At 60.2% G+C, this 57,671-nt stretch carries 50 protein-coding genes and 2 tRNA genes (1 of these 52 cut by a window edge); 26 read left to right on the top strand and 26 right to left on the bottom strand.

The features are described 5' to 3' along the window. On the bottom strand, window positions 1-1,584 hold the 5' portion of the coding sequence (locus ACLB1Z_RS03780; protein ID WP_409562104.1) for an ArnT family glycosyltransferase. It extends 189 nt beyond the left edge of the window; 1,584 of the gene's 1,773 nt are visible here — the first part of the coding sequence; it begins with the start codon at window positions 1,582-1,584; its stop codon lies beyond the left edge, outside the window. A 59-nt stretch (window positions 1,585-1,643) separates the two neighbouring features. On the opposite strand from ACLB1Z_RS03780, the gene pyrE reads away from it, so the two are divergent. After that, window positions 1,644-2,222, top strand: coding sequence for an orotate phosphoribosyltransferase (pyrE, locus tag ACLB1Z_RS03775; protein ID WP_409562103.1), 579 nt, complete (start codon window positions 1,644-1,646; stop codon window positions 2,220-2,222). A 66-nt stretch (window positions 2,223-2,288) separates the two neighbouring features. On the opposite strand, the gene ACLB1Z_RS03770 is transcribed toward pyrE, so the two are convergent. Together ACLB1Z_RS03770 and ACLB1Z_RS03765 are read right to left on the bottom strand one after the other, a co-directional pair. Further along, a complete protein-coding gene (locus tag ACLB1Z_RS03770) occupies window positions 2,289-2,960 on the bottom strand; it encodes a dienelactone hydrolase family protein (RefSeq protein ID WP_013946213.1) in 672 nt (223 codons plus the stop codon). A 104-nt stretch (window positions 2,961-3,064) separates the two neighbouring features. After that, on the bottom strand, window positions 3,065-4,654 hold the full coding sequence (locus tag ACLB1Z_RS03765; RefSeq protein ID WP_409562102.1) for a phosphoenolpyruvate carboxykinase: 1,590 nt from the start codon (window positions 4,652-4,654) through the stop codon (window positions 3,065-3,067). Window positions 4,655-5,152: 498 nt separating this feature from the next. Here ACLB1Z_RS03765 and ACLB1Z_RS03760 point away from each other — a divergent pair, with 498 nt between their 5' ends. The 5 genes from ACLB1Z_RS03760 to ACLB1Z_RS03740 all read left to right on the top strand — a co-directional run bounded on the left by ACLB1Z_RS03760 (window position 5,153) and on the right by ACLB1Z_RS03740 (window position 9,022). Then, on the top strand, window positions 5,153-5,857 hold the full coding sequence (locus tag ACLB1Z_RS03760) for a response regulator transcription factor (RefSeq protein ID WP_024275335.1): 705 nt from the start codon (window positions 5,153-5,155) through the stop codon (window positions 5,855-5,857). A gap of 27 nt (window positions 5,858-5,884) precedes the next feature. Beyond that, entirely contained in the window at window positions 5,885-7,735 is a 1,851-nt protein-coding gene (locus tag ACLB1Z_RS03755) for a stimulus-sensing domain-containing protein (RefSeq protein WP_409562101.1), read from the top strand. Next, window positions 7,719-8,189, top strand: coding sequence for an HPr kinase/phosphorylase (locus ACLB1Z_RS03750; protein ID WP_409562100.1), 471 nt, complete (start codon window positions 7,719-7,721; stop codon window positions 8,187-8,189). The genes ACLB1Z_RS03755 and ACLB1Z_RS03750 overlap by 17 nt, the downstream gene beginning before the upstream one ends. A 116-nt stretch (window positions 8,190-8,305) precedes the next feature. Further along, entirely contained in the window at window positions 8,306-8,707 is a 402-nt protein-coding gene (locus ACLB1Z_RS03745; protein WP_013946207.1) for a PTS sugar transporter subunit IIA, read from the top strand. A 9-nt stretch (window positions 8,708-8,716) separates the two neighbouring features. Further along, entirely contained in the window at window positions 8,717-9,022 is a 306-nt protein-coding gene (locus ACLB1Z_RS03740; protein WP_409562099.1) for an HPr family phosphocarrier protein, read from the top strand. A gap of 105 nt (window positions 9,023-9,127) precedes the next feature. Here ACLB1Z_RS03740 and ACLB1Z_RS03735 read toward each other — a convergent pair whose 3' ends face one another. Further along, on the bottom strand, window positions 9,128-10,408 hold the full coding sequence (locus ACLB1Z_RS03735; RefSeq protein ID WP_409563223.1) for a VWA domain-containing protein: 1,281 nt from the start codon (window positions 10,406-10,408) through the stop codon (window positions 9,128-9,130). A gap of 525 nt (window positions 10,409-10,933) precedes the next feature. Between ACLB1Z_RS03735 and ahcY the strand changes: the two genes are divergently transcribed. From ahcY to trxA, 7 genes are all read left to right on the top strand, one after another. Further along, window positions 10,934-12,343 carry an adenosylhomocysteinase gene (ahcY, locus tag ACLB1Z_RS03730; RefSeq protein ID WP_409562098.1) on the top strand — a complete coding sequence of 470 codons (1,410 nt, stop codon included), beginning with the start codon at window positions 10,934-10,936 and terminating at the stop codon, window positions 12,341-12,343. A gap of 229 nt (window positions 12,344-12,572) precedes the next feature. Then, window positions 12,573-15,077 (top strand): ATP-binding protein, encoded by a 2,505-nt coding sequence (locus ACLB1Z_RS03725; protein WP_409562097.1) that lies wholly within the window; start codon window positions 12,573-12,575, stop codon window positions 15,075-15,077. A 12-nt stretch (window positions 15,078-15,089) separates the two neighbouring features. Further along, a complete protein-coding gene (gene tsaE / locus ACLB1Z_RS03720; protein ID WP_409562096.1) occupies window positions 15,090-16,637 on the top strand; it encodes a tRNA (adenosine(37)-N6)-threonylcarbamoyltransferase complex ATPase subunit type 1 TsaE in 1,548 nt (515 codons plus the stop codon). Window positions 16,638-16,662: 25 nt separating this feature from the next. Beyond that, a complete protein-coding gene (locus tag ACLB1Z_RS03715; RefSeq protein ID WP_409562095.1) occupies window positions 16,663-17,403 on the top strand; it encodes a nucleotidyltransferase family protein in 741 nt (246 codons plus the stop codon). Further along, on the top strand, window positions 17,403-20,519 hold the full coding sequence (gene addB, locus ACLB1Z_RS03710; protein ID WP_409562094.1) for a double-strand break repair protein AddB: 3,117 nt from the start codon (window positions 17,403-17,405) through the stop codon (window positions 20,517-20,519). Before ACLB1Z_RS03715 ends, addB begins: the two co-directional genes overlap by 1 nt. Beyond that, window positions 20,516-24,103: a double-strand break repair helicase AddA gene (gene addA, locus ACLB1Z_RS03705; RefSeq protein WP_409562093.1), complete on the top strand. Its 3,588-nt coding sequence runs from the start codon at window positions 20,516-20,518 to the stop codon at window positions 24,101-24,103. Before addB ends, addA begins: the two co-directional genes overlap by 4 nt. Before the next feature lie 97 nt (window positions 24,104-24,200). After that, window positions 24,201-24,533 carry a thioredoxin gene (trxA, locus tag ACLB1Z_RS03700; RefSeq protein ID WP_013946197.1) on the top strand — a complete coding sequence of 111 codons (333 nt, stop codon included), beginning with the start codon at window positions 24,201-24,203 and terminating at the stop codon, window positions 24,531-24,533. A gap of 69 nt (window positions 24,534-24,602) precedes the next feature. Here trxA and ACLB1Z_RS03695 read toward each other — a convergent pair whose 3' ends face one another. The 16 genes from ACLB1Z_RS03695 to aceE form a co-directional block, all read right to left on the bottom strand. After that, window positions 24,603-25,202, bottom strand: coding sequence for a cysteine hydrolase family protein (locus ACLB1Z_RS03695; RefSeq protein WP_409562092.1), 600 nt, complete (start codon window positions 25,200-25,202; stop codon window positions 24,603-24,605). A 52-nt stretch (window positions 25,203-25,254) separates the two neighbouring features. Continuing rightward, window positions 25,255-25,683 (bottom strand): DUF779 domain-containing protein, encoded by a 429-nt coding sequence (locus ACLB1Z_RS03690; RefSeq protein WP_409562091.1) that lies wholly within the window; start codon window positions 25,681-25,683, stop codon window positions 25,255-25,257. 26 nt (window positions 25,684-25,709) lie between these two features. Then, the gene (locus ACLB1Z_RS03685) at window positions 25,710-26,084 is read right to left on the bottom strand and encodes a DUF779 domain-containing protein (protein ID WP_013946194.1); all 375 of its coding nucleotides are present in this window, start codon (window positions 26,082-26,084) and stop codon (window positions 25,710-25,712) included. A 111-nt stretch (window positions 26,085-26,195) separates the two neighbouring features. Then, on the bottom strand, window positions 26,196-27,716 hold the full coding sequence (gene adh, locus ACLB1Z_RS03680; protein ID WP_013946193.1) for an aldehyde dehydrogenase: 1,521 nt from the start codon (window positions 27,714-27,716) through the stop codon (window positions 26,196-26,198). A 242-nt stretch (window positions 27,717-27,958) separates the two neighbouring features. Beyond that, entirely contained in the window at window positions 27,959-29,308 is a 1,350-nt protein-coding gene (locus tag ACLB1Z_RS03675; RefSeq protein ID WP_409562090.1) for a bifunctional folylpolyglutamate synthase/dihydrofolate synthase, read from the bottom strand. Between the two features lie 33 nt (window positions 29,309-29,341). Next, entirely contained in the window at window positions 29,342-30,421 is a 1,080-nt protein-coding gene (gene accD, locus ACLB1Z_RS03670) for an acetyl-CoA carboxylase, carboxyltransferase subunit beta (protein WP_409562089.1), read from the bottom strand. 178 nt (window positions 30,422-30,599) lie between these two features. Beyond that, window positions 30,600-31,430 (bottom strand): tryptophan synthase subunit alpha, encoded by an 831-nt coding sequence (gene trpA, locus ACLB1Z_RS03665; RefSeq protein WP_409562088.1) that lies wholly within the window; start codon window positions 31,428-31,430, stop codon window positions 30,600-30,602. A gap of 2 nt (window positions 31,431-31,432) precedes the next feature. Next, the gene (gene trpB / locus ACLB1Z_RS03660; protein WP_409562087.1) at window positions 31,433-32,674 is read right to left on the bottom strand and encodes a tryptophan synthase subunit beta; all 1,242 of its coding nucleotides are present in this window, start codon (window positions 32,672-32,674) and stop codon (window positions 31,433-31,435) included. Between the two features lie 61 nt (window positions 32,675-32,735). Next, on the bottom strand, window positions 32,736-33,386 hold the full coding sequence (locus ACLB1Z_RS03655; protein ID WP_409562086.1) for a phosphoribosylanthranilate isomerase: 651 nt from the start codon (window positions 33,384-33,386) through the stop codon (window positions 32,736-32,738). A gap of 177 nt (window positions 33,387-33,563) precedes the next feature. After that, window positions 33,564-33,914, bottom strand: a complete 351-nt coding sequence (locus ACLB1Z_RS03650) for a lipopolysaccharide assembly protein LapA domain-containing protein (RefSeq protein WP_013946187.1) — start codon at window positions 33,912-33,914, stop codon at window positions 33,564-33,566. A 44-nt stretch (window positions 33,915-33,958) separates the two neighbouring features. Then, on the bottom strand, window positions 33,959-34,249 hold the full coding sequence (gene ihfB / locus ACLB1Z_RS03645) for an integration host factor subunit beta (RefSeq protein ID WP_013946186.1): 291 nt from the start codon (window positions 34,247-34,249) through the stop codon (window positions 33,959-33,961). Window positions 34,250-34,281: 32 nt separating this feature from the next. Then, window positions 34,282-35,115: a signal peptide peptidase SppA gene (gene sppA, locus ACLB1Z_RS03640; protein WP_409562085.1), complete on the bottom strand. Its 834-nt coding sequence runs from the start codon at window positions 35,113-35,115 to the stop codon at window positions 34,282-34,284. Window positions 35,116-35,446: 331 nt separating this feature from the next. Then, complete coding sequence (gene rpsA, locus ACLB1Z_RS03635) at window positions 35,447-37,168, bottom strand: 30S ribosomal protein S1 (RefSeq protein WP_409562084.1); 1,722 nt, start codon at window positions 37,166-37,168, stop codon at window positions 35,447-35,449. 284 nt (window positions 37,169-37,452) lie between these two features. Next, window positions 37,453-39,204 carry a dihydrolipoyl dehydrogenase gene (gene lpdA / locus ACLB1Z_RS03630; protein WP_409562083.1) on the bottom strand — a complete coding sequence of 584 codons (1,752 nt, stop codon included), beginning with the start codon at window positions 39,202-39,204 and terminating at the stop codon, window positions 37,453-37,455. Window positions 39,205-39,213: 9 nt separating this feature from the next. Continuing rightward, window positions 39,214-40,485, bottom strand: coding sequence for a 2-oxo acid dehydrogenase subunit E2 (locus ACLB1Z_RS03625; protein WP_409562082.1), 1,272 nt, complete (start codon window positions 40,483-40,485; stop codon window positions 39,214-39,216). A 20-nt stretch (window positions 40,486-40,505) separates the two neighbouring features. Then, a complete protein-coding gene (gene aceE, locus ACLB1Z_RS03620) occupies window positions 40,506-43,181 on the bottom strand; it encodes a pyruvate dehydrogenase (acetyl-transferring), homodimeric type (RefSeq protein ID WP_409562081.1) in 2,676 nt (891 codons plus the stop codon). 221 nt (window positions 43,182-43,402) lie between these two features. On the opposite strand from aceE, the gene ACLB1Z_RS03615 reads away from it, so the two are divergent. Next, complete coding sequence (locus ACLB1Z_RS03615) at window positions 43,403-43,675, top strand: PepSY domain-containing protein (RefSeq protein WP_409562080.1); 273 nt, start codon at window positions 43,403-43,405, stop codon at window positions 43,673-43,675. Window positions 43,676-43,710: 35 nt separating this feature from the next. Here the strand turns inward: ACLB1Z_RS03615 and cmk are convergent, their stop codons facing one another. Beyond that, on the bottom strand, window positions 43,711-44,346 hold the full coding sequence (gene cmk / locus ACLB1Z_RS03610; protein WP_409562079.1) for a (d)CMP kinase: 636 nt from the start codon (window positions 44,344-44,346) through the stop codon (window positions 43,711-43,713). Beyond that, window positions 44,343-45,683, bottom strand: coding sequence for a 3-phosphoshikimate 1-carboxyvinyltransferase (aroA, locus tag ACLB1Z_RS03605; RefSeq protein ID WP_409562078.1), 1,341 nt, complete (start codon window positions 45,681-45,683; stop codon window positions 44,343-44,345). Before aroA ends, cmk begins: the two co-directional genes overlap by 4 nt. A gap of 236 nt (window positions 45,684-45,919) precedes the next feature. Between aroA and ACLB1Z_RS03600 the strand changes: the two genes are divergently transcribed. The 5 genes from ACLB1Z_RS03600 (at window position 45,920) to ACLB1Z_RS03580 (ending at window position 50,926) form a co-directional block, all read left to right on the top strand. Then, complete coding sequence (locus tag ACLB1Z_RS03600; RefSeq protein ID WP_013946176.1) at window positions 45,920-46,294, top strand: TIGR02300 family protein; 375 nt, start codon at window positions 45,920-45,922, stop codon at window positions 46,292-46,294. A 90-nt stretch (window positions 46,295-46,384) separates the two neighbouring features. Beyond that, window positions 46,385-46,460, top strand: a tRNA-Ala gene (locus tag ACLB1Z_RS03595). Between the two features lie 311 nt (window positions 46,461-46,771). Further along, on the top strand, window positions 46,772-48,823 hold the full coding sequence (locus ACLB1Z_RS03590; RefSeq protein ID WP_409562077.1) for a carbon starvation CstA family protein: 2,052 nt from the start codon (window positions 46,772-46,774) through the stop codon (window positions 48,821-48,823). A 5-nt stretch (window positions 48,824-48,828) separates the two neighbouring features. Beyond that, window positions 48,829-49,044, top strand: a complete 216-nt coding sequence (locus tag ACLB1Z_RS03585; RefSeq protein ID WP_409562076.1) for a YbdD/YjiX family protein — start codon at window positions 48,829-48,831, stop codon at window positions 49,042-49,044. A 61-nt stretch (window positions 49,045-49,105) separates the two neighbouring features. After that, on the top strand, window positions 49,106-50,926 hold the full coding sequence (locus ACLB1Z_RS03580) for an ABC-F family ATP-binding cassette domain-containing protein (protein WP_409562075.1): 1,821 nt from the start codon (window positions 49,106-49,108) through the stop codon (window positions 50,924-50,926). Window positions 50,927-51,004: 78 nt separating this feature from the next. Here the strand turns inward: ACLB1Z_RS03580 and pqqA are convergent, their stop codons facing one another. Both pqqA and ACLB1Z_RS03570 read right to left on the bottom strand, forming a co-directional pair. Further along, complete coding sequence (pqqA, locus tag ACLB1Z_RS03575; RefSeq protein ID WP_015598624.1) at window positions 51,005-51,094, bottom strand: pyrroloquinoline quinone precursor peptide PqqA; 90 nt, start codon at window positions 51,092-51,094, stop codon at window positions 51,005-51,007. Between the two features lie 152 nt (window positions 51,095-51,246). Beyond that, window positions 51,247-51,936: a hypothetical protein gene (locus ACLB1Z_RS03570; RefSeq protein ID WP_409562074.1), complete on the bottom strand. Its 690-nt coding sequence runs from the start codon at window positions 51,934-51,936 to the stop codon at window positions 51,247-51,249. Window positions 51,937-52,202: 266 nt separating this feature from the next. Here ACLB1Z_RS03570 and ACLB1Z_RS03565 point away from each other — a divergent pair, with 266 nt between their 5' ends. After that, window positions 52,203-52,646 (top strand): Hsp20 family protein, encoded by a 444-nt coding sequence (locus ACLB1Z_RS03565; RefSeq protein WP_409562073.1) that lies wholly within the window; start codon window positions 52,203-52,205, stop codon window positions 52,644-52,646. 140 nt (window positions 52,647-52,786) lie between these two features. Next, window positions 52,787-53,074, top strand: coding sequence for a DUF1150 domain-containing protein (locus tag ACLB1Z_RS03560; RefSeq protein ID WP_013946167.1), 288 nt, complete (start codon window positions 52,787-52,789; stop codon window positions 53,072-53,074). A gap of 141 nt (window positions 53,075-53,215) precedes the next feature. On the opposite strand, the gene ACLB1Z_RS03555 is transcribed toward ACLB1Z_RS03560, so the two are convergent. After that, window positions 53,216-54,190, bottom strand: coding sequence for a complex I NDUFA9 subunit family protein (locus ACLB1Z_RS03555; protein ID WP_409562072.1), 975 nt, complete (start codon window positions 54,188-54,190; stop codon window positions 53,216-53,218). A gap of 198 nt (window positions 54,191-54,388) precedes the next feature. Here ACLB1Z_RS03555 and ACLB1Z_RS03550 point away from each other — a divergent pair. The 5 genes from ACLB1Z_RS03550 (at window position 54,389) to ACLB1Z_RS03530 (ending at window position 57,342) form a co-directional block, all read left to right on the top strand. Continuing rightward, a tRNA-Leu gene (locus tag ACLB1Z_RS03550) sits at window positions 54,389-54,474 on the top strand. Window positions 54,475-54,902: 428 nt separating this feature from the next. Continuing rightward, window positions 54,903-55,211 (top strand): hypothetical protein, encoded by a 309-nt coding sequence (locus ACLB1Z_RS03545; protein WP_013946145.1) that lies wholly within the window; start codon window positions 54,903-54,905, stop codon window positions 55,209-55,211. A 294-nt stretch (window positions 55,212-55,505) separates the two neighbouring features. After that, a complete protein-coding gene (locus ACLB1Z_RS03540) occupies window positions 55,506-56,123 on the top strand; it encodes a response regulator (RefSeq protein WP_409562071.1) in 618 nt (205 codons plus the stop codon). Window positions 56,124-56,334: 211 nt separating this feature from the next. Continuing rightward, entirely contained in the window at window positions 56,335-56,742 is a 408-nt protein-coding gene (locus ACLB1Z_RS03535) for an EF-hand domain-containing protein (protein WP_409562070.1), read from the top strand. Between the two features lie 216 nt (window positions 56,743-56,958). Next, a complete protein-coding gene (locus ACLB1Z_RS03530) occupies window positions 56,959-57,342 on the top strand; it encodes a hypothetical protein (RefSeq protein ID WP_409562069.1) in 384 nt (127 codons plus the stop codon). Between the two features lie 24 nt (window positions 57,343-57,366). Here the strand turns inward: ACLB1Z_RS03530 and ACLB1Z_RS03525 are convergent, their stop codons facing one another. After that, window positions 57,367-57,609, bottom strand: coding sequence for a hypothetical protein (locus ACLB1Z_RS03525; RefSeq protein ID WP_409562068.1), 243 nt, complete (start codon window positions 57,607-57,609; stop codon window positions 57,367-57,369). Window positions 57,610-57,671: the final 62 nt, after the last annotated feature.

Below are 57,671 nucleotides of genomic sequence, written 5' to 3'. Positions count from 1 at the left end.
CTGAAGCGCCCAATTCGTCCGTTTCGCCCACCGATCTTCGACAATTGACAACGTCGGCGTCTTGGCTGCGAAACGCTCAGCCAACGCATCCGGGGTCTGCCGCTCGGGCGGAATGTCGAGAAGAAACCGGCCCGACGGTTCGCGAAACCCGATCATGACCGCATCCTGCTTCGGACAGGCGGCAATGGCCGTCGCGATCATCTGCGCCGGCCAGATCCTGTCGATGCTGGGCAGCACGACGCCGAGCAGCGTCACTCCGAACAGTCCGAGCGCGGAAACGCCCACCGCCGCCCAGCGCCGCAAGTGCCCTTCGCGGCCAAGCTGGCCGGTCCAGATGAAGAGCGACGCGATGACGGCGATAAGGACCAGCGCGAGAAGACCCGGCAACTCGCCGACGAAGGCATAGATAGCTGCGAAAATCGCCAACGGCAGCGCCGCGAGCGCAGTCGGCCAGATCCAGAAGCCGCTCCATTCCGGCTGCTTGCCGTCGCCCCGCTCACTCGTCACGACCATCGCCACAGCGAGCGCCAGTGCCGGAAACATCGTCTGGACCATGTAGGTGCCGGGCTTCGACGACAGCCCTTCGAGATAAATCAGGTATCCGATAACCCAGGCGAGCAGGAAACGCGGCAATCGCTGTTGCTCGCGTTCGGCCCAGAACCGTTTGACGGCGGTGCCGAGCAGCATCGTTCCAGGGATGAAACCAAGCAACAGCGCCAGAACAAACGTGCCGGGAAAAGCGCGAAGCTTCATGTCCTGCGCACCGCCGAGCGCGGCAAGAAACTCCCTCCAGCTCAGACCCGAAAACGCCACGCCGTCCTGATGCGCACGCACCAACAGCCACGGAGCACCGAGCACCAGCGCTATCGGCACGCCAAGGACCGGGCGTAACCGCTTCAGCCACGATAGATCGCGATCAAAAACGTAAAGCGCGATCAGCGTCGCCAGAACAAGGATCGGAACCAGAAGCGCATTAATGAGAATGCCGATACCGACCGCGACCCAGAACAGCAGCGCCGTTCCGATCGGCCCTTCCTCATTGGTATAAATGCGCGCGAGCGCCAGCATCGCCACCGTCGCGGGTAACAGCGACAACCCCTCGGCAATGGCAAGTTGCGAGACGAGCACTGTCAACGGCGCGACCGCAAACAGCGCCGACGCAATCAGCGCGGTCTCCGCTCCGACCAATCCGCGCGCCAGCCAAAACAGCGCGAGGACTGCCAACGTCACCGCCAGAAACGACGGAATGCGATAGACGCTAATATCGCGATCATGCGCTGGTCCCGCCAGCCATCGCGCCGCACCTTGTGCCCAGAACGTGCCGATCGGGCGATATTGGTGCACGACGTCGCCAAACCGCGGGCTCGTCCAGTCGCCGCGGTCGACCATTGCCCGGGTCGTCTCCGACCAAATGATTTCCGTGCGATCGACGGGCGGCAGGCGCACGAGACCCGGCAAATAGACGACGGCACACAGCGCCAGAAGCGCCAGTGACGGCAACCACGGTCGCTCCGTCAAAGTCGCCCACCAGGTCCACATCGTGCGCTGGCGATCCACTGCCTCTGCCCCCTCGAAACTTGACATGCCTTCGGAACTCGGGTGTTTGCGCATCCGAACGACAAAACGCAAGGGCTTCTGTCCGAATGCCAGGAAAATCGGCCGACCGCGCCGCCCGCCGGGCGCGACTTATCGAGCTCATTAAGTCGCGGTCCTTCCAGGAGGGGCCGGAATTCAAGCTCGCGTCAGGTAAAACATCGACTTTTTACTTTAATATGAAACCGACGATGCTCGATAGCGAAGGGGCCTATCTCGTCGCATCGCTGATCCTCGATCAGCTTGAAGGTACCGACGTCGACCTCATTGGCGGCCTGGAAATGGGCGCCGTGCCGATTGCATCGAGCGTGGCGGCCGTTGCTTTTACCGAAGGGCGAAAGCTGCCCGCCTTCTTCGTGCGCAAGCAGGTCAAGGAACATGGCACGCAAGCGCTCGTCGAAGGACTGGCGAAGGGCGAAAGCATGGCCGGCAAGAAAATCGTCGTCGTCGAAGACGTGACCACGACCGGCGGCTCGGCCTTGAAAGCGGCTGACGCCTTGAAAGCGGCCGGCGCCGACATCGTGCGCGTCATCACCATCGTCGACCGCTTAGACGGCGCAGCCGAAACCTTCGCCTCCGCCGGCCTGAATTTCGAACCGCTGCTGACGCTGGCTGATTTCAAGAGGTAATCGTCATCCTCGGGGCCGACCCGAGGATGAGAGAACTTCAGCCAATAAAGTCACAGAAGCTGCAGCCTACCCGAGCTTCTGCTTCAGAAATGCGCTCGTGCGCTCCCACGCAAGCTCGGCACAGTGACGATCATGAACAGAGCGCTGCTCGTTCATGAACGCGTGGCTTGCATCATAGCGGTAGAACTCGAACGCCTTGCCAGCTGCCTTCAACCCCGCCTCGAACGCATTGACGTTCTCAGGCGTCACGAAATCATCGCTGTTTGCAAAATGCCCCTGCAGCGGAATTTTCACATCCGCCGGCTTCGCGACCGCATCCGGCGGCAGGCCATAGAACGAAACCGCCGCGGCAAACTCCGGAACGCGGCACGCCGCCAGCACCGTAACGGCACCGCCCATGCAGAACCCCGCCACCGCAACCTGTGGGCTCGACTTCAACAGAAACTGCGCTGCGCCGCGCACAACCTGATCGCATGCGTCGAGGAAGTTCAGCGACTGCATCTCGCGCAAAGCGCCTTCGCTATCGTGATAGGGAATAACGGTTCCGGCATAAAGGTCCGGCGCTAACGCATCGTAACCGAGAAGCGCAAAGCGATCGCACAGACCCTTGATCTGTTCCTGCAGTCCCCACCATTCCTGGATGACGACAACGCCCGGCGCATTCGCGGTGCCTGCGAGCGAAAGGTAACCCTCGGCCGTCTTGCCGTCGGGACGTGTGAAAGGAATACGGGTGCCCATGCTCTGACGCTCCAGTTTCTGCCGGCGCGCCTTTCTTAGGCATCGTAACGCGGATGATCAACGCCCGAGGCGACGCACGTGCCCCGCCTCGAGCGTAACGCGCGTTATTCCGCCGCGATACCCGGCTGCACGACGGGGCTTGCCTTCATGACCTCAGCGTCGACGTAAGCCGCAAACTTCGCGAAGTTATCGTGGAACATCTGTGCGAGCTTAGACGCCATGGCATCGTAGGCTTTCGCATCGGCCCACGTCTGGCGCGGATTGAGGAGCTTCTGATCGATCCCGTCCATCGCCACCGGAACAGCGAAACCGAACACCGGATCGACCCGCATCGGCTGTTCTTTCAACGTGCCGGAAAGCGCCGCATTGAGCAGGCCGCGCGTCACCTTGATCGGCATGCGCGAACCCTCGCCGTACTTGCCGCCGGTCCAGCCCGTGTTGACGAGCCAGCAATCGACGCCATGCTCAGCAATGAGCTGACGCAGGAGGTTGCCGTAGACGCTCGGATGGCGCGGCATGAATGGCGCACCAAAGCACGTTGAGAAGGTCGGCTTCGGCTCCGAGCCCATGCCCTTCTCCGTGCCCGCAACCTTCGCCGTGAAGCCTGAAAGGAAATGATACATCGCCTGACTCGGCGTCAGCTTCGCAATCGGCGGCAGCACGCCGAACGCATCGGCCGTCAGCATCACGATGTTCTTTGGATGTCCGGCCGTCCCTGTCGGGCTTGCGTTGGCGATGGCATCCAAGGGATAGGCCGAGCGAGAATTCTCAGCCAAGCGATTGTCGTCAAAATCCGGAATGCGCGTCTCCGGATCAATCACGACGTTTTCAAGAACCGTGGCGAAGCGGTTGGACGCCGCCCAGATCTGCGGCTCCGCGGCCTGCGACAACCGGATCGTCTTCGCGTAGCATCCGCCCTCGAAATTGAAGATGCCCTTTTCCGACCAACCATGCTCGTCGTCACCGAGAAGCTCCCGCGACGGATCAGCGGACAATGTGGTCTTACCCGTTCCCGACAACCCGAAGAACACCGCTGAATTGCCGTCCTTGCCGACATTCGCCGAGCAGTGCATCGGCATGACATTCTTCTGCGGCAGCAAATAATTCAGATACGAGAACACGCTCTTCTTGATTTCGCCCGCGTAGCTTGTGCCGCCAATCAAAACGATGCGCTTCGTGAAGTTACAGGCGATGACCGTTTCGCTCCGCGTGCCATGATAGAGCGGCGCGGCGCGAAAGCTCGGCAGATCGACGACCGTGAACTCAGGCAGGAAGTTCTCAAGCTCGCTCGCTTCAGGCCGCCGCAGCAGATGGCGAATAAACAGCGATTGCCACGCGTGCTCGGTCACGACGCGCGTGTTGAGCCGGTGCTCGGCGTCGGCGCCGGCATAAAGATCCTGGACGAAGAGTTCCTTGTGACGCGCAAAGCCGACGAAATCTGCAAGCAGGCGGTCGAATTGCTCTTCCGACATTTCCTTTGCGTTGTCCCACCAGATCGCGTCATCGGTCTGGTCGTCGCGAACGATATATTTATCTTCCGCCGAGCGGCCCGTGTGCTGCCCAGTCTCGACGCCGACGGCGCCGCTCGTGGCAAGCCGGCCCTCGCCGCGCCGAATGATGAATTCCATCAACTCGGCCTCGCGGAGATTGCGACGAACCTTCTGAGAGGGCAGTGTGGGAAACAGCTCGGTCATAAGATTTTAGCCCTTTGGGGTAAGCGCCTATCGGCGCAGCGCACATATAATCACGCCAGCGCTGCGAACCATCGATGGGCGAAAAACGCACCACTCGCCCATTTGTGCCGCACAATAAAATCGCTCCGGCGGGATCGTCCCGCTGTTGGCGGAGGACAGCTGTAAACTCAAGCCGTTCTTAGGTCCTACTTGGGACGATAAAAGGGATAAGAACGCGAAAAAACCGGTAACACTGTGTTACCGCTCAGAATTCCTAAGAGTCGTCATTACGCGGACCATGCGGCGAATAAAGGCCGTAAACAAGCGCTTTTCTGCATTTGTAAGCTGCGAATTTCGCCACATTGCTTGCCGACAGCGGCCCCGTCGCCTATTCAGGTACTATTCAGCCTCCGGAGCCCATTTGATCGGAGCGCCACAATTGCTACACCATGCCGCCATATGCGCCTAAGGGGCATGGCGAGCATTCCCGTCGCGGCCGAGGGGGCAGAAGAGGAAAAGATGAAGGAAAAGAGCACCATCGCACTCGTCGACGACGAGCGGAACATCCTGACCTCGTTGCGGATGGCGTTGGAGGCCGAGGGATACAAGGTTCGCACTTACGGTGACGGTGTTTCAGCACTCGAAGCCCTGACGGAAGAGCCCGCCGACCTTGGCATTTTCGACATCAAGATGCCGCGCATGGACGGCATGGAATTGCTGCGCCGGGTGCGCCAGCAATCCGCGATGCCCGTCATTTTCCTGACCTCCAAGGACGAGGAAATCGACGAACTGTTTGGCCTCAAGATGGGCGCCGACGATTACATCGCAAAGCCATTTTCGCAGCGTCTCATCGTTGAGCGCGTGAAGGCTGTGCTCCGTCGTGTTTCGCCCAAGGACGGCACGACCACCGAAGATGAAGCCAAGCGCGTGCTGGAGCGTGGCAAGCTGAAACTCGATCCCGAGCGTCATACTTGCCACTGGGATAGCAAGGCCGTCACGCTGACGGTCACGGAATTTCTGATCCTGCAGGCGCTGGCAACACGCCCCGGCGTCGTCAAGACCCGCGACGCATTGATGGATGCTGCCTACGACGATCAGGTGTATGTGGACGACCGGACGATCGACAGTCACATCAAGCGGCTTCGCAAGAAGTTCAAGCAGGTCGATGACGACTTTGACGTGATCGAAACACTTTATGGCGTCGGCTATCGCTTCAAGGAGTAAGCGACCCGATAAGCCACCGGGGACGGGATGGCACTAGACAGCAACGACATCTCGACAGCGGCAGCGCTTGAAAGCCCCGCGGGCGAGATCGCTGCGCCTGAAACGGCTAAATCGCGGCCTAAGTTTGATGCACGCGCCTTCGCGGCGCGTGCTGCGACGGCTACGGGTAGCTGGCTGGCGAAAGGTTGGATTGCGCGCGTCATCGGGAAAAACCTGCGACGCCGCATTCTTCTTGCGAACCTACTCGGCCTCGCCGGGCTTTTATTCGCGATGCTCTACTTGAGCCTTCATCATGGCTGGCTGCTCGACGCCAAGGTTGACGTCGTCAAAACTGTTTCGCGCATCACCGCCGAAGCCATCGCCTACCGCGCCGTTAATGAGCGCGCTATTTTCGATCCCAACCGCATTCCGGACAAGGCGCCTTTGCGCGCCCAGCGCGATGATGCGTTTGCAGCCCTCGAACTGCCGATCGACCCGCATCAGGCGGCAATCATTCTGAGAAAGCTTGTCGGCCCTGCCGATCTCAAAGCACGCATCTATTCGGCCAAGGGCACACTGATCCTCAACGGCGACGCGCTGTTCTCCAACAGCAACGACAAGCCGGACCCGCCACCTGACGCCAACGACCCGACACCGCGCCTGAAGAATTTCTGGACGCGTCTGCATTATTGGGTGATCAACAAGGAATTGAAGGTCTACCGCGAACTCGGCACCGCCAACGGCTTCCTCTATCCGGAAGTCCGCAACGCTGCGATCAATGGTATCGAAACGCCTATTCTGCTGCTCAATCGCCACGGACAGCAAATCGTCTCGATGGCCGAGCCGATCAAGCGCGGAAACAAAATCCTCGGCGTTTTGCTGATTTCGACGAACCCCGGCGATATTGACGACATCCTCTGGGATGAGCGCTGGCTGATCCTACAGATCGCCGCGATGGCGCTCGTGGTTTCCGTCGGAAGCTCGCTCGTACTCGAACGAACTGTCGCTGGCCCCATGCGCAGGCTTTCCGATGCCGCCAACCGCGTGACGCAGAACATTTCTGCCCGTGAGCAGTTGCCTGACATGACGGGCCGCCGCGACGAAGTCGGGCAGACCGGTCGCGCCTTCGTCTCCATGACGAACGCGCTCTACCGGCGCATCGAAGCCAGCGAGAAGTTCGCTGCCGACGTCGCGCATGAACTGAAAAACCCGCTGGCTGCCGCCCGCTCGACGGCCGAAGCCTTGGCTTACGCGAAGTCCGATACTGATCGCACCGAGCTGGTCCAAGAGATCCAGGCCGAGCTGAAACGCCTGAACCGCCTTATCAACGATATTTCCAGCACCTCGCGTCTCGATGCCGAGTTGGCTCGTCAGGAAATGCAGCCGATCGACATTCGGGTCGTGCTCGAAAACATCAACGCGCTTTTCACCGACATGCTCGCCGACGACAGCCGGAAATTGCGACTGTTCATCGAACCCGGCGGCCCGGCGTCCTACACGGTCCGTGGCAACGACAGCCGCCTCGGCCAGGTTTTCACGAACCTGATCGACAACGCCTTGTCCTTCTCGCCGGAAGGCACGATGGTGACGGTGCGGGCCCGACCCAACGGCGCCAATGTCGAAATCACCGTCGAAGACGAGGGACCCGGAATTCCCTCCAATAAGCTCGGACAGATCTTCGATCGCTTCTACAGCGACCGGCCCCTGACCGACGCCAAGCGCGGAAAAAATTCCGGACTTGGGCTTTCGATTTCGCGCGAGATCATCGCCAGCCATAACGGCGAAATCTTCGCCGAGAACCGCAGCAAAGACGACCCTCAGTCGCGTAAGGGCGCGCGCTTTACCGTTCGCCTCCCGCTGTCTCCCATTGTTGGAGTCGGGCTTGTCTGGCGAAGTTGAGCGCGTTCACGCCACGGCGATCGCCCTCGGCAGCCGCGCCGCGCTCATTCGCGGAGCATCCGGAGCCGGAAAATCCGACCTCGCATTCCGCTGCCTCGGGCTTGGCATCTCCGGCCTCATTCGCGACACCGTAAAGCTCGTCGCCGACGACCAAGTCCTACTAAAGCAGCAAGGCCCTGACATCGTCGCGAGCGCGCCCGCGACCCTACGCGGTAAACTTGAAGTGCGCGGCCTCGGCATCCTGGAGGTTGACGCCATCGCGGAAGCGAATCTCGTCCTCGTTGTAGACCTCGTCAGCAGCGGCGGCATCGAAAGATATCCCGACCCCTGGCCCGAAACCTGCATTTTAGGGCTCGAAATTCCGCTGCTCCACCTATATCCATTTGAGAGTTCGAGCGCCCTTAAACTTGTGACAGCAATCACGATGGCGCCCCGGTCACGTTTTGCGCCGTAAGGTTCGATGTCAATCCAGAAACCTCTTGCACCGACGGCAAACACTTGCCACTTTCCGCGCCAAACGGCGAAGCTACAATCGGCTCCACCGAATGGTACTGAAATGGCCCGTCGCACATGATCGGACTTGTCATCGTCACGCATGGCGGGCTTGCGCAAGAATTTCGCAATGCGCTTGAGCACGTCGTTGGAAAACAAGAAGCGCTCGAAACGATCGCGATCGGACCGGACGACGACATGGAAGCGCGTCGTCTCGAAATTCTGAATGCCGTGCAGAGCGTCGATAACGGCAAAGGCGTCATCATCCTGACGGATATGTTTGGCGGAACGCCTTCTAATCTTGCCATCTCGGTGATGGACGAGACGAAGGCCGAAGTGATCGCCGGCATAAGCCTGCCGATCCTCGTGAAGCTTGCGAGCATTCGCGCCGAGACACCTCTCGACCAAGCTGTCATTATGGCCCGCGACGCCGGCAAGAAATACATCAAAGTTGCGAGCCAAGAACTCTCTGGCGGTTAAGAGCGAGCGATGCCCGAACTGGCCAATAGCCTGAAACCGGAAGCCATAGTCATCATCCGCAACGTCAAGGGCCTGCACGCCCGCGCGTCGGCAAAATTCGTGAAGCTGGCGGAAAGCTTCGACGCAGCCGTCACGGTTACTCATCACGGCAATTCGGTCGGCGGCACGTCCATCATGGGCCTGATGATGCTTGCAGCCGGACCCGGATCTGAGTTGCACATCGTCGCCGAAGGCGCGCAAGGACCGGAAGCGCTTCAGGCCTTGGTCCATCTCGTCGAAGCCGGTTTCGACGAAGAATGCATCGGCGACGCTTGATCCACTCCACATGGCGGCTGGTTCCACGAAGCGGAGTCGCCAAGCACAAACAAAAAAGGGAACGCCAATGCGTTCCCTTTTTAGCAGTGCCCGATGTCTCGCCCGTTATTGCGAGAGGTAAAGGGTCGAAATTTTCAGCGCGATGTCGCGGAACGCAGCCTTGAGCGCATCGCCCGTCGATGAGTTGTAAAAATGATTGGCGTCGGTGGCGCACTTTGAAAGTGTGTCGACCGCAATTTGATTGTCCAATTGAAAGCCGACCGTGTAAACTTCGATGCCCTTCGCTTTCATACCTGTGCAAAGCGACACTGCCTGAGCACTCGAACAAACGCCGTTCGCTGCATTAGGGCACTTCGTAAGAGATGACGAACCGTCGGGAATTCCTTGCGACGTATATTGAGTGTTGTACTCACCATCTGTCATGAGCACGGCGATTTTTTTGAGTTTTTCGGTTCCATAGGCGGCTGGCCGGCTTGCCGACGACCATAGGCTTCCCCAGTTCGGAGAAAGCAAATACCACGCCCACGCCGTTCCAAGATGGCCAGCCGTGCTGCCCGCTGTCGAGAGATTGCTGATCTTTGTCAACAACGCCGATTTATCACTGGTCAACGGCAATAATTCGGCTGCTGCAGGTACGTCACAATTGACCTTGTTGTTCACCTTTTTAACGTAATGTCCCATGAGGTATTTGCCTGCCCCGGGAGCCGCGTCCGTATAGGCTTCGCTTCCTGCGCGCTCGACGACGCAGTCTGACAAATAGTAAGTTGTCCCACTAATCTTCTGTTTGGTGTTGGGGCTGCTGCCAATTCCTCTGATATTCGTCAATATCGAACTCGGCGGACGAACGTCGTACGCGAACGGCACGATCGCGATCTTCGATGTGTATTTACTCTGATCCTGCCAAACGACGATGTTCACAAGATCGCTTGCGGCTGCCTTCATATCCGTCAGCTTTTGACCGGCCATCGAGCCGGTGATGTCCAGCATCAAGCTGACTTCGAGGCTCTGCTCGCCATTGCCGCCCACAGCCAACACAGCCTTAGAATAGTCCGATCCATCGGCACGAAGCAGCGGCAAAGTCGACGACTGTGTTCCAGCTAGCCCAAATGCCAGATGCATGAACGGTGTCGAGATCACGGCGTTGCCGTCCGCCTCCATAGCCGTGCCGTTGTCCACGGCGTCAAAGTGGATACTGTCGGACAAGAGATGAATACGGTTCAACGTGGCCTGCTGGTAATAAGTCATGGCCACTCTTTCTGCGTCCTCCTGATCGCCCCCATTGGACTGCAGGGCACGCGCACCGGCCAGCACGGCCGCGTCGGTCGCGGCAATCGTCTGCGAGCGTGCATTGACGAAACGCGCGTAATCGACTGCCAAGCCGACCATCGCAAACAAAACGAAAATCGTGAGCCCGAAGATGATCGCGACGCTTCCGCGCTCATCGGAACCGAGTGCGGCCCACCGCTTCTTGCTTGCCAAGACAGCCCAGACGCTGCGCCCCGAGTTCAGTGCACTACGCCATACTAACGCGCACTTCATTGTCCGCCTCCACGGAAATATACTTGGGCGTCACATTGCCGGCGGATAGATTTATAGGAAATTAATGCACTAATTTTTAATTGTTTATGAGATTAACACGAAATTACTTAAGAAATTTAAATAAAAAACCAATTGTATTTAGAAATACAGGACTTCCTTTACCAGAAGATCTTGAGCGCGCCACCCCGGCGGCGTGTCGCGCGGAAAAGACATAAAGACTTGTTTATATGTTATTGCGCGGCGAGGGTGAGTTCGCTATAGCAACCCCGGAAAGTCCAAGACGGCATGCAACCCCGGAACGGGAGCATGGAACGCGCGCTGTCTGTGCCGACGCGGTGCAGGTCACGGTGCATCTATGAGGAACTGAGCCGCATGAGCACGAAATTTTCCGATTACATCGTCAAGGATCTCGGCCTCGCCGAGTGGGGGCGCAAGGAAATCGCCATCGCCGAGACCGAGATGCCGGGCCTCATGGCGACCCGCGAGGAATATGGCGCTGCAAAGCCGCTGAAGGGCGCCCGCATTGCCGGATCGTTGCATATGACGATCCAGACAGCCGTGCTGATCGAGACCCTGGCCGCCCTCGGCGCCGACATCCGCTGGGTTTCCTGCAACATCTATTCGACCCAGGATCACGCCGCCGCAGCTATCGCAGCGGCCGGTATTCCCGTCTTTGCCATCAAGGGCGAGACGTTGAAGGATTATTGGGACTACACCGCAAAACTGTTCGACTGGCACGGCGGCGGCCATCCGAACATGATCCTCGATGACGGCGGCGACGCCACGATGTACGTCCACCTCGGTCTGCGCGCCGAGAACGGCGACACTGCGTTCCTCGACAAGCCCGGCTCTGAGGAAGAGGAAGTCTTCTTCGCACTGCTCAAGAAGCAGTTGAAGGAAAAGCCCAAGGGTTACTTCGCCGAGATCGCGAAGAGCATCAAAGGTGTGTCGGAAGAAACGACCACCGGCGTGCATCGTCTCTACGACATGCAAAAGGCCGGCAAGTTGCTGTGGCCCGCGATCAACGTCAACGACTCGGTCACCAAGTCGAAGTTCGACAACCTCTACGGCTGCCGTGAAAGCCTCGTCGACGGTATCCGCCGTGGCACGGACGTCATGATGGCGGGCAAGGTCGCGATGGTTGCTGGCTTCGGCGACGTCGGCAAAGGTTCGGCGGCTTCGCTGCGCAACGCCGGTTGTCGCGTGATGGTTTCGGAAGTCGATCCGATCTGCGCGCTTCAGGCCTCGATGGAAGGCTACGAAGTCGTTACGATGGAAGACGCCGCCCCGCGCGCGGACATCTTCGTCACCGCCACCGGCAACAAGGACATCATCACGGTCGAGCACATGCGTGCCATGAAGGACCGGGCGATCGTCTGCAACATCGGCCACTTCGATAACGAAATTCAGGTCGCCGGTCTCAAGAACCTCAAGTGGACCAACATCAAGCCGCAGGTCGACGAGATCGAGTTCCCGACCGGCCGTCGCATCATCCTGTTGTCGGAAGGCCGCCTTGTGAACCTTGGCAACGCCATGGGTCACCCCTCGTTCGTCATGTCGGCGTCGTTCACGAACCAGACGCTGGCGCAGATCGAGCTGTTCACGAACGAAGGCAAGTACGAGAAGGAAGTCTATACGTTGCCGAAGCACCTCGACGAGAAGGTTGCGATGCTGCATCTCGCCAAGATTGGCGCCAACCTGACGAAGCTTCGCCCGGATCAGGCAGCCTATATCGGGGTCAAGCCGGAAGGCCCGTTCAAGCCCGACCATTATCGGTACTGAGATCGTTTCAGACCGACAAAAAGACGAGAAACGCGGCGCCAGGGAAACACTCTGGCGCCGTTTCAATTTGAGCACGCTCCCGCGGTGGCGGCCGTTCCCCTAGAGCCCCATACTGAAAGTGATTCGCGTCGCGAGACTCGGATTGCATAGGCGCGTCTGCACCTGACGGATCGCCAGCTTTTATGCGCAATGGAATATGATGCCGACGACTCCGCCATCCGGCCGACGATTGAGAACCAAGCTCCAGCTCGCGCTGCTGCTGGCGGCGGCGATGGGTTTGGTTGCGACCCTGTTGACCGTGCTCGTGGGCACTCGCAGCGCCGCTGTAGCGTCGTTTGATTTTCGCCAGCTCGCTGTTGGCGGCCTTGTCGCTGGCGCGGTGTTTATCGCCGCCCTCATCGTCTGGCACATGGCGAGCGTCGCGCGGAAAGAGGCACGAAAGGCCAAAACCGAAAGCCAGCACCTCCGCCGCAACCTTGCTGCCGCCGACGCGATCATCCGCGCCGAGCCCCAGGTCTTGATCTTCTGGGAGCAGGGTCAGGCAGTCCGCATCGTCTCGCACACGCTCACCGGCATCCCCGGCCTTCCCGATCAGCACGCCGAGATCCTCCGTTTTGGCCAATGGCTGGAAGCACCATCCGCCGACACGCTCAAGGCCGCGCTCGACAAGCTGTTCACCCACGGCCGGTCGTTCAACATCATCTTAAAGACGATCGCGGGCGGCACGCTCGAAGCCGAAGGCCGCGCCGCCGGCGGCCGCGCAGTGCTCCGCTTCAAAGACGTATCGACCTACAAAGCCCAGATCGCCCGCATCGACGAACAGCACGATGCGCTGGCGCGCGACATCCGCTCAAGCCGCGCTCTGCTCGAAACGCTGCCGATGCCGGTTTGGCTTCGCGATACGGCAGGCCGTCTGGTGTGGGTCAACTCTGCCTACGTCAAGGCCGTCGAAGCCGATAGCGAGCTTGAAGTTCTCGAACGTCAGATCGAGTTGCTCGAAACGCGCCAACGCCGCCAGATCGCAAAGACTGTTGCATCCGGTGACAGCTATAAGTCCCGCGTGCACTTGATCGCGGGCGGACAGCGCAAGCCGCACGACATCGTCATCCTGCCGGTCGATGGCATGACCGCTGGCGCCGCCGTCGACGTAACCGACATCGAAACCGCGCAAGGTGAACTCGACCGCCAAGTTGCCGCCTACGATCGCACCCTCGACCGCGTCGAAACGGCGGTCGCAATCTTCGACCGCGATCAGAAGCTCGTCTTCCACAATACGGCTTTCGCAAATCTTTGGTCGCTCGACCCGGACTGGCTGGCCACCCGCCCGACCGATAGCGACATTCTCGATCGCCTGCGCGAAATCGGCGCTCTGCCGCCCGTCGTCAGCCACCGCGATTGGAAAGTGCAGGTGCTTGCTACCTCGCGCACCGGCACGCCGCTCGAAGATGTCTGGCACCTGACCGACAGCCGAATCGTGAAGGTCATCGCCGAACAGCGCGCAGACGGCGGCGTGACCTACCTGTTCTCCGACGAAACCGACCGCATCGCACTCGAAAGCCGATATAACGCCTTCATCGACGTCCAGCGCGAAACGCTTGATGCGTTAAAAGAAGGCGTCGCTGTGTTCGGCACCGACGGACGCTTGAAGCTCTTCAATCGCGCGTTCTGTGACATCTGGCAGATCCCGCCGCGCAAACTGAATGAATTGCCGCACATCGGCGAGATCATCGCCGCCGTCCAATCGCTGTTCCCCGATGCCGGCACGTGGCTGCGTATCGGGCGTGCCGTCACCGCCTTCCAGGACGAGCGCGAGACGTTCTCAGGCCAGATGGATCGCACCGATCACTTCGTCATTGACTACGCGCTCATGCCTCTGCCGGATGGCGCCACGCTTCTGACATTCGCCGATGTCACCGATGCCAAGCGCGCCGAACGGGCTCTCGTCGAACGCAACGAAGCGCTCATTGCAGCCGACCGCCTCAAGACGAATTTCATCGGCCACATCTCGTATGAGCTAAGAACTCCGCTCAACACGATCATCGGCTTCTCAGATATGCTTGCGAGCCCAATCTTCGGCGCCCTCAACGCCAAGCAGCGCGAATACCTCGCCGACATCATGTCATCGTCGAAAACGTTGCTCGCGATCATCGACGACATTCTCGACCTGACCACGATCGAAGCGGGCGGCTTGGAACTGAAGCTCGCGCCTGCCGGCGTCCGCGCCATCATCGACGCGGCGATCCTCGGCATTCGCGAACGCGCCGTCCGCTCTCGCCTCACCATTGACATTGCGGTCGCCGACGACGTCACCGAAATCATGGTGGACGAAGCGCGCATGCGTCAGGTCCTCTACAATCTTCTGTCAAACGCCGTCGGCTTCTCAAAAGTCAACGGCACGGTTCGCCTCGCCTGCTGGCGTGAAAACGGCATGATCAATTTCCGCGTCGAGGATGACGGCATCGGCATCCCGAAGGACCAGATCGGCCGGGTCTTCCAGCGCTTCGAAAGCCGCAGCCGCGGGTCCGAGCACCGGGGCGCCGGTCTCGGCCTTTCAATCGCCAAAAGCCTCGTAGAACTTCACGGCGGCACCATCGAAATCACATCGGAAGAGGGCCGTGGTACGCGCGTCATGGTTCGCATCCCGGAAGAACCGATCGCTCAGACGACGGACGGCGCCGCGGGCGGCTCCGGCGGCAGCACTGAGAGACTGGCGGGCGGCTCGCGCGCAGCGTAAAAAGCGGGCGCCATGACACATACGGTCTTTTCATTTCCCGAGCTCACCGAGGGCGACGTTTCGCGCTTAGCGCAGGAAATCGCATTTCTCGTCCAACCCGGCGACACGCTGGCCCTTGAAGGCGATTTGGGGGCCGGAAAATCGACATTCGCGCGCGCCTTCATCCGCGCTGTAGCAAGTGACGCCGAACTCGAAATCCCGAGCCCGACATTTACGCTCGTGCAGTCCTACGAGACGCCGCGCTTCGAGATCGCGCATTTCGACCTCTATCGCCTGTCCGATCCGAGCGAAATCGACGAGCTTGGGCTCGACGCTGCACTCTCTCGCGGGATTGCCATCGTCGAATGGCCCTCGCGCGGTGACGGCCGTATCCCGACCGACCGGCTAACGCTTCGCTTCGATGAGACGACGGCTTTCGACCGCCGTGACGTTCGCCTCGAAGCCACCGTCGATCTCGCCGCCCGGCTCGAACGCTTTGCTGCAATCCGAAAATTCCTCGATCGCAGCGGCTGGGGCGATGCAGCAACGGCATTCAGCTATCTCCAGGGTGACGCCTCGCCGCGCCGCTACGCTCGCCTCGTGAAGGCTAACGGCTCGCGCGCCATCCTGATGGACGCCCCGCAAAAGCCTGACGGTCCGCCGATCCGCGATGGCAAATCCTACAGCGCCATCGCGCACCTTGCGGAAAATGTCAGAGCCTTCGTCGCCATCGATCGAACGCTTGAGGCCGCTGGTCTTTCCGTGCCGCGTATATTCGCGGAAGAGTTATCCGGCGGACTGCTGCTGATTGAAGACTTCGGCGACGCCGTATTCGGCGCCGAAGTCAAAAAAGGTCGGGATCAGGCTTCGCTCTGGAAACGCGGTGTCGATGCGCTCATCGCCGTTCAAGCAACCGCACCGCCTGAAAGGATCTCGCTCTCCGACGGGACCGTTTTCGAACTGCCTGTTGCAGACCGCGGTGTTCTTGAGATCGAAACCGAGCTGCTTCTCGATTGGTATTGGCCCGCGCTTCGTGGAGGTCCCGCGCCCCAGGCCGCGCGCGATACCTTCAGAGAACTCTGGCAAACCGTTTTCGACCGCGTTCTCAAGCAACCTAAAACGTGGCTGTTGCGCGATTTTCATTCTCCAAACCTGATCGCACTCGACAATCGCACACCGCCCCGCGACGTCGGCATCATCGATTTCCAGGACGCCATGATCGGACCGGCGGCCTACGACCTCGTCTCGCTACTCCAGGACGCGCGACTCGACATTCCGGAAGACTTGGAAAAACGGTTGTTCGCGCATTACGTCGCCGCCGTCGGCGCCCGCGATCCCGCGTTCGACCCTGCCGAATTTGCATTCAGCTATGCTGCTCTCGGCGCCCAACGAAATACAAAAATTCTGGGTATCTTTGCTCGACTGGCCGCGCGAGACGGAAAACGGCAATATTTGGCCCATGTGCCACGCATCTGGGGGTATCTCGAACGAGATCTGCAGCATGAGGCTCTCGCATCGCTGAGGGCATGGTATGACGACAACCTGCCTCGCAGCCTACGCGCAGAAGCCTTGAATATTTAACCCGAATTCCGGAGACGCATTCGACATGACGTCCGCCAAGCGCCCAACTAGCGCATTCGTCCTGGCTGCCGGCAAAGGCGAGCGCATGCGCCCCCTGACCGCCACGATCCCAAAACCGCTCGTGCCGCTCGGCGGCAAACCCTTGATCGACCACGTGCTTAACCGCCTCGCCACCGCAGGGATCAAAAAAGCCGTCGTCAACGTCCATTACCTTGCAGACAAGATCGAACAGCACCTCGCCCACCGCGCCAAGCCGCAGATCGTGATCTCCGACGAGCGCAAACATTTGCTCGATACCGGCGGCGGCGTGCTTCACGCGCTGCCGAAGCTCGGAAAAGAGCCCTTCGTCATCCATAATTCGGATTCCGTCTGGATCGAGGGATTAGGCTCGAACCTCAATCGGCTGCTGGACGCCTGGGATGAGACAACGATGGATAGCCTGATGCTCGTTGCGCCGCTCGCAGCAAGCATCGGCTATGACGGCCGCGGTGACTTTCAAATGGACCCGATGGGCCGGCTTACGCGCCAGTCCGGCCCCAAGATGGCGCCGTTTGTTTTTGCAGGCGTCTCGATCGCGCACCCGCGCTTGTTCGAGGGTGCTCCAGCAGGCCCGTTCTCGCTCAACAAGCTCTGGAACCAAGCCATCGAAAGAGAGCGCCTCTTTGGCCTGCGCCTCGAAGGCATCTGGATGCATGTCGGCACGCCCGAGGCGCTGGCCGAAGCCGAAGCCGCCCTGATGGAACCGCTGACGACGAGTTCCGACTGATGGCGCCGAACGTCTTCACTCTGCCGCTCGGCGTACCGTTTCTGGAAGCGCTCGCGCGCGCGATTTTGAAGGGAGACCTGCCGCGGCCGGGAGGCAACGCTCCCGATATTCTCTCGCTTCCGAAAATCACGCTGCTACTGCCGACGCGGCGCGCTGCACGCGCCGCGCGCGAAGCCTTTCTGTCCGTCGCCCACACACGCGCGCTGATCATGCCGCGCATCCAGCCCATTTCCGAGGGCGACGACGACGTCTCGCTGATCTCCAATCTGCTTGAACTCGGCCCCTCCGGCATCGACGCACTGGAGCAGACACCAGCGATCAATCCACTCAATCGGATGCTGGTCTTGATGCAGCTCGTCGGTCATTGGCGGCGGACGATGGCGGAAGCATCGACAGACAAGACAGCCCTTGGCTCGACGCCCGCACAAGCCGCCCAGCTCGCCACCGAACTCGCCAAGCTGATGGACGACATCGAGCGCGAGAACGTATCGCTGGATGGCATCCAAAATCTCGTGCCGGAAAACTATGCCGAGCACTGGAAGAAAACGGTCGAATTTCTCAAGATCGTCACCGAATTCTGGCCGGCCTATCTCGCGGCCAACGGCCTTGCCTCGCCAGAAGCGCGCCGCAACGCGTTGATCCTCGCCGAAACGGAACGCATTGCTCGCCTGAAGCCAGACGAGGTCGTGATCGTTGCGGGCGTTACAGGCTCCATTCCCGCGACCGTCGCTCTCATGCGCGCCGTCGCAACGCACGCCTCCGGCGCTGTCGTGCTGCCCGCTCTCGACACCTCGCTGGACGAGAGCAGCTGGAACAGGATCAGGCCAGAGCATCCCGAACATCCGCAGTTCGGCTTGAAGAAACTTCTCGACGATCTGGGCGTCTCACGCACCGACGTGCGCGAATTGCCCGGACTGGAAATCGACGCCGCCCGCCGCACACGCTCCGCGTTCTTCAGCGAGGCGATGCGCCCCTCGGCGACGACCAACCTCTGGCATGACTTTGCCACTCACGCAAATCGCGATGACCTCACCGAGGGCCTCGCTGGCGTCTCACTGATCGAAGCGCCGTCAGCACAAGATGAAGCCGAAACAATCGCGCTGATCCTGCGCGAAGCGATCGAAACGCCCGGCCGCAAGGCCGCCCTCGTCTCCCCTGATCGCTTGTTGGCGCGTCGCGTAGCGATCCGTCTCGAAGCTTGGGGCATTCGCGTCGACGACAGCGCAGGACGTCCCTTCGCCAAGACAGTTCCGGGCGCCTTCCTCGCACTCGTCATCAATACCGTCGTCAGCAGGTTTGCGCCGCCCGAAACGATGGCACTTCTCCGCCACCCGCTCTGCCGCATCGGCTTCAAGGCGTTCGACATCCGCCGCTTTGCACGCACGCTCGAAATCAGTGCTTTTCGCAGGCCCTATCTCGGCCGAGGTATTGAAGGCATCCTCGCCGCGCTCGACCACGCCGATCTTGACGAAGACCAGCGCAAACACCGCGCCGCCGAACGGCTTTGGCCGGAAGACACCGAAGGCGCGCGAGCACTTGTCCTCAAAATGGCCGAGGCATTCGGCCCCCTCCGCGAACTCTATGCCTCCGACGATCAACACACGCTTGCAGACCTGGCACGCGCGCACGCAGCAGCAGCAGAAGCACTAGCAGCATGGCCAGAAGACGAGCGTGGCGTTTCATCCGAGCAAAACCAGCTCTGGCAAGGCGAGGCCGGCGAGATGGCTTCGCGTTTCTTCGCCGATCTGCTCAATCCCGACACACCCAAGGTCGAAATCCGCGCCGCCGATTACGCCGATCTCTACGCGACGCTTCTATCGCGTGCGAACGTCCGCGAACGAACAGCCGTGCATCCGCGCATCTCGATCTGGGGACCGTTCGAAGCCCGCTTGCAGCAACCCGACGTCCTGATCGTCGGTTCGCTCAATGAAGGCACGTGGCCCGAAGCAGCCGAACCCGGCGCGTGGCTCAACCGGCCGATGCGCACCGAACTCGGTCTGCCGTCACCGGAAGAAGAAATCGGCCGTGCCGCGCACGATTTCATCTCGCTGCTCGGCGCCGAAAACGTCTATCTCACGCGCGCCGAAAAAGTCGATGGCGTGCCGACTGTCCCATCGCGCTGGCTGATGCGCGTGACGGCGCTGCTGAAGGGCATGAATCTGCTTTCCGTGCTGGAAGCCAAAAAGCCCTGGCTCGGATGGGCGCGCGCGCGCGATCATATTGATCCGCAAAACCGCCGCACCATTCAGGCTCCGGAACCCAGGCCTCCATTCGAAATGCGTCCACGTCGGATGAGCGTGACGGAAGTGGAACGCTGGACGAGCAACCCTTATGCGATCTTTGCCCGTCGCATCCTCGCGGTTGAGCCACTACCAGAGCTTGGCGCCGAGCCGGACGCAAGTCTTCGCGGCAGCATCATTCATAAGGTCGTTGCCGATTTCACCAGGACATTCCCTGCTGCCCTCCCCGCCGATCCGCAGAGCGAACTCAAGCGCATCGCGACCAGCGTGCTCGAAAGTTTTACGGGCCATCCGCGGATCGCAGCGTTCTGGCTGCCGCGTCTCGAACGCTTCCTTGACTGGTTTGCGATGACCGAAGCGGCGCGCCGTACCGGCATCGATAGCGTCATCGCGGAGACCTCCGGCCGCCTCGTGCTTACGGGATTGACTGAGCCCTTCACGCTCTCAGCCCGCGCCGACCGTATCGACGATCTGGGAACAGCTATCGTCATAACGGACTACAAGACGGGGGCAGCGCCAAGCGATACCGCAGTCAAATCCGGACGCTCGCCGCAGCTTCCGCTCGAAGCCGCCATTGCATCGAGCGAAACGGGCTTTCCTAACCTGTCACGGCGTTCGGTCCAGGCTTTGCGCTATATTCGTGCTTCCGGCAGCGAGCCGCCAGGAGAGGAACGCATCGTCAAAACCGACGACGTCGCTGCCCTTGCCGCCGAAGCACGCACGGGCCTCGAGCAACTGATAGCGACCTTCGACAATCCGCAAACGCCATATCGCGCCATCCGCCGTCCCGGCTATCGCTACGATTACGACGCCTACGCCCATCTCGCCCGCGTGGCGGAATGGTCTGCCCATGTCGAAGACGAGGCCTCGTCATGAACCTCGAAGTCAAAAAAATCTCCGTCGAAGACATTCAGCGCGATACCAACGCCAACCAGAGCGCGGCATCGCATCCGCTGAATTCCGCCTGGGTGAACGCCAACGCAGGGACCGGCAAGACCCACGTTTTGACATTGCGCGTGCTGCGCCTGCTGCTCGCCGGAACGCGTCCTGAACGTATTCTTTGTCTCACCTTCACGAAGGCTGCCGCGGCCGAAATGTCGAAGCGCGTCTTCGACCGCCTCGCGGGATGGGTGACGGCCGAAGACAACGTGCTGCGCAAAGACCTGACTGACGTGACGGGCGAGCCGGTTCCTGACAGCCTGATGGCGCACGCCCGCACACTCTTCGCCCACGCCATCGAAACGCCCGGCGGCCTGAAGGTCCAGACCATCCACGCCTTCGCCGAACGGCTGCTACAGCGCTTTCCCCTCGAAGCGGGCGTTCCGCCGGATTTCAAAATCCTCGACGACGTCGCCGCAGGAGATCTCAAGGCCGACGCCATCGAAGCGACGCTGACGCTCGCGACCAGCAATCCGAACTCCCCGCTTGGCAAAGCGCTCGACGTTATCATTCGCTACGCCGCAGATTCGCAATTCGACCAGCTCATCTCGAAAGCGGTCGAAGAGCGCAAGTGGCTCGAAGCGACCGCACATATCAGCCCGCTCGACGTCGTCGAAGAACTGTCCTTGATGGACACGCTGCTTCGCCAGCACCTCGGCGTTCGCGCGGCCGTTGCTGTCGCCGATCTCCATCGCGAATGCGCAGACGTGCTTTCACCAAGCGACCTTCGCGAACTCACAGACCATCTGCTGAAGGGAAAAAAGACGGACACGGGCAACGGCGAGAAGCTTACAGCCGCGCTTTGTGAAAACAACCATCGCCGCCGCGCCGATATTCTCTCCGATTACTTCCTGATCGAAAAAGGTGAAGCTCTTCGCAAAAGCCTCATGACCAAGGCATTGAGCGATGAAAAGCCGGGGCTGCACGATCGCTGCCAACAAGCTCAGCGGAACTTTTTCGGCCTCACGCAAGAACTGCGTGCGCTGACGCTCGTCGAAGCATCCCTCGCGCTCTATCGCATCGCGGGGGACGTGCTCCGTCGCTATGCCGCCGCCCGAAGCGCAGCCGGTGCGCTCGATTTCGACGACCTCATACTGAAAACGCGCGACCTACTGACCGGCGACAACGGCCAAGCGCAGTGGGTGCTCTTCAAGCTCGACGGCGGTCTTGATCATATCCTCGTCGATGAAGCTCAAGACACAAGCCCCGAGCAATGGGAAATCGTGTCCGGACTGGCGCGCGAGTTCTTCTCCGATGCAGGCGCCGGCAGCACGACGCGCACCCTGTTTGCGGTCGGTGACGAGAAACAATCCATTTATTCGTTCCAAGGCGCGGCGCCTGAAAAGTTTGCCGACATGGGACAACGTTTCGCCGATCTCGCGATGCAGGCCCAACGCACGTGGAAACGCGTGCCGCTCACGCTTTCGTTCCGCACTGTCAAACCCGTGCTCGATGCCGTCGACAAGGTTTTCAGCGATGCCAAACGAACGCCAGGCTTGATGGCGAATGAGGGCGTCATCACCCACGTCGCAAACCGCGTCGGGCACGCGGGCGTTGTCGAAATCTGGGACACGGAAAAATCGGACGACACCGCCGGCGCCGACCCGTGGCAGCCGCTTGCCGACGGCAAGGAGCAATCGCCCGCCAACCGCCTTGCCGATCGCATTGCTGACACGATCCAAGCTTGGCTCAAAAGCGGCGAACGGCTGCTGTCTGAGAACCGGCCCATCACGCCCGGCGACATTCTTATCCTCGTGCGCAAACGCCACCCCTTCGCCGTGCCGATGGTCGCTGCTTTGAAGCGCCGTGGCATTGCGGTCGCCGGTTCCGACCGGATTAAGCTGATCGAACAGATCGCCGTGCAGGATCTCATGGTGCTCGGCGATTTCCTAACGCTGCCCGAAGACGATCTGGCGCTGGCGACCGTTCTCAAAAGTCCGCTTTTCGATTTCGACGATCACGATCTTCTCGACGTCGCGTACGACCGCAAACAGAAGACGCTCTGGAAAGCCCTTATCGACAAGGCGGTCCTCAAAACCGAATACGCCTTCGCGGCCGAAACGCTGAAACGCTGGCGCGCCAAAGCCGACTTCACGCCACCGTTCGAATTCTACTCGGCCATTCTCGAGCGTGACGGCATGCGCGCACGCATGCTGAATCGCCTCGGTCCGGAAGCGGCCGACATCATCGACGAATTTCTCGATCTGGCGCTTTCATACGATGAAAGCAATCCGCCATCGTTGACCCAGTTTCTGTCGAAGCTTCGCGGCGCCAATCCCGAAGTTAAGCGCGACATGGACCACGGCCGAGACGAGGTTCGCGTCATGACGGTGCATGGCGCCAAAGGCCTTGAAGCTCCGATCGTATTCTTACCGGATACCTGCACGACGGCGTCCGGCGAAGACGCAACATCGCGGCTTGTGAAGCTCGGCGACATACCGAGACAGGACGGCCTTGCCGAACCCATCGTCTGGGCCGTCAAAGGCACGTCGAAAGTGCCTGCCGTCAGCAATGCTCGCGCGGCAAAAGAGGGCCTCGATGCACAAGAGCGAAATCGCCTGCTCTACGTTGCAATGACGAGAGCGCGCGACCGACTTTACATCGCGGGCTTTGAAGGCAAGCGAGGCAAGGCGCCTGGATGCTGGTATGACGTCGTCTCCGAAGCGCTCACGCCGCACATGGCCAAGATCGTGCGCGACGACGGCCAGACAATCTGGCGCAAGGAAACGCCGCAAATCGCAGCGCCAGAAAAACCGAAACACGAAAAGGGCATCGAAAGCGAAATTCTTGCGCATCCCGCATTTGCCACCCAGCGCGCGACAGCCGAGCCCAAACTCTCCGTGCCTCTCGCGCCTTCGCGCCTGGAGCCTTACGCACCCGACGCGGAAGGCGAACCCGCCGCGCCGGCAAAGCGCGACGCTGCCGCGACGTACGACAGCCCGTCGCCACTCTCTGTCGGTGGTCCCAATCGGTTCCTAAGAGGCACCATCACGCATGCGCTTTTGCAGCATCTGCCATCCGTTAATGAAGATCGTCGCGCAGAAATCGCAGAGGCCTTCGTTGAACGGCGCGGCGCGGCACTTCCAGCCAAGGTGCGGGCAAGCATCGTCCGCGAAACGCTTGCCGTTCTGAACGATGCCGCATTCGCCGCGATCTTCGGGCCGCAGAGCGTCGCCGAGGCGCCTCTCGCGGCCGTCATTCCACGTCCCACAGGCACAGGCCCGGCGCTCGATTTGTCGGGCCAGATCGACCGCATCGCGATCACCGAGCAGGAAGTTTTGATCGTCGATTACAAGACCAACCGGCCGCCGCCCGCCGAGGTCCATCTGGTTGCAGACGCTTATCTTTACCAGCTCGCGGCCTACCGCCTCGCCCTGCATGAAATCTATCCCGGCAAGACCGTCCGGGCGGCACTCCTCTGGACGGACGGCCCACGACTCATGGAAATTCCGGCAGACGTCCTCGATGCCTATACGGCCCGCCTTTGGGACCTGGACCTGGGCAGCCTTGACGCTGTTTGAGCTAATCCCTACTTGTGGTGTCGGTTTTTTGCATTGCCCGCGACCGCGGCAAACGGGCCCGGACGACAGAAACCGGCCCGGAAATGGAGAAGAATCAATGTCTAACGCAGTGACCGATGCAAGCTTCGAAGCTGAAGTCCTGAAGTCCAGCGAACCTGTCGTTGTTGACTTCCATGCCCAGTGGTGCGGCCCCTGTAAGGCTATGGCACCCGCCCTCGACCAGGTCGCCAAGGAAATGGCTGGCAAGGTCAAGGTCGTCAAAGTCGACGTCGATGAGAACCCGCAGGTGACCGGCCATTACGGCATTCGTGCTATGCCGACTCTGCTGATCTTCAAGGGCGGCAAGGTTGCGGCTCAGCACACCGGCGCAATCGTGCAGAAGAAGAAGCTCGAAGACTGGATCAACTCCAGCGTCGCAGCTTCGGTCTAAGCTCTGCCGCATTCGGATAACGAAAGCCCCGCGTCGCGCGGGGCTTTTTGTTTGCGCGAAACGGGCGCTTCAGTCGGCAATTTTATCTATCGTCGGCACGACAACAGCGAAAATATCGTTGAGAGCCGCCAGGCTCGCCTCGTGCAGGTCCTTGGCCGACACAGCACCGCCGGATGGATTGGGAAGCGACCGCGTCGCCGTTGCGTTTCCGATCACCGTGGCGCGATAGCCGTGATTGAACGCAGCGCGCGCCGTCGAATTCACACACACATGCGTCATGAAGCCGACGAGCGCGACCTCCTCAACGCCGTAGCCTTTCAGCAGTTGATCGAGATTGGTCTTCTCGAACGAGCTCGGATAATTCTTCACAACGACCGGCTCGCCGTCACGTGGGGTAACGATATCGGCGATCGCTCCGATGCGGTCGTGCACATCGTAGGGCGTACCACGACCTGCATCGTGCTGGATATGGATGACGGGCCGCCCTGCTTCACGATAGCGGCTCAAAAGAGATTGGCATTCGACAAGCGCCGGCTCGACACCTTCGAGCTGCATCACGCCTTCCCGATACGTGTTCTGGCAGTCGATCAAAATGAGCGCCGAATGACCGATGCTCGTGGGCGTGTAGCCCATACCCGTGATATCGCGCAGCGTGCGTGAAACCGGCATCTTCAGGAATCCTGCTTTAAGTCGCGTTTATCGCATCGAATGGGAAAAAAGCTCACATCGGCGGATGCTCTGCACCTGTCGGCGGAGGACCGAGCGCATCCAGCTCGTCGTTCTCGGCATCGGTATAAATGCGTGACCGCGTCAGGAAGCGAACGCCTTCCGGACTCTCGACGGAAAAGCCCGATCCGCGCCCCGGCACCACGTCGATGATCAGATGCGTGTGCTGCCAATATTCAAACTGGGAGCGACCCATGTAGAACGGCTGGCCGCCGATCTCGCCCATGTAGACATCTTGCGCGCCGACTTTGAATTCGCCGCGCGGATAGCACATCGGCGCACTGCCATCGCAACATCCGCCGGACTGATGAAACAACAAGGGGCCGTGAATGCCGATGAGTTTGTTGATGAGATCGAGCGCCGCCTGCGTGCAGGAAACCCGCGACACTTGAGATTCAAGTTTTTCCGCCGTTTCGGTTGTCATTTTTTCCTCCGCGAGGGCTCGCAATTCTAATTCTTCTTATCAACGCTCTCTTGAGAGCAAGTCTCTCCCGCAACGGGCATCAATGTAAAGCGCTGCCCAGCCCCCGCAGGCAGCGAAAAGCCGATAGCTGGTCCAGGCGCGATATCCAGAACATAGGCACGCGCACGACAGGCGACACCTCCGTCGCGATCCTCCATTTCGTAGACCGGCACACCGTCGACTTCGCCAAGAAGATGATCGCGCGCCCCGATCCGCAACGCCTGAGCCGGTAGACAAATCGGATACTGCCGCCCTCCGACGCGGCCGCCGCTTGTATGAAGCATGAGCGGCCCGTGATCGTCACGGGCCTGCGCAAGCGCAGCCCGAGCTTCTGGCGTTGCTGAAATCTTGACCGACGTCATCCGAGCATCCCGTCTCTTTGGTCGGGGAGAAACATATCGATAAGAGGCAAACGCAAACGGGGCGCATCCGTTGCCGGAACGCGCCCCGCGGAACTCTTAAAGCGCGAAGGCTCAGAAGAAGCCGAGCGCCTTTGGGCTATAGCTGACGAGCATGTTCTTCGTCTGCTGATAATGATCGAGCATCATCTTGTGCGTCTCGCGGCCGATGCCCGACTGCTTGTAGCCACCGAACGCAGCGTGCGCCGGATAGGCGTGATAGCAGTTCGTCCAGACGCGGCCAGCCTGGATGCCGCGGCCCATGCGATACGCGCGCGTGCCGTTACGGGTCCACACGCCCGAGCCGAGGCCGTAGAGCGTGTCGTTGGCGATCGCCAGCGCTTCCGCATCGTCTTCGAAGGTCGTAACGGAAACGACCGGTCCGAAGATTTCCTCCTGGAAGACGCGCATCTTGTTGTGGCCTTCGAGCACGGTCGGCTCGACATAGTAGCCGCCCGCGAGTTCACCGCCGAGGTTGGCACGACGGCCGCCCGTCAGCACGCGAGCGCCTTCGCCCTTGCCGATCTCGATGTAGCTCAGGATCTTTTCGAGCTGATCGTTGGATGCCTGCGCACCGATCATCGTCGAAGCGTCCATCGGATGGCCCTGCTTCACCTTCACGACACGCTCAAGAGCTCGCTCCATGAACTTCTCATAGATCGAACGCTGGATGAGCGCACGGCTCGGACAGGTGCAGACTTCGCCCTGATTCAGCGCGAACATCGTGAAGCCTTCGAGGCACTTATCGAAGTACTCATCGTCCGCATCCATCACGTCGGCGAAGAAGATGTTCGGCGACTTGCCACCAAGTTCCAGCGTGCACGGAATGATGTTTTCCGACGCGTACTGCATGATGAGGCGACCCGTCGTCGTCTCGCCCGTGAAGGCAATCTTGGCGATGCGCTTGTTCTGCGCCAGCGGCTTACCCGCTTCGACACCGAAACCGTTGACGACGTTGACGACACCTTCGGGCAGGATATCGCCGATAATGTCCATCAGAACCATGATCGACATCGGCGTCTGCTCGGCAGGCTTCAGCACGACGCAGTTACCGGCGGCAAGCGCAGGTGCCAGCTTCCAGACTGCCATCAGAAGCGGGAAGTTCCATGGAATGATCTGCCCGACGACGCCGAGCGGCTCATGGAAATGATAGGCGACGGTATCGTGGTCGATCTCGGCAATCGAACCTTCCTGCGCGCGGATACAGCCCGCGAAATAGCGGAAGTGATCGATTGCGAGCGGCAGATCGGCGTGCGTCGTCTCGCGGATCGGCTTGCCGTTGTCGATGGTCTCGACAAGCGCCAGGACATCGAGATTTTCTTCCATCCGATTGGCGATTTTCGCCAGTACACGGGCGCGCTCAGCAGGCGAGGCATTGCCCCAGGATTCGCGCGCCTTGTGCGCAGCGTCGAGCGCCAGTTCAATATCTTCCGCCGTTGAACGCGCGATTTCGCAAACCTGCTGGCCGGTAATCGGCGTCACGTTGGAAAAGTATTGGCCGCGCACCGGCGCAACCCACTTTCCACCAATGAAATTGTCATAGCGCGGCTTGATGATTTGCCGGCCTTTGAGCTTATCCATAGCTACGTGCTGCATGCTTCATCTCCTCCGGAATGACGCCTGTTCGGCGGTCTTATTTGCTTTGGTGTTTGGTCGTACTGGAAGCTTGGTTTCTATGGCTCCGTTCTTGGGGTGCCGCAACAGGACTGCAGTAGGAGCTGCAGACCGATATAGTCGCTCTAACCTAGCGCATTTCGCGGACCGCTGAACCGAAAAAAGCCGGACGTCGGATGACCAGCCTTGACTTGGCGCAAGCCGGCAAACACCGCCGTTGCAGCTTATTCGAGGCCTTGCTGAAGGGAAAGCACATGGCCCGCCAAATAAAGCGAACCGCAGATTAAAACCCGCTTCGGACCTTCGGGCAGCCCCGCAATCGTCTGCAGCGCATCGATCACGTTTTTGCGATCAAGCGACTGCATGCCGGCGTTTCTGGCAACTTCCGCGAGATCCTCTTCGCTGTGCGGAGCCTCATGTGCACCGGGGATCGGCACGGTGTAGATCGCGCGAACGAGCCCACGAAACGGCGCCAGGAAACCGAGAGAATCCTTGCCCCCCATCATCCCGACGATCAGATAGACCGGCTTGGGAGATTTCTCATCGAGCGCTGCAAGCGTATCGGCGAGCATATCGCCCGCGGCCGGGTTATGACCGCCGTCGAGCCACAGCTCGGCTTCCTCACCGAGGATGGCCGGCAGCGGACCTGATGTGAGCTGCTGCATGCGCGCCGGCCATTCGACCGTTCGCAGCCCCTCCTCGATGGCGCGTTCATCGACGGCAAGTTCCGGAACCGTCTCGCCGAGAACGAGCGCTGCCGCGACAGCCGTTCCAGCATTGACGATCTGATGCCGGCCAATCAGCGCCGGGAGAGGCAGATCGAGTAGCCTGTCCTCTCGTTGCACGACCAGGCGCCCGGCCTGCTCGTAGGCGTCGTAGTCCCGGCCCCATACGGTCAGCGGAGCACCGATCGTCCGGGCTCGACCTTCAAGCACAGTCAGCACATCATCCGTTTGCTGCGAAATGATGCCCGGAACGCCGGATTTCAAAATACCGGCTTTCTCGAAGGCTATCTTGCCGAGGGTCGGGCCGAGCTTCTCGGCGTGGTCCATCGAAATCGGCGTGATGACCGTCAACGCGGGCTTCGCGATCACGTTCGTTGCATCGAGCCTGCCGCCAAGGCCGACTTCGAGCAGCAGTACATCTGCCGGACGCTCCGAAAACGCCAGGAAGGCCGCCGCCGTCGTGATCTCGAATTGGGTGATGTCGTCGCCGTCATTAACAGCGTGCACGCGCGTCAGCACATCGACGAGTGCGTCCTCGTCGATTGCGTGCGCTTTCCCGTCATCACCGGCGAGCGCGATGCGCTCGTGAAAGTGCACGAGATGCGGTGACGTGTAGATGTGGACGCGCTTCCCCGCCGCCTCGGCGAACGCGCGAAGATATGCCGTCACCGAACCCTTGCCATTGGTCCCGGCGATATGGACGACGGGCGCCAGCTTCTTTTCCGGATGACCGAGCTTAGCAAGTAGACGCTCCACCCGGCCGAGCGACAGGTCGATCAGCTTCGGATGCAAGAGCATCATGTCGGCCAGAATCGCGTCGCTGGTCCGCCGTTTCGTCGACGAGGTCATATCCGTGCGCCCCGCATTTTTTTGAAGGGTTCGTTAGGCGCTCCGCGGCGCATCTTTCTGTGCCGTCGAAGCTGCAGTCTCGTCACGCTTCGGCTTGTCCGCCTTGGCCGGTTCGAACCGCTGGCTGTTCGGCACGGCCTCAGGCTCGACCACTCCGGATTCCCGAGCCGCCGTCTCAATGACGTTGCTGTCGACAGACGAGCCGTTGACGTATGGCTTGCCGTTGACCTTGCCTGTGCTCTTCGAAGCCTTAACCGTGGCCCCGCCCATGAGCAGCCGGCAAACACGCGCCAAAGTCTCGCGCATCTGATGACGATGCACGACCATATCGATCATGCCATGCGACAGCAGGTATTCCGCACGCTGGAAGCCGTCCGGCAACTGCTCGCGGATCGTCTGCTGAATGACGCGCGGACCGGCAAAGCAAATGAGCGCGCCTGGTTCTGCAATATGGACGTCACCCAGCATGGCGTATGATGCCGTAACGCCGCCGGTCGTCGGATCGGTGAGAACGACGATGTAGGGAAGGTGCGCATCGCGCAGCTTCTGTACCGCAATCGTCGTGCGCGGCATCTGCATGAGCGACAGGATGCCTTCCTGCATGCGAGCGCCGCCCGAGGCCGCAAACAGAATGAAGGGCGTCTTGAGTTCCAAGGCGCGCAGCATGCCCGCAATAATCGCTTCGCCCGCAGCCATGCCGAGCGAGCCCGCCATGAAGCGGAAATCCTGAGCCGCAGCGACGATCGGCATGCCTTCGAGCTGGCCTTCACCGACCAGAACGGCGTCTTCGAGCTTGGTCTCGGCCTTGGCGTCTTTCAGACGATCAGTGTATTTGCGGCCGTCGCGAAACTTCAGCGGGTCCTGCTGCACGGTCGGAACGGCGACCGTCCGATACTCGCCAGCATCGAACAGGTGTTGCAGCCGTTGCTGCGAACCCATGCGCATATGATAGTTCGAGCCGGGTACAACGAACTGGTTCGCCTCGAGGTCTTTGTAAAAAACCATCTGGCCCGACTCCGGGCACTTCACCCAGAGATTGTCCGGTACCTCACGCTTCGCCGTCGACAAAAGCCCGCTGATTTTCGGGCGAACGACGTTATTGATCCAATTCACGTCCCGTTGGCTCCTCAAAAGCCGCTACAAGGTGTGCTTACCGCATCAGCGTGCGGGCACAATGGCACCCCTCTCTCAGTCCGCCCATCTTTGGCGCTCCTGGCGAACCGGCGCTCGGACATGGTCCGGACATGGGGTGCAGAAGGCCGTATCCAATAGAGCTAATCAAGGAAAAGCGCTAGTCGGCGCTTAGTGCCGAGCTTAATTCACGGACCAGTCGAGAAACGCTCTCGCAGGTCGTTCCGCTCGGCTCACCCTTTGATCCTAAAGACTTTTCGATGGCCGACACAATAGCCGAGCCGACCACGACGCCATCTGCTCCCCGGGCAATTGCCCGCGCCTGCTCGCCGGTCCGGACGCCAAAGCCCACCACAACCGGCAGCGGTGTCGCGTTCTTTATCCGCTGCACCTCATTATGAACATCGTTCACTACGGGGGCGGCTGCCCCGGTGATGCCGGTGATCGACACGTAGTAAACGAAACCTGACGTATTCTGCAGTACCGCTGGAAGGCGTTTCGCGTCTGTTGTCGGAGTTGCGAGCCGAATGAAGTTCAGCCCGGCCTTGAGCGCCGGCAGACACAGCTCGTCGTCGGCCTCGGGTGGCACATCGACGACGATCAGACCATCGACGCCGGCAGCCTTCGCATCCTTGATGAAGCGCTCGTTGCCGTAGACGTAGATCGGGTTGTAGTAGCCCATCAGAACGATCGGCGTCGCATCATCCTTAGTGCGAAACGCCCGCACCATTTCGAGCGTCTTGAGCATGTTGTGGCCGGCCTTGAGCGCCCGCTGCGAGGACGCCTGGATCGCCGGACCGTCCGCCATCGGATCGGAAAACGGCATGCCGAGCTCGATGATGTCCGCCCCGGCTTTGACCAGATCGTCCAAAATCGCCGCGCTCGTTTCGAGGTCGGGATCGCCCGCCGTCACAAACGTGATCAACGCCTTGCGCTTCTGTTTCTTCAGCGCTGCAAAGCGCGCGTCGATGCGTGTCTCGTGCTTGGTCATCGTCAGATCTTCATGCCCAGATGCTTCGCGACTGTGGCCAGATCCTTGTCACCACGGCCAGAAATGTTGACGACGAGAAGGTGATCCTTCGGCAAGGTCGGCGCGAGCTTCTTCACGTGCGCCAGCGCGTGGCTCGACTCGAGAGCCGGAATGATGCCTTCAAGCCGCGTGCAGAACGTCAGCGCATCAAGCGCCTCCGTGTCGGTCGCAGGAACGTAGGTCACGCGGCCGATATCCTTCAGCCACGAATGTTCCGGCCCGACGCCTGGATAATCGAGGCCCGCCGAAATCGAATGGCCTTCGAGGATCTGTCCGTCGCTATCCTGCAAGAGATACGTGCGATTGCCGTGCAGAACGCCCGGCGAGCCACCCGTCATCGACGCCGCATGGCCGTTCTCGACATCGACCCCGTGACCGCCCGCTTCGACGCCATAGATCGTGACGTCCTTATCATCGAGGAACGGATGAAACATGCCGATGGCGTTCGAGCCACCGCCGATGCACGCGACCAGCGTATCCGGAAGACGGCCTTCCGCCTCCATCATCTGCTCACGCACTTCCCGGCCGATGATCGCTTGGAAATCGCGCACCATGGCCGGATAGGGATGCGGACCTGCCGCCGTACCGATGAGATAATATGTGTCGCGAACGTTCGTTACCCAGTCGCGCAGCGCTTCGTTCATCGCATCTTTCAGCGTGCCGGCACCGGAGGTGACGGGATTGATCTTGGCGCCGAGGAGAGCCATGCGCGCAACGTTCGGCGCCTGCCGCTCGACGTCGGTTGCACCCATGTAGATCTCGCACGGCATGCCGTACTTCGCACAGACCGTGGCCGTTGCAACGCCGTGCTGACCCGCACCGGTTTCCGCGATGATGCGCGTCTTGCCCATGCGCCGCGCCAACAGGATCTGGCCAAGGCAATTGTTGATCTTGTGCGAGCCGGTGTGATTGAGCTCTTCACGCTTGAAATAGATCTTGGCGCCGCCAAGCTCCGCTGTCATGCGCTCCGCGTAATAGAGCGGGCTCGGGCGCCCCGCATACGTCAGGCTGAGATTGTTCAGCTCGCGCTGAAATTCCGGGTCCGCCTTCGCCGCCTCGTAGGCGCGTTCGAGATCAAGGATCAGCGGCATCAGCGTTTCGGCGACGAAGCGGCCGCCAAAGATGCCGAAAAAGCCCCTGTCGTCCGGTCCCGTTGCGAAACTGTTGAGCGCGGCTTCCGCCGCCTTCGTCGATGTGGTTGCCATGTCGGTCGCCGTAAAGGCCTCGCTGTGTCGCTCTACTCCCGCATCGGGAGAGAGAGAATGTCTAGGTGTGCTTAGCGGTCTTCGCTGCCTGAAGAAAGCGGCGGATTCGCTCGGGGTCTTTGATGCCGGGCGCTATCTCAACGCCCGACGAAACATCGACCGCAACGGGGTGTGTCCGGGCGATGGCCGCCGCGACGTTGTCAGGGCTCAGGCCACCCGACAGCATGAACGGCAAATTATCTGAGATGCCATCAAGAGCCGCCCAATCAAACGTACGTCCGTTGCCGCCCGGCAGATCAGCGCCTGGAACGGCCTTGGCATCGAAAAGGATAAGGTCGGCGATGCCCGCGTACGCGTCGGCATTACGCACATCATCAGCCGTCGCGACGGAGATAGCCTTAATCACCGGACGTCCGAACAGCTTCTTGATTTCAGCAACCCGTTCCGGTGTTTCGCTGCCATGAAGCTGCAGCGCATCGGGCGAAACTTCATCGATGATCTCGCACAGCGCTTCGTCGGTGGCGTTTACCGTCAGCACGACGCTTTTCACGCGTCCTCGCGCCAAAGCCGCAAGCTCCTTGGCTCGATCGATTTCGAGATGACGCGGACTTTTCTCGAAGAAAACAAATCCGACGTAATCGGCGCCGCCGGCAATGGCTGCGTTCAATGCTTCTGACGTCGAGATCCCGCAAATTTTTGCGCTAATGCTCATAAAGTTTCGTGAATTAAGCCGCCGAGTTACTTATGAGACGCTGCTTTTGCCAGCGCTTCAATGCAATGAAAGTCCGCACCTTCGACCAGTCCGATCGGATATGCACTCTGGTGCAGTCCGTAAGTCGCAGCCGTTGCGCGATAAAACGTCGAGGACGCTCGAAGGCAGCGCGAAAAATCAGCGGCCGGAGATAGCCAACTGACCGCTTGCGGCAGGCGCCTCGGTTTCACGCTCGCGCGTAAGACGGTCGGCTTCAGCCTGCCATCGCGCCGCGCGGCGGCCTTGAGAGCGGGCGGTCTGACGCCATCGGCTCTGCCCCATCCACGTTGCAATACCGCCGAGAACGACACCCAAGACAAGCGCCGCCAGCAGATAAATATAGAAAGGCAGTTCAATCGAAAGCGCAGGTGTTTCCGGCCGGAACGGATCGAGGATCAGATCGACCGGCTGACGATTTGAAACCGCAATCGCCACCAGAATGATGCCGAGCGGAAAGCCGATAAGAAGCGACAGAATGCGCCTGAACATGACGGACCTCATTTCGGCTTTCGATCGGCGACTGAACTTTCCGCTCAGTGACCGTTGAGCTTATTGAGCCGATCCCGAAGCTCTTTACCGGTCTTAAAGAACGGGACGAACTTCTCGGCAACTGCGACTGTTGACCCAGTCCGCGGATTTCTTCCCTGCCGAGACGCCCGATGTTTCACGGTGAATGCGCCGAAACCACGAAGCTCGACGCGATCTCCTCGCGACAAAGCGTCAACGATCTCATCGAAAATGACATTCACGATGCGCTCGACATCACGATGATAAAGGTGAGGATTGGCAGTTGCGATCCTCTGCACCAGCTCCGATTTGATCACGTTTCGCTCCCCAGCTCGACGGCCATTTATCGTTATTTTTCAGAAGGGTGCCAAACTGAGAGAAGACCGTCAAGCCCGAGTGTTGAAATCGTCCGATCACGAAGCAAAAAATTTGTTGCATCGGCCGCCGATGGCCCGAACAGCCACCCAGCGATGCCCGCGTACATACCCAGAATCCCGTAACTACCTGATTTTTCAGGCTTCCAGTCGGTAACCTTGGCGTTCTGGGGAACGTTTTTCACGTCCTTCAGCCACTTCACGGCCTCATCCTCGCCGCCGATCTGGTCAACCAGCTTGGCCTGCAAGGCCTCCCGGCCGGAGAAGATTCGACCATCGAGCAGGCCCGGAATATCGGCCGCCTTCACGCCGCGGCGGGTCTCGACCAAGCCCACAAACCACTTGAAGCCATCCGCGATCATGTCCTGGATGACCCTCTTGCTACCATCATCCAATGGTTCGAACGGCGACGGCGACGCCTTCAGCGGACCGCTTTTCACTTCATTGACTTTAACCCCGATCTTATCGAGCAGCTGTACGAATTCCGGCCACTGCACGATGACGCCGACAGAGCCGGTGATCGAGTTGCCGCGCGCCACGATATGGTCGGTGGCAATGCCGGCAATATAGGCTGCAGAGGCCGCCATGGTGCCGAACTCGGCCACAACCGGTTTCTTCTTGGCAAGCGCCCTGATCGCCTCGTAAAGCGCCTCACCACCCGTTGTCGTGCCGCCGGGGCTGTTGATGAAGATCAGCACGCCGGAAACGCTGTCGTCGTCGGCGATGTCCTTCAGCATTTGAAGCTGATCGCGATCTTCGGTGATCGTGCCGGTAATAGTCACCCGGGCAATCTGCTTCTCGCCCGCCAACGTAGCGAGTTTGTTGCCCCCCAGCGCCAAAGCGCCAAGCGCTACGGCGATCGCGGCAAGTCCCAGAGCGCGCCAAATCGAGACCGAACGGCGAAGCCGGCGGCGGTCGAGAACAGTTTCCGTTTCAAGCATAGGGTAGCCTCTCCCTCGGCACACGAGCTGGGAGAACCGGAGGGCCACCAGCACGGGATCATTCTGCGCGCGAACGTAGGCAAGGTTTGCCTCGCGGGCAACGGGGCACGCTGCGGCGTCTCGTACAAAAGTTAAGCGCGCAGCAGGGGTTGCCGCGCGCTTATCAATATTCCTTTCAAGACCGTTGCCGGCCTCGGCCTTATTCGTTCTCTTCGGCGCCTTCGCGCTTCTTGATCGCGGCCTTGAAGATGTCGCCCAGCGAAGCGCCCGAGTCGGACGAGCCGTACTGCGCAACAGCCTGCTTCTCTTCGGCCAGCTCGAGAGCCTTGATCGAAACCGCGATGCGGCGCGCAGCCTTGTCGACCGACAGAACTGCCGCATCGACCTTATCGCCGACGTTGAAGCGCTCCGGACGCTGCTCAGAGCGGTCACGCGAGAGATCGCCGCGCTTGATGAACGACGTCAGCTCGCTGTCCGCAATGCGAACCTCAATGCCAGCCTCGCTGACCGATGTGACCGTGCCGGTCACGGCATCGCCCTTCTTGTACTTCGCCATCGCGTCGGCCGGATCGCCGGCGAGCTGCTTGATACCGAGAGAGATGCGCTCCTTCGAGCCATCAACGTCGAGAACGACGGCTTTGACGTTGTCGCCCTTCTTGTAGTCCTTGATGACTTCGTCGCCCGGCTTCTGCCAGTCGAGGTCGGACAGGTGGACCATGCCGTCGATGCCGTTGTCGAGGCCGATGAACAGACCGAATTCCGTGATGTTGCGGATCGGACCTTCGACGACAGAACCCTTCGGGTGCTGCGTCAGGAATGAATCCCACGGATTTTCCTGCGTCTGCTTCAAGCCAAGCGAGATACGGCGCTTCTGCGGATCGACTTCGAGAACCTGCACTTCGACCTGCTGGCTCGTCGAAACGATCTTGCCCGGGTGCGTGTTCTTCTTCGTCCAGCTCATTTCCGAGACGTGAATCAGGCCTTCGACGCCCGGCTCCAGCTCAACGAACGCGCCGTAATCAGCGATGTTCGTGACGGTGCCCTTCACCTTGGCGCCGATCGGATACTTGCTCTCGATCGAAGACCACGGATCCGACTGCAGCTGCTTCATGCCGAGCGAAATACGCTGCGTTTCCGGATTGATGCGGATGATCTGCACCTTCACCGTATCGCCGACGTTGAGGATTTCGGACGGATGATTGACGCGGCGCCATGCCATATCGGTGACGTGCAGCAGGCCGTCGATGCCGCCAAGGTCGATGAACGCGCCGTAGTCGGTGATGTTTTTGACGAGGCCGTCGATGATCTGGCCTTCTGCCAGACGCGCGACGATCTCGGTGCGCTGCTCGGCACGGCTCTCTTCGAGAACCGAACGACGCGAAACGACGATGTTGCCACGACGGCGATCCATCTTCAGGATCTGGAAGGGCTGCTGCTGATGCATCAGAGGTCCGATATCGCGAACCGGACGAATATCGACTTGGCTGCCCGGAAGGAACGCGACGGCGCCGTCGAGATCGACGGTGAAACCGCCCTTGACCTTATTGAAGATGACGCCCGTGACCTTTTCGCCCTTTTCATAGAGGCGTTCGAGGCGCGTCCAGCTTTCTTCGCGGCGAGCCTTGTCGCGCGACAGAACCGCTTCACCGAGCGCATTCTCGACGCGCTCCAGGTAGACTTCGACGGTATCGCCGACTTTGAGGTCGCCGGGCTTTCCGCCGACGCCGAATTCCTTCATTGCAACGCGGCCTTCCATCTTCAGGCCGACGTCGATGATCGCCATGTCTTTTTCGATGCCGACGATCTTGCCCTTAACGACGGAGCCTTCGAACAGGTCGTCCTTGGCAAGGCTTTCAGCGAGGAGGGCGGCAAAATCCTCGCGCGAGGGGTTAAGTTCTTTGGTAGCGAGTTCAGCGGACATTAGGTCTCCTAGGTTGATGACGTAAGCTCGGCGCTGCGGCCAAGCGTGTTGCGTTGAATGGTTGAAAACGCCATTGATCCGAGCCGCGCGAACGCAATGCCCGGTTTATTGGCGCTGATATCTCTGGAATGATGTCACCGTGATGGGCCGCAGCCCTACCGGTCAGAATTCGGGGGCCCTATAGGGCGCCCAACCGGCTGATCTTCCTCATGACCATCCGACGGTGACGTCGAATGAGGGTGGATATAACGAACCGGCCTCGCAAACGCAAGTGTTGCAGGGCCTTAACTTTTCGGCCGCGGCGGCTTCGCTGGCATCAGGTCCGTGCAGACGCCTTCCGCCACCTCGGCGGCCATGCCGACCGATTCCGACAACGTCGGATGCGGATGGATTGTCCTGCCGATATCGACCGCGTCGGCCCCCATCTCGATTGCCAGGCAAATCTCGGAAATCAGGTTTCCGGCCTCCGTCCCGACGACGGCGCCGCCTATAATCCGTTCTGTTTTCTCGTCAAAAAGCAGCTTGGTGAAGCCTTCATCGCGGCCATTGGCGATGGCCCGGCCTGAAGCCGCCCACGGAAACACCGCTTTTTTGTAAGCAATCCCGCGCGCCTTGGCCTCGACCTCAGTCAGACCGGCCCAGGCAATCTCCGGGTCGGTATAGGCGACCGACGGGACCTGCCGCACATCGAAGAAACTTTTTTTACCGGCGGCATTCTCAGCCGCAACATGCCCCTGATGAACGGCCTTATGCGCCAGCATCGGCTCGTCTGCGATATCGCCGATGGCAAAGATATGCGGGACATTCGTGCGCATGTCCTTGTCGACCGGAATGAAGCCACGCTCGGAAACTGCCACGCCCGCGTTATCCGCCGCTATCATTTTCCCGTTCGGCTTGCGTCCGACGGCCACGAGCAAGAGACCGTAACGCTGCGGCTCAGGCGGCGCATTCTCACCCTCGAACGTCACGTAGATACCGTCGCGCTTCGCTTCCGCCGCGACGACTTTCGTCTTCAGCATCACCTTGTCGAAACGACGCGCATTGACCTTCTGCCAGGTGCTGACGAGATCGCGATCCGCGCCAGGCATCAAGCCATCGAGCAACTCGACGACATCGAGCCGCGCGCCGAGCGTCGAATAGACCGTCGCCATTTCGAGTCCGATGATGCCGCCACCGATAACAAGCATCTTGTCCGGAACCTGACGCAATTCGAGCGCGCCGGTGGAATCGACGATGCGCGGATCCGATGGCATGAACGGCAATGCGACCGCCTCTGATCCTGCCGCGATGATCGCCTTCTCAAAGCGCACGGTCTGTTCACGTCCATCATCGAACCGCACCTTCAAATGGTGCGCGCCCGCGAATGTGCCCGTGCCGCGCAGCGTCGTCACCTTGCGCGCCTTCGCCATCGAAGCGAGGCCGCCCGTCAGCTTGCCGACGACACCATCCTTGAAGGCCGCGAGCTTCTGCAAATCGACTTTCGGCGCCCCGAACGAGATGCCGTGTTTCGCGAGCGCCGCAGCTTCGTCGATAACGAAAGCCGTGTGCAACAGCGCCTTCGACGGAATGCAGCCGACATTCAGGCAGACACCCCCGAGCATCGGCCAGCGATCGACAAGGATGGTCTTCGCTCCGAGGTCAGCCGCGCGGAACGCCGCAGAATAGCCACCCGGCCCAGCGCCGAGCACGAGCACCTCGCAGTTATGATCCGCATCGCCCGAATAATCTTTCGCAGCAGACGCGACGGGTGCGGCCTCTGTCTTCGTCGAAGCTTCCTGCTGCGATGGAGCCGTCGCCGCGCCCGACTCGAGCGTCAGGATCACGCTGCCTTCGCTCACTTTGTCGCCAACCTTGACAAGCAGATCGACGATCTTCCCGGCTTCCGGCGCCGGAACGTCGAACGACGCTTTATCGCTTTCGAGCGTGATGAGCGGATCTTCCGGCGCGATACTGGCGCCTGCCTTCACGTGCACCTCGATGATGGGTACGTCCTTGAAGTCGCCGAGATCGGGAACGCGGATTTCTTTTTTGCTCATGTCGGCGGCCTATAGCACCAGCTGCCGCACATCTGCCAGCGCATCGCAGATCTTGCGCAGGAAGCGCGCAGCAAGCGCGCCGTCCACCACGCGATGATCGTAGGACAGGCACAGCGGCAGCATCAGCCGAGGCTGAAATGTCGAGCCGTCCCAAACCGGTTTCATCTGCGCACGCACCGCCCCGAGAATGGCGACTTCCGGCGCATTGACGATCGGCGTGAAGTTCGTGCCGCCGATGCCGCCGAGGCTCGAAATCGAGAACGTCGCGCCTTGAATATCCGCTGGCGTGATCTTGCCGTCGCGCATCCGCGCCGATACCGCCGTCAACTCTTGACTGAGTTCCAGGATGCCCTTGCGGTCGACATCCTTGATCACGGGCACGACTAGTCCATCCGGCGTGTCGACCGCGACGCCGATGTTGTAATAGCGCTTCAGGATCAGCGCATCCTTGCTCGGGGCGAGCGACGCGTTGACCTCGGGATATTCCTTCAATGCCGAGACGGAAGCTTTCAGCAGAAACGCCACGAGCGTCACGCGATAGCCCTTCGTCTTCGCCGTCGCGTCGAGTTCTTTGCGATAGGCTTCGAGATCGGTGATATCCGCATCGTCCGAATTGGTGACGTGCGGAACGTTGAGCCACGCGCGATGCAGATTTGGCCCAGTCAGCCGCTTCAAACGCGACATCGGCTTCGTCTCGACCGGCCCATACTTCGCAAAATCCTGCGGCGGGATTTCCGGAATGCCGGACATTGCCGCGCCCGATCCCGCTGGCGTTCCACTCCGCGCGATGAAAGCCTTTACATCCTCCTTAGTGATCCGCCCCTTGTTGCCAGTACCTTTCACTTTCGTCAGATCGACGTCGAGTTCGCGCGCGATGCGCCGCACGGATGGACTCGCAAAGACCGCATCGAAATCGGCAGGCGGCGGCAGTTCGCCTTCTTCGTCAGGCTCCGCGGGGGAAGAATTTTCCGCTGCCTTGGATTTCGGAGCGGCGTCCGCTTCGCGGCTTTTGCCGTTTGCGACCGGCTCTATCTTGCTCTCGCCCGCCGTGTCGAGCCGCAGAATGGCGCTGCCCTCGCTGACCTTGTCGCCGATCGTTACGAGAATTTCTGCGACCTTGCCTTTCGCAGGCGACGGCACATCCATCGACGCCTTGTCGCTTTCGAGCGTAATCAGCGGATCGTCGGCGTTGACCTCATCACCGGGCTTCACCTGAATCTCGATGATCGGCACATTTTCGAAGTCACCGATATTCGGAACTTTGACATCGACGAGCGGCATGAGAGCGAACCTGTGCGTTATCAGCTATGCGCGGGATTGGGCTTTTCGGGATCAATCCCGTATTTCGAGATGGCTTCCGCCACGTTGATCGACGGAATCTTGTTTTCATCAGCCAGCGCCTTCAGCGCCGCAATCGTCACAAAGTGACGATCGACCTCGAAGAAATACCGTAACGTGCGGCGATAGTCCGAGCGGCCAAAGCCGTCGGTTCCAAGCACCGAATATTTGTTCGGCACCGACGGGCGGACTTGCTCCGCAAACATCTTGATATAGTCGGTCGATGCGATCACCGGCCCTTCGCCGCACCCTGAAACCATCTGTGTGACATAGGGCACGCGCGGCGTCTCTGTTGGGTGCAGCAGGTTCCAGCGCTCAACGTCGTGCGCTTCGCGCGCAAGCTCGGTGAAGCTCGTCACGCTCCAGATATCGGCTTCCACACCCCAATCGTCGCGCAACAAATCGGCGGCGGCGATGACTTCGCGCAGAATAGCGCCCGAGCCCATCAACTGCACCTTGTGGCCTTTGGCATTCTTCGCCCCCTCGCGAAAAAGATACATCCCCTTGATGATGCCGGCCTCAGCACCCTCCGGCATCGGCGGATGCTCGTAGTTCTCGTTCAGCAGCGTCAGATAGAAGAACACGTCCTCCTGATCCTGCAGCATGCGCTTGAGACCGCTTTGAATGATGACGGCGACCTCGTAGTTGAACGTCGGATCATAAGACACGCAGTTCGGCACCGTCGCCGACATGAGATGGCTATGCCCATCTTCATGCTGCAAACCTTCGCCGTTGAGCGTCGTCCGCCCCGACGTACCGCCGATCAGAAAGCCGCGCGAACGCTCGTCACCGGCCGCCCAGGCAAGATCGCCGACGCGCTGGAATCCGAACATCGAATAGAAGATATAGAACGGCATCATCGGCACGTTCGATGTCGCATAGCTCGTCGCGGCCGCGATCCACGACGCCATCGCACCGGCCTCGTTGATGCCTTCCTGCAGCATCTGACCGTGCTTGTCTTCCTTATAGAACATCAGCTGATCGGCATCTTGCGGCACGTAAAGCTGCCCGACCTGACTGAAAATGCCGAACTGCCGGAACATGCCCTCCATGCCGAACGTGCGGCTCTCATCGGGCACGATCGGCACGATGCGGCGACCCAGCGCCTTGTCGCGCATCAGCGCCGTCAGAATGCGGACGAACGCCATCGTCGTCGAAATCTCGCGGCCGTCCGAGCCTTTAAGTTGTGACTCGAATAACGACAACGGCGGTGCTTCGAGCGAGATCGACTTCCGCCGCCGTTGCGGCAGATACCCGCCAAGCTTGTCGCGCATCGCGTGCAGATAGTTGTCTTCCGGCGACCCTTTCGGCAGGCGGACGAACGGCAGCTTCTCCATCTCCGCGTCGCTTACCGGTATCTTGAAGCGATCGCGGAACTGACGCAGCGTATCGACGTCCATCTTCTTGGACGAGTGCGCGAGCATCGTGCCCTCGCCCGCCGCGCCCATGCCGTAACCTTTGACGGTTTTCGCCAGGATGCACGTCGGCTGGTTTTTGTGCGCAACCGCTTCGGCATAAGCCGCATAGACTTTCGAGGGATCGTGACCGCCGCGTGTCAGCCGCCATATCTTATCATCCGACCAATCTTCGACGAGCGCCGCCGTCTCCGGGTAGCGGCCGAAGAAGTGCTTGCGAATGAAAGCCCCATCGCGCGACTTGAAGACTTGGTATTCACCATCGACGCATTCTTCCATCAACTGGCGAAGCTTGCCCGTCGTGTCCTTCGCCAGAAGCTCGTCCCACTGCGAACCCCAAATAACCTTGATGACGTTCCATCCGGCACCGCGGAAATTCCGTTCGAGTTCCTGGATGATCTTGGCGTTACCACGCACCGGCCCGTCGAGACGCTGCAGGTTGCAATTGATGACGAAAATCAGGTTGTCGAGCTTCTCTCGGCCCGCCAGAGAAATCGCGCCGAGACTTTCCGGCTCGTCCATTTCGCCGTCGCCGCAAAACACCCAGACCTTCCGGCCCTCGGTGTCCGCGAGCCCGCGTGCATGCAGATATTTGAGAAAGCGCGCCTGATAGATTGCCATAAGCGGCCCGAGGCCCATGGAGACAGTCGGGAATTGCCAGAAATCCGGCATCAGCCATGGATGCGGATAAGATGACAGCCCGTGCCCGCCGACTTCCTGCCGGAAATTCAAAAGCTGATCTTCGGTAAGCCGCCCTTCCAGAAACGCTCGCGCATAAATGCCGGGCGAAGAGTGGCCTTGGATCAACACGAGATCGCCGCCGTGTTCCTCCGACGGCGCGTGCCAGAAATGATTGAAGCCGGTTTCATAGAGCGTCGCTGCCGACTGATAGCTGGCGATGTGCCCGCCAAGCTCGCTCGACTCTTTGTTTGAACGAAGCACCATCGCGGCGGCGTTCCATCGGATTGCCGCGGCAATCCGATGCTCAAGCTCGCGATCGCCCGGAAGCGGTGCCTCGTCGCGAACGGGGATAGTGTTGATGTACGCCGTGCTCGATGCAAACGGGATCGCTGCACCGCTTGCACGCGCCCGCTCGACCACTTCACCCAGAATATCGTCAGCCCGATCGGTGCCTTCATAGGCGATGACGGACGAGATCGACTCGCGCCAATCCTGGATTTCGGCGTCCTCGGCCTTCGAAGACTTTTGTTCCTCTTTGCCCATACCGTCCTTCGCTCGGAAACGCTTTCGTTGGCGACTTTGCCCGACTGTTTAACACAAACGCCCGACCGCCGTTTATGCCACTAAAGTGAATTGGTTATGCAGAACCTCGTTTGCGACCTCGCTCCGCGAAAATGTCCGGCATTGCACAGCGCGTCGCAACCTCACCTTAAGGAACTGCGTTGTGCTTTGATCTTCGATAACTCTGCATAGGAGCCGCGAAAATGAACGCTATGAAAACAATAGCACTCGCAATGGTTCTCGGAGTGGCCGGAAGCGCAGCCGCCTTTGCCGATAACGACGTCCCCGGCGCCGACTGGATGCCCAAGGAACACGTGACGAAGAAGCTGGAAGCCGCGGGATATTCAAATATCACCGGCCTTCACGCTGATGATGGCTATTGGGAAGGCAAGGGCGTCAAAAACGGTAAGATCACGGAGTTCCATGCCGATCCTCATTCCGGGGCGCTCTTAAAGGAAGAGATCGACCACGACTGAGGATTTCCGGATCGCGAAATGTGGGCCTCGGACGCTTAGAGACTGCCGAGCTTGGTCCTGATCAACGTCATCATGGCATCGAAAGCCTGATTAGCATCAAGCTCGGTCGTATCGAGGTGCATCGCGTCTCGCGCGGCAAGCATAGGTGCCGTGGAGCGCCCACGGTCGCGCGCATCGCGTTGCCGAATATCCGTCAGCAGATCATCATATGAAATGTTTTCGCCGCGCCCCTGATGCTCCAAAAAGCGCCGCTGCGCCCGCGCCTCGTCGGACGCCGTGACGAAAACCTTTACATGCGCTCCAGGACAAACGACCGTGCCAATATCCCGGCCGTCCAGCACGGCGCCCCCGTCCTGCCCAGCGAAGGCACGCTGATAATCGAGAAGCGCGGCGCGAACTTCCGGAATTTTCGCCACGATGGACGCCGCGTCGCCGGCCCTCGGCCCACGTAACGCCGGATCGTCGAGCGTTTCCGCTAAGATCGCACGCGCAGCAGCCTCCGCTGCAGCAATGTCATCAAGCGCTGCGCCATTTGCCAGCACGTCGCGCGCCACTGCCCGATAAAGCAATCCCGTATCAAGCCACGGCAGACTGAAATGCGCCGCAACACGCCTCGCAAGCGTACCTTTGCCCGATGCGGCCGGTCCGTCGATGGCGATGATCAGGGTCATCGCGCCACCTCGGCGTAACGCGCACCTAGCGTTTCCATGATCGGCCGGAATTCCGGAAAGCTTGTCGCAATCATCGTCGCATCATCGACAACAATGGGCGTCTTGCTAGCGAGGCTGGCCGTCAAAAACGCCATCGCGATGCGATGATCCAGATGCGTCGCGACGATGCCGCCGCCGTTGAGCCCGCCTCCGCCTTCAACTATCAGCGTATCGCCATCGACATCCGCGCGCGCACCATTCGCGATGAGGCCCGCAGCTGTCGCCTGAAGGCGATCGCTTTCCTTGACCTTCAGTTCCGCCAAGCCGTCCATCCGCGTCTGTCCTTCGGCAAACGCCGAGATCGCCGCCAGAACCGGGTATTCGTCGATCATCGACGGCGCCCGTTCGGCCGGGACATGTACCCCCTTCAGGCGTGAAAATCTGACGCGAATATCGGCAACCGGCTCGCCCCCTTCTTCGCGCGCATTCTCGAACGTGAGGTCGCCGCCCATCTCCTGCAGCGTGAGATAAAGACCCGTCCGCGTCGGATTGACGAGCACGCCTTCGATAGTGATATCGGACCCCGGCACGATCAGCGCTGCCGCCACGAGAAACGCAGCCGATGATGGGTCGCCGGGAACGATGATGTGTTTGCCGGCCAGCTCAGCATCACCATCGACCGTGATATACGTCTCTTCGCCCTTCGTTTCGTTCGTAACGGTCGCGCCGAAATGCCGAAGCATGCGCTCGGTATGATCGCGCGTCGGCTCACGCTCGATGATGGTCGTTTTCCCGGCTGCGTGCAGACCCGCGATCAAAACCGCGCTTTTCACCTGCGCCGACGGCACCGGCAGCCGATAGACGATCGGCATCAGCTCGCTCGTGCCGCGAAGCGTAAGCGGCAACGTCTCCTTGCCGGGCTCCATGATCTCCAAGCCCATCTCGACCAGCGGCCCTAGGACCCGCCGCATCGGCCGCCTCGAAAGCGAGGCATCGCCCGTCATCGTCACGGTGATAGGGTGCCCTGCGACGACTCCCATCATCAGACGCGTCCCGGTACCCGAGTTGCCGAAATCCAGCGGCCCGTCCGGCGTCCGCAGGCCGCCCACGCCTCGCCCCTTCACGACCCAAAGATCGCCCTGCTTCTCAGCCGAAGCCCCTAGCGCCGCAACAGCCCGAGCCGTGTTGATGACGTCCTCGGCCTCCAAAAGTCCCTTGATCCGCGTTGTACCCGTCGCCAATGCCCCAAAAATGAGCGCTCGGTGCGAGATCGATTTGTCGCCCGGAACCCTGACCCGCCCTACGAGTGGGCCAGCCTTGAGCGCTGAGAGCGGTTTTGCTGGAGATTGCGCGTTCAACTGAGACGTTCCAAAGCGTTAGAATCCAAGGCCGGCGGGCAATTTTCCGGACAATTTCGCTCCGGATAGACACCGCGCCGCGACGCTCTGTCAACGGCACCGGGCCCGTCCGGTCAAGCGCTCGATCAGGGAAGACCTTGACGCATCCCCACTTCGCCCCACCTTTTCGTTTTGACAGGGGACGACGCCTATGGCAGACGGGCTCCCTTGAATTTCCGAGAACTGAGGCACGACGAATGGCGACCAAGCAAGAGCGCGGGACGAAGCGCACCTGTCAGAATTGCGACGAGCGCTTTTATGATCTGGGACACGACCCTATCATTTGCCCATTTTGCGGCACGAAATACGTGATCGCATCGTCTCCGGCAGCGCTGGCGGCTCTGCAGGCCGAACAGCGTGATCTTGCCGCCAAGAAGGCCAAGAAACCCGTCAGCGATGACGACGGTGATTTGCCGGCAGTCGAGGGCGAAGAGGCTTTGGCGGACGTCGAGACGGATGACGCCGGCGGCGCTGACGATGACGAGACCTTCCTTGAGGAAGAGGAAGAAGAGGGCGGCGATGTGTCTAACATCATCGGCGGCCCGGCAGGCGAGGGCGACGAAGAGCCCTAATATTCCTGTCGAACGTCCTTGCAGTTTTTGCAAAGACGACTTATCAGGCGGGTCTTCGGCGGGAACCAGCCCCGCTGCTTGAAGTGGTTCGGGGCTATAGCTCAGCTGGGAGAGCGCTTGCATGGCATGCAAGAGGTCACCGGTTCGATCCCGGTTAGCTCCACCAATTTTTCACTCGCGCACAGCCGCCACGCCAACCCTGCTGCGCGCAATTTGGCGCCCCATGGTCCGGCTCGGCGAGCCCATAGGGCGAAGGCGGTCCCGCCAAACTCGCGCAGCGACGGAGCCACTGCATCAACAATCCCGTCATGGCGGTGCAGTCGGCCATCCACGCAACGAACGTCAGCATAAATGTCGCTTAAACCGCGCACTCATTTTGGCGGCCGAGCCTGCTGGCTCCTCACCACACATTTTATGTAGTCTCCTGCCAAACGGCGACCTGCGAAGCATAATCGCGGGCGTCAAGGGACGGAGATGATGACGAACACCCCAGCAAAACTCATGTGGACCGGCATCGCGCTGCTCGGCGCTGCCGCGCTCGGCATCGTTGCGCTTTCGCGCGGCGAGACGATCAACGCCATCTGGCTCGTCATGGCCGCCATCTGCTCCTATCTACTGGCCGACCGCTTCTATGCGCGGTTCATCGCCGACAGGGTTTTACAGCTCGACGCAGATCGTCTCACACCCGCCCAGCGCTTCAATGACGGCCTGGACTACTGCCCGACCGACAAAACGGTGCTGTTCGGCCACCACTTCGCGGCAATTGCGGGCGCCGGTCCCCTCGTCGGCCCGGTTCTAGCGGCACAGATGGGCTATCTGCCCGGCACGCTGTGGCTGATCGCAGGCGCAGTGTTCGCGGGTGCGGTGCAGGATTTCATCGTGCTCTGGGCATCCGTGCGCCGCGACGGCCGCTCGCTCGGCGAAATGATCCGCAGCGAGCTCGGCAACATCGCCGGCACCATCGCCATGATCGGCGTCCTGATCATTATGGTGATCTTGCTTGCCGTGCTGGCCCTCGTTGTCGTCAAAGCCCTGGCGCACAGTCCGTGGGCGACCTTTACTGTCGCAATGACCATCCCGATCGCGGTCCTGATGGGGATCTACGGGCGCTTCATGCGGCCCGGCCGGATCGGAGAAATGTCGCTGATCGGCTTCGTGTTGCTGATGCTGTCACTCATCTTCGGCCGCCATGTCGCCGCCGACGCGACACTTGCGCCCTTGTTCGACTATTCCGGCGAAACGCTTTCGATGACGCTGATCGCCTATGGCTTCGTTGCATCCGTTCTTCCGGTCTGGGCCTTGCTGGCGCCGCGCGACTACCTTTCGACGTTTCTGAAAATCGGCACCATCGTCGGCCTCGCGCTCGGCATCTTCGTCGTCCTGCCCGACCTCAAAATGCCTGCCGTGACGAAATTCGCTGACGGCTCCGGCCCGGTCTTCTCCGGCAGCCTCTTTCCGTTCCTCTTCATCACGATCGCCTGCGGCGCGATCTCCGGCTTTCATGCGCTGATTTCATCGGGCACGACGCCGAAGATGCTCGACAATGAAGTGAACGCCCGTGTCATCGGCTACGGTGCGATGCTGATGGAAAGCTTCGTGGCGATCATGGCCATGGTCGCGGCGACGACGCTCGAACCTGGCATTTACTTCGCATTGAACAGCCCGCCCGCGCTGATCGGCACGACACCCGAAACCGCCGCATCGGCAATTTCCGGATGGGGCTTCGCGATTACACCGGATGTGTTGAAACAAGCCGCATCTGACGTCGGCGAGACGACCATTCTGTCCCGCACCGGCGGCGCCCCGACGCTTGCTGTCGGCATGGCCGAAATCCTTTCAAACGCCATTGGCGGCAAAGCGCTGATGGCGTTCTGGTATCACTTCGCCATCCTGTTCGAGGCGCTTTTCATCCTGACAACGATCGACGCGGGAACACGCGTCGCACGCTTCATGATCCAGGATCTCATCGGCACCGCCATCCCCTCGTTCAGAGCGACAAAATCCTGGAGCGCCAACATTGTCGCGACCGGCATCGCGGTTCTCGGCTGGGGTTATTTCCTTTATCAAGGCGTCGTCGATCCGTTGGGCGGCATCAACACGCTGTGGCCGCTATTTGGCATTTCGAACCAGATGCTCGCCTGCATCGCGCTGCTTTTAGGGACGGTCGTTCTCTTCAAGCTGAAACGCGAACGCTATGCCTGGGTCACGCTCGCGCCCGCGACATGGCTCGGCGTCTGCACGTTGACCGCAGGCTGGCAGAAAATCTTCAGCGATAATCCAGCCATCGGCTTTCTGGCCCACGCGGATAAATTCGCAAGCGCGCTCACAGCGGACCAAATCCTGGCGCCCGCCAAATCCATTGGCGATATGCATCGCATTGTCTTCAATGACTACGTCAACGCCACGTTGACGGCGCTGCTGGGCGCGGTGGTCATCGCGATGGCAGGCTTTAGCATACGGGCCATCGTCCAGGCGCTCGACAACCCTCACGTAACGGCGCGCGAAGCTGCCGCCGTTCCAGCGGAGTAAGCCCCATGCGCGAAACCGTCACGGCTCCGATTTTCAGGCTCTGCCGGCGCATCGTCCGCACCGCACGCCTCATGGTCGGCATTCCCGATTATGACGCTTACGTCGCACACCGCCGCCACGCGCACCCCGGCGAGCCGGTCATGAACTACGAGGCCTTTTTCCGCGAACGACAGGCGAGCCGCTACGGCGAGGGCAGCGGCAAAATCAACCGCTGCTGCTGACGGACGCACGGGGCGCGAGGTTGCGATTGATCCCGCACGCATCCCCCGCTACGAGGGGCGCATGGCACCTCCCCTAATTACCCTCAAAGACATCAACCTGACGTTCGGCGGCACCCCGCTGCTTGAAGGCGCGGAACTGACGGTCGCGCCCGGCGACCGCATCTGCCTCGTCGGCCGCAACGGCTCCGGCAAATCGACGTTGCTGAAAATCGCCGCCGGCCTCGTCGAACCAGACAGCGGCGAGCGCTTCGCCCATCCCAGCGCCAGCCTTCGTTATCTGCCGCAAGAAGCCGACTTCAATGGCTTCTCAACCGTCCGCGATTATGTCGTCGCTGGCCTCGGCCCGACTGATGACCCTTATCAGGCGGAGTATCTTTTGGCCGAGCTTGGCCTTTCAGGAGACAGCGAGCCGCAGCATCTTTCGGGCGGCGAATCCCGCCGTGCGGCTCTGGCCCGTGTCATTGCCGCCAAGCCCGACGTTCTGCTGCTCGATGAGCCGACGAACCACCTCGACCTGACCGCCATCGAATGGCTTGAAACAACACTCCTCGGCATGCGCTCGGCGCTGCTTCTCATTAGCCACGACCGGCGCTTTCTCGAAAACCTGTCGCGCGCCACCGTCTGGCTCGACCGCGGCAAGACCCGGCGGCTCGAACAAGGCTTCGCTGCTTTCGAAGACTGGCGCGATAAGGTTCTCGAAGAAGACGAGATCGAGCGCCACAAGCTCGACCGCAAGATCGTCCGCGAAGACCAGTGGATGCACGGCGGCGTCACCGGACGGCGCAAGCGCAACGTCCGCCGCGTGCGTGAGCTTCGCGCCCTGCGCCAGGAGGTCCGAGAGCAGCGCCATGTCGTCGGCAGCGTCCGCCTCGACGCTGCGGAAGGCAGCATCTCCGGCAAGCTTGTCGCCGAGGCGACCGGCATTTCGAAGAGCTACGAAGGCGTCGATATCATCAAGAATCTCGACCTGCGGATCATGCGCGGCGATCGGCTCGGTATCGTTGGTCCGAACGGTGCAGGCAAAACGACGCTCATCAAGCTTTTGACCGGCCAGATCGCACCGGACAGCGGCACGATCCGCCACGGCGCCAATCTCGAAGTTGTCGCGCTCGACCAGCGCCGCGACGAACTCAATCCGAATTGGACCGTCGCGGATGCCTTGACCGGCGGCCGCGGCGACCAGGTCGTCATCAATGGCAAGGCACGTCACGTCGCGAGCTACATGAAGGACTTTCTGTTCCTTCCCGAGCAGCGGCTGTCACCCATCCGTGTGCTCTCAGGCGGAGAGCGCGCCCGTCTGATGTTGGCTCGCGCGCTCGCAAAGCCCTCGAATGTCCTCGTGCTCGATGAGCCGACGAACGATCTCGATCTCGAAACGCTCGATCTGCTGCAAGAATTGCTGTCGGATTACGGCGGCACGATTCTCCTCGTCAGCCACGATCGCGATTTTCTCGACCGAATTGTAACGAGCGTATTGGCCCCGACCGGAAACGGGAATTGGACCGAATATGCCGGCGGATATTCCGATATGCTCGCCCAACGCAAAGGCGATGCTTTAGAGAAAGATCAAAAACAAGCGGCATCACCAGCAAAATCGTCGGAAGGCAACACTGCATCTTCCGCCGCCGCGCCCGCAAGACAGAAGCTGTCCTTCAAGGACAAGCACGCGCTATCGACGCTTCCCGGCGAGATCGCAAAGCTTGAGACGGAAATCAAAACTCTCGGCGCCAAACTCGCCGACGCCGAGCTTTTCACCCGCGACCGCGCCGCATTCGATAAGACAAGCGAACGCCTGCAACAGGCTCAGCAGCAGCTCGAAACCGCTGAAACGCTTTGGCTGGAACTGGAAGAAAAGCGCGAGGCGATCGAAAATTCTGGCTGAGTTCCGCTCAAACAAAAGCGACGGCCGAGTGCCCTCGACCGCCGCTCAAAGTTCGACCTAAGCCGACATCACCTAAAGTTAGATGACGTCGATCTCAGCCGGGAGGTAGCTGGTCACTTCGAGACCAACTTCCTGCTCGCGAACTTCGGGCTTCGACCACGTCTTCATGGGTTCCTCCAAGAGTGGTTAGTCCACGCTTCACAACGTGAGCTACCTATATCGTCAAACCAACGGGGGCCAATCGTATTTGCCATAATCGCTCATAAGCGCGCCTAATAACATTATAACACTTCGCTTTGGCGAATTGATATGCGAGCTGCCTATTGCTTGGCAGCCCATTGATCTTTCACCTCATCGCATCGCTTGCCGATGAACGTGTTCACTTCTTCGACAATAGAGCCCGATAGAATGTTCACGGTATTGTCAGCAGCCGTCGCGGTCCAAAGCGCGCTTTTGATCAGAGTAGGCGCTTCAATCTTGCCCCACTCGGCCTTTGCGCTGACGGCTTTGCCGTCCTCGAACGTCACCTTCGGCGTCAGCTCAAACGAGAAGTCCGTGGGACCCTTCCTCTCGCTTGCGATCGAACACGTCACGGTATGCTTGGCGAACTGGATTTCCGCTTTCGGCTCAGCCATCGCCTTGACGAGGTCGGCCCTCTTCACGTTGAGGTCCATCGAGCAATGCGCACCCTCGTACGGCCAAGTGATCTTCACCTTGCTGACAAGCTTCGCCAACTGCTCCTTCCGCCAGCTCTTGATGACGTGGCAGGCGATATCAGGACCGGATGCATCTTTTGAGTGAAAGGCACGACAAAGGTCGACCTTGCACGCCTTCCGCGCCTCCTTCTCGGCTTTCTCCTCCGGCGTCAGCGGACCGTCAGGGTCGCCGAGAACGGTCCCGGAGTCTCCGGCGACGGCCGGCTTGGCCGCATCCTGAGCCATTACGGCCGAACCGGCTGAAAGAGAGAAAAAGGCTAAAACCGAGACAAAGAGCGCAGAAGCCGGCGTCATAGATTCCCCACGCAACCCGAGCTGAAAAAGCTCTGCGTCTTCGCGGCCAAGGCAGGCAGCACTAAGGCGGAATTCCAGATAATCCCTGATTTCCGGCTCCCCGAGGCGCCAGCGACACGCCCGGTCCGCGCGACGTCTCCTGCCGCTTGAAGACCGGTCACCGGTTCCCATATCTTCATCAAATCGCCGGGCAGTTGTGACGGCGAGGCAGATGGCCGCAAGGCATCTGGGAATAGGACGTTGGTCGCTTGCTTAAGGACCTTCATATGACGCGTGTAACGGCACTTTCGAACCCCCTGCTTCTGGGTTTTGAAGAGATCGAGCGGTTGGTTGACCGCGCGACCAAAGGCGGGGATGGTTACCCACCGTACAATATAGAAAGGGTCGCCAAGGACGGCGATTCCGGTGAGCTTTTGCGGATCACCCTGGCTGTAGCTGGGTTTACGCGTGACGACCTCGAGATAACGCTCGAAGACAAACAATTGACGGTTCGTGGCAAGCAGCAGGACGATAAGGCTCGCGATTATCTCTACCGGGGCATCGCATCCCGGCAGTTTTCGCGAACGTTCGTCCTTGCAGACGGCATCGAGGTCAAAAGCGCAGAGCTTGCGAATGGCCTCCTGGCCGTCGACTTGCAGCGGCTTGAGCCTGAGCGCCTCGTACGCCGGATTGAGATCGGAGCGGCCAAGCCAACCAAAAGCCGCACCTGAGCTGAGTCTTTCGCGTCACAGCGCAAGCGACCGAATCGTCGGAGGATCGGAGCAGACGAGCAGATCGAGAGGCCCCTGTGTGGGCCGCGGTTCCCGGTTTGCGATGAGAGCCCGGCCTCGACACAAGGAGGAAGAGCGTCATGAATACTAAGTCCACCGCGAAATCTGCCGACATCCACGATGCCGTCGCGCCGGTCATGAGCGAACTGGAGCTTGCACGGCTTGGCGGCGGCGAGGTCGCTTACATCAAGACATTGACCTCGGACGAAGCTCTGGAAATGTTTCCGCAGATCGAAGGCTTGCCAAAGGGCATCCCTCTGTTCTCGCTGCATGCGGCTGACGGCACGCCCATCGCGTTGACCGATACGCTGCAGGCCGCAATCGGGCATGCTCAGGAAGACGAGTTGTCGATCGCACCGCTACACTGACCCGCGGCTGAACGGGCGACGTATAAATCGTCCGCCGGCCCACAGGGGGGTGCTATGAACCGGCAGGGGGCCGCCCAAAGGCATGGGCGGCCGGCGTGCCGAAGGCTTTCGCGCTTACAGGCAGCGCAGCTTAAGCAAAGCTCACGGATGGTAATGGGCGTACTGGCCCCGTGCCTTGAAACGCTCAAGATACGCTGGAACCACGCCATCGACGGCGGCTGGCCGCGGAACGTCGAGCGCCATGATTGTCCGACCGTCCTTTTTGGCACCCTCAGACACCACATTATCTGACTGCAGCAACCGGACCTGATCGACCGTCATCGGCCGAAGCTTATTCGGCAGCGGCCAGGTCAGCGCAGCCATGAGCTTGGCCATCCAGAATGGAATGGGCAGCAAAAGCCGCTTGCGATCCGAATAGTCGAGCGTCAGCTTCAAAAGCTCCTTGAAGGTCGAAACCTGCGGCCCGCCAAGTTCGTAGGTCGTGCCAGGCGTACCCGCGCCAGTTGCCGCCGCCGCAGCAGCATGACCGACGTCGCCGACGAACACCGGCTGGAACTTCGTAACGCCGCCGCCAATCAGAGGCAGAAACGGACTAACCCGCGCCATAGCGGCGAAGCGATTGAAGAACTCGTCCTCCGGACCGAAAATGATCGACGGCCTCAGCACCATAGCGCCTGGGAAGCCAGCGAACATCGCCTCCTCGCCCAGCGCCTTCGTCTGGGCGTACTTGGCCGGCGAGGTCTTATCCGCGCCGATAGCCGAGATGTGAACAAGGCGCTCGGCGCCCGCCGCCTTCGCGGCTTTCGCGATCCTGGCGGCGCCTTCAACGTGGATCGCGTCGAAGGATTGTGCCCCTGTCGGCGCCAAAATCCCCACAGCGTTGATGACGACGTCAGCCCCCTCGACGGCCCGCGCCACCGAATCGGCAAATCTCAGATTGGCCTGGACCGGAAAGATCTGCCCGACGACGCCCATGGGTTGCAGATAGCCCGCGAGATCCGGTCTGCGGACCGCAGCACGCACCCGGTATCCCTTTCGCGCCAGCGACCACACGATATGACGCCCGACGAACCCGGACCCGCCGAAAACCGTCGCTAGTTTACCGTTTCCTGCCATTCGAAACCTCGCTGCAGCCGTCGGCCGGCCTCCCGGCCAGCCTCACATCTAGCGAGCCTGAGCGACCGTGTGAAGCACACGAAGGACGACTTTACCCGCAATCTGGCCTGGCTCAGGCGATGTGGCCCCAAAAGCCTGCGAGATGCATACGTCACGCAATTGACTTCCGCTGCGGACCAATTTACCTGACACCCGCAAGCCCAGATGGCGGAATTGGTAGACGCACTAGTTTCAGGTACTAGCGCTCACAAGGCGTGGAGGTTCGAGTCCTCTTCTGGGCACCAGCAATGCAACGGCCGAAGAATCCAGCACAGGCGGGCCGACTGCCGAGCCGTACGCGAACTCAGTCCGTTTGCGCTGGCGTGCGGAGGTTGCATTGAAGTCCTCAGCACGCGGCGCCATGGTATTCGCGAGTTTCGACTTCAGGTCCTCGTGCTAAAGATAACTGTCGCGCGAGCGCGCATTCCTATTGCTTCGGGGATGAACGCAATCTGTTTGTCGGGCAGCGGCGACGGGTTTCGGTACCAATAATCGCTTTGCGCGTCCTCGCTGAACGCGCGTCCCGTTCGCACTTACCAACTCTCCCATCCAGAATTGCCACGCATGCCATTGCCTGTGCGCTCTCGCCGCGTGTTGCTTGGTATGCGCCGTGGCACTCGGCTACGCCACCGCGCAACAAGCAGAAAAAGCAATAAGATTGGGAGTAAACACCATGCTCAAGAGACTGGCGGCCGTAGCGGCCACGTTTGTCCTCGCCTCCACCGTTTATGCGTCGGCTGACGAATGGGGCGAGAAGTTCAAGATGATCGACACCGATGGCAACGGTTCCATCAGCCGCACGGAGTGGGAAGCAAACTGGACGAAGCTCAAGATTGATCCAGCCCCTACCTTCACGGCAATGGACGCAGACTCAAACAACAGCGTCGATACGGACGAATGGGTGACCGCCCAGAAGATGGTGAAGGCATTCCCTGAGGGGTGCAAATCGTCTTCGGAATCCTGGTGCCCGAAGCAGTACTAACAGCCTGTACTTTTAGTTCGCGCCGGGCGACCGAATTCATCGGAACGCCCGGCGTACGATTTCCCAAGATTTCTGCGAGTCATTTTCCTGCTCCGCCGTTTGCACATATCCGGGTGATTTCGCCGGCAACAGAAACCCCTTTTCATATGACGTCGGCAATCATTGCCGATCGGGCGGCATGGGACAAAATTCGCCATGTCGAGGGAAAAAATCCCTTTAAATTCGGCATTGATAATCGGTTCTCGCTCGTTAGAACGGCTTGGGCTCGGATGCTTGAGGTGAGCGCAACCAACCGTGAAGCTTCTCATCGTCGAGGATCACCCGATCGTCATATCCGGCTGCCGAGCGCTCTTTTCTCAAATCGATGGGATGGCGATCGTCGAAGCGCGAACGGCAGCAGAAGCACGGCTCGCAATGCCGCGCGAAGATCCTGATGTGACGATCATCGACATCAATCTTCCGGATGGCTCGGGCCTTGAGCTGACACGTGAGTTCGTCGGCCACGACCGCGAAGCTCGCATCGTCGTCTTCTCGACGAGCGATACGCCGATCCTTGCGATTCAGGCGATCCAGGCCGGCGCAAGAGGCTACGTCAGCAAGACCGGCGGCTCGACCGATCTGCGCGAGGCCGTGCTGGCGGTCGCCCGCGGCGATACGTGGATCTCGGATGATCTCGTGCAGGAGATGGCGCTGCTCCGGGCACAAAACCATCAAACAGAAACGCTTCTCAGCGAGCGCGAGCAGCTCGTCCTGCGAATGCTGGCGCGCGGCCGAAGCATGGCCGAGATCGCCAACGATATTTCCGTGTCCTATAAGACCGTCGCATCGGATTGTGCGATCCTCCGGAAAAAGCTCGGCGCCCGCACTTCGACCGAAATGGTTCGAATTGCCCTTGAAATGAAGCTGATCTGAAAGCTGCCGAGCGGTTGCGATATTCGCCGAGCCGGACAGCGATCTGGGAAATAATTCCCGATATTTCTTCCTATTTATCACCTTAATTCGGGAAGTTATCCTCTGTTAGCGTGCTGTCAGTATGCATCTCGGAGGGAAGTAGTCCTCTGAGCTTAAGAAACGACTTCGAAACGGGGGCCGTTTCGTATCGCCCATAGAGGAGTTTTTCGAAATGAAATTTGGATTATTGGGTGTCGCAGCACTGGTGGCAGGCGCCGCATTGGCGTCCGTTCACTACGCACACCCGGCCATCGCCGCTTCGGCATCTCTGACCGCGCTTGATCCCGACAACGACGGCACGGTCGATGTGCCGGAAGCCAAAGCTGCCGCGACAAAACTCTTCACCAAGCTGGACCCCGACAAGGACGGAACCCTTGATGGCAAAGAGCTGTCCGGCCGCGTTGACGAAGCCGGTCTGAAAGCTGCTGACCCCGATAACGATGGCACGCTCGATCAGAACGAATACGACGCGATCGTTGTGGAGCGCTTCAAGGCTGCCGATCCCGATAGTGACGGCACGCTCGACGACAAAGAGCTAGCCTCGGATGCCGGGAAATCATTCCTGCTTCTTGTTGAGTAAATTTCCTCGGCTGTCTGGATCGCATGCAAGTCGCGGCCAGGCAGCCTCTTTTCCTGTGTGTGCACTGAGATTTCGAGACGCATGTGACGCCGCTGCAGTTGAGATCTACCGATTCTTCCCTCACGCTTTCAGGAAATTGAGAAGAAGGGTCTCGGAGGCGCGCGCTCGAGGTTTGGGTTCACCCAGTTTGTGAACGTTTAGCCTTTGGAGAAGCCCATGCCTCTCGTAAGCATTTCACGGATTGCTCTCCTTATTTCAACCGTCACCCTTTGCGCCGCAGCACCCGCTCGCTCCGACGACCCGGTACGGGTCTCAGGCTATTTCTGCGGTCAAAAGCACGAACAGGTCGCTTTTCTTCAGCGGGAAGCTGCGGGCGACTCGGAAGAGATCGCAGCCAATGAGGTAAACAAGGTGGTTGGCAAACAGACCTGCGCCTACTTTCTTCCCGCCAATGCCATTCCCGTGAAAGACGAAACCGTGATGAGCAACGGCCTCGTCTATAAGATGCAGAGCTTTATTTTCTTACCAGAGAAGGTCGAACGTTGGACCGGCACCTACTTCGGCTCGATGCAATCGACCAGGACCTTCAGCGAGCTCTGATCCCTCCTCGACGAAGCCGCACACCTAAAGATGCTTACTACTCGAGGGATCGACCGGCTTGCTGTCATCGGGTCGGCATGGCTCCGCAGACGCACGGCATTTGAACGTGTTGAAAGGTCCCGCGTGGCACGAGACGGATTTGTTCTTCGCGTGGTCCCACTCTTGATAACCCTCGCCGAGCGCACCGGCGCGGGATGTCCACCATGTCGTCGCAGCGGATTTGGCTTCGGCTTCGGTCTTGCCCGATGCAACGCCGCTTTTAACCATCGCGCCACAGAGCAATTCAGCGTGGCCGGTGCTGGGTGCTGCCCCAGCTGCAACCACGATGG

It is taken from the genome of Hyphomicrobium sp. MC8b, assembly GCF_905067615.1.
Taxonomy (GTDB): domain Bacteria; phylum Pseudomonadota; class Alphaproteobacteria; order Rhizobiales; family Hyphomicrobiaceae; genus Hyphomicrobium_B.
The sequence above is the reverse complement of the archived record's forward strand: the minus strand, read 5'-3'. Positions and strand labels throughout refer to the sequence as shown.

What these genes read in the sequence shown, in the direction of transcription:
- trxA (WP_013946197.1), top strand. Translation starts at nt 24,201, where the DNA reads ATGTCTAACGCAGTGACCGATGCAAGCTTCGAAGCTGAAGTCCTGAAG.
- ACLB1Z_RS03555 (WP_409562072.1), bottom strand. Translation starts at nt 54,190, where the DNA reads ATGGCAGGAAACGGTAAACTAGCGACGGTTTTCGGCGGGTCCGGGTTC.
- addA (WP_409562093.1), top strand. Translation starts at nt 20,516, where the DNA reads ATGAACCTCGAAGTCAAAAAAATCTCCGTCGAAGACATTCAGCGCGAT.
- cmk (WP_409562079.1), bottom strand. Translation starts at nt 44,346, where the DNA reads ATGACCCTGATCATCGCCATCGACGGACCGGCCGCATCGGGCAAAGGT.
- ACLB1Z_RS03625 (WP_409562082.1), bottom strand. Translation starts at nt 40,485, where the DNA reads ATGCCGCTCGTCGATGTCAAAGTTCCGAATATCGGTGACTTCGAAAAT.
- ACLB1Z_RS03770 (WP_013946213.1), bottom strand. Translation starts at nt 2,960, where the DNA reads ATGGGCACCCGTATTCCTTTCACACGTCCCGACGGCAAGACGGCCGAG.
- ACLB1Z_RS03600 (WP_013946176.1), top strand. Translation starts at nt 45,920, where the DNA reads ATGGCGACCAAGCAAGAGCGCGGGACGAAGCGCACCTGTCAGAATTGC.
- ACLB1Z_RS03580 (WP_409562075.1), top strand. Translation starts at nt 49,106, where the DNA reads ATGGCACCTCCCCTAATTACCCTCAAAGACATCAACCTGACGTTCGGC.
- ACLB1Z_RS03650 (WP_013946187.1), bottom strand. Translation starts at nt 33,914, where the DNA reads ATGTTCAGGCGCATTCTGTCGCTTCTTATCGGCTTTCCGCTCGGCATC.
- ACLB1Z_RS03745 (WP_013946207.1), top strand. Translation starts at nt 8,306, where the DNA reads ATGATCGGACTTGTCATCGTCACGCATGGCGGGCTTGCGCAAGAATTT.
- ACLB1Z_RS03655 (WP_409562086.1), bottom strand. Translation starts at nt 33,386, where the DNA reads ATGAGCATTAGCGCAAAAATTTGCGGGATCTCGACGTCAGAAGCATTG.
- adh (WP_013946193.1), bottom strand. Translation starts at nt 27,716, where the DNA reads ATGCAGCACGTAGCTATGGATAAGCTCAAAGGCCGGCAAATCATCAAG.
- tsaE (WP_409562096.1), top strand. Translation starts at nt 15,090, where the DNA reads ATGACACATACGGTCTTTTCATTTCCCGAGCTCACCGAGGGCGACGTT.
- pyrE (WP_409562103.1), top strand. Translation starts at nt 1,644, where the DNA reads ATGCCAGGAAAATCGGCCGACCGCGCCGCCCGCCGGGCGCGACTTATC.
- ACLB1Z_RS03690 (WP_409562091.1), bottom strand. Translation starts at nt 25,683, where the DNA reads ATGACAACCGAAACGGCGGAAAAACTTGAATCTCAAGTGTCGCGGGTT.
- ACLB1Z_RS03590 (WP_409562077.1), top strand. Translation starts at nt 46,772, where the DNA reads ATGACGAACACCCCAGCAAAACTCATGTGGACCGGCATCGCGCTGCTC.
- ACLB1Z_RS03565 (WP_409562073.1), top strand. Translation starts at nt 52,203, where the DNA reads ATGACGCGTGTAACGGCACTTTCGAACCCCCTGCTTCTGGGTTTTGAA.
- ACLB1Z_RS03695 (WP_409562092.1), bottom strand. Translation starts at nt 25,202, where the DNA reads ATGCCGGTTTCACGCACGCTGCGCGATATCACGGGTATGGGCTACACG.
- ACLB1Z_RS03535 (WP_409562070.1), top strand. Translation starts at nt 56,335, where the DNA reads ATGAAATTTGGATTATTGGGTGTCGCAGCACTGGTGGCAGGCGCCGCA.
- trpA (WP_409562088.1), bottom strand. Translation starts at nt 31,430, where the DNA reads ATGACCAAGCACGAGACACGCATCGACGCGCGCTTTGCAGCGCTGAAG.
- ACLB1Z_RS03735 (WP_409563223.1), bottom strand. Translation starts at nt 10,408, where the DNA reads ATGGTCGGCTTGGCAGTCGATTACGCGCGTTTCGTCAATGCACGCTCG.
- ACLB1Z_RS03755 (WP_409562101.1), top strand. Translation starts at nt 5,885, where the DNA reads ATGGCACTAGACAGCAACGACATCTCGACAGCGGCAGCGCTTGAAAGC.
- ACLB1Z_RS03760 (WP_024275335.1), top strand. Translation starts at nt 5,153, where the DNA reads ATGAAGGAAAAGAGCACCATCGCACTCGTCGACGACGAGCGGAACATC.
- ACLB1Z_RS03740 (WP_409562099.1), top strand. Translation starts at nt 8,717, where the DNA reads ATGCCCGAACTGGCCAATAGCCTGAAACCGGAAGCCATAGTCATCATC.
- ACLB1Z_RS03685 (WP_013946194.1), bottom strand. Translation starts at nt 26,084, where the DNA reads ATGACGTCGGTCAAGATTTCAGCAACGCCAGAAGCTCGGGCTGCGCTT.
- ACLB1Z_RS03715 (WP_409562095.1), top strand. Translation starts at nt 16,663, where the DNA reads ATGACGTCCGCCAAGCGCCCAACTAGCGCATTCGTCCTGGCTGCCGGC.
- ACLB1Z_RS03675 (WP_409562090.1), bottom strand. Translation starts at nt 29,308, where the DNA reads ATGACCTCGTCGACGAAACGGCGGACCAGCGACGCGATTCTGGCCGAC.
- ACLB1Z_RS03765 (WP_409562102.1), bottom strand. Translation starts at nt 4,654, where the DNA reads ATGACCGAGCTGTTTCCCACACTGCCCTCTCAGAAGGTTCGTCGCAAT.
- ACLB1Z_RS03545 (WP_013946145.1), top strand. Translation starts at nt 54,903, where the DNA reads ATGCTCAAGAGACTGGCGGCCGTAGCGGCCACGTTTGTCCTCGCCTCC.
- trpB (WP_409562087.1), bottom strand. Translation starts at nt 32,674, where the DNA reads ATGGCAACCACATCGACGAAGGCGGCGGAAGCCGCGCTCAACAGTTTC.
- lpdA (WP_409562083.1), bottom strand. Translation starts at nt 39,204, where the DNA reads ATGAGCAAAAAAGAAATCCGCGTTCCCGATCTCGGCGACTTCAAGGAC.
- aceE (WP_409562081.1), bottom strand. Translation starts at nt 43,181, where the DNA reads ATGGGCAAAGAGGAACAAAAGTCTTCGAAGGCCGAGGACGCCGAAATC.
- pqqA (WP_015598624.1), bottom strand. Translation starts at nt 51,094, where the DNA reads ATGAAGACGTGGTCGAAGCCCGAAGTTCGCGAGCAGGAAGTTGGTCTC.
- ACLB1Z_RS03585 (WP_409562076.1), top strand. Translation starts at nt 48,829, where the DNA reads ATGCGCGAAACCGTCACGGCTCCGATTTTCAGGCTCTGCCGGCGCATC.
- ACLB1Z_RS03530 (WP_409562069.1), top strand. Translation starts at nt 56,959, where the DNA reads ATGCCTCTCGTAAGCATTTCACGGATTGCTCTCCTTATTTCAACCGTC.
- ACLB1Z_RS03615 (WP_409562080.1), top strand. Translation starts at nt 43,403, where the DNA reads ATGAACGCTATGAAAACAATAGCACTCGCAATGGTTCTCGGAGTGGCC.
- ACLB1Z_RS03525 (WP_409562068.1), bottom strand. Translation starts at nt 57,609, where the DNA reads ATGGTTAAAAGCGGCGTTGCATCGGGCAAGACCGAAGCCGAAGCCAAA.
- rpsA (WP_409562084.1), bottom strand. Translation starts at nt 37,168, where the DNA reads ATGTCCGCTGAACTCGCTACCAAAGAACTTAACCCCTCGCGCGAGGAT.
- ahcY (WP_409562098.1), top strand. Translation starts at nt 10,934, where the DNA reads ATGAGCACGAAATTTTCCGATTACATCGTCAAGGATCTCGGCCTCGCC.
- ACLB1Z_RS03560 (WP_013946167.1), top strand. Translation starts at nt 52,787, where the DNA reads ATGAATACTAAGTCCACCGCGAAATCTGCCGACATCCACGATGCCGTC.
- addB (WP_409562094.1), top strand. Translation starts at nt 17,403, where the DNA reads ATGGCGCCGAACGTCTTCACTCTGCCGCTCGGCGTACCGTTTCTGGAA.
- ACLB1Z_RS03570 (WP_409562074.1), bottom strand. Translation starts at nt 51,936, where the DNA reads ATGACGCCGGCTTCTGCGCTCTTTGTCTCGGTTTTAGCCTTTTTCTCT.